This is a genomic window from Vibrio sp. 10N.222.55.B11 (assembly GCF_041473705.1).
Lineage (GTDB): Bacteria > Pseudomonadota > Gammaproteobacteria > Enterobacterales > Vibrionaceae > Vibrio > Vibrio crassostreae_C.
This window is the reverse complement of the sequence record NZ_JBFRST010000049.1, coordinates 1-57671: the sequence shown is the minus strand read 5'-3', so window position 1 is coordinate 57671 and position 57671 is coordinate 1. Positions and strand designations below refer to the sequence as shown.

Annotated in this window: 51 protein-coding genes, 5 tRNA genes and 1 other annotated feature (1 of these 57 running past the window's edge); of the genes, 31 read left to right on the top strand and 25 right to left on the bottom strand. The window is 44.5% G+C overall.

Annotated elements, in window-relative coordinates; genetic code table 11:
• From AB4503_RS17695 to AB4503_RS17670, 6 genes are all read left to right on the top strand, one after another.
• A protein-coding gene (locus tag AB4503_RS17695; protein ID WP_372115476.1) for an ATP-binding protein crosses the window boundary here: on the top strand, positions 1-79 show its 3' end. The gene continues 2375 nt to the left of window position 1, outside the view; 79 of the gene's 2454 nt are visible here — the last part of the coding sequence; its start codon lies beyond the left edge, outside the window; the stop codon is at positions 77-79.
• Between the two features lie 248 nt (positions 80-327).
• Entirely contained in the window at positions 328-777 is a 450-nt protein-coding gene (locus tag AB4503_RS17690) for an L-alanine exporter AlaE (RefSeq protein WP_017062062.1), read from the top strand.
• A gap of 180 nt (positions 778-957) precedes the next feature.
• Positions 958-1048: transfer RNA gene (locus tag AB4503_RS17685), tRNA-Ser, on the top strand.
• A 254-nt stretch (positions 1049-1302) separates the two neighbouring features.
• Positions 1303-2517, top strand: a complete 1215-nt coding sequence (gltS, locus tag AB4503_RS17680) for a sodium/glutamate symporter (RefSeq protein WP_017062061.1) — start codon at positions 1303-1305, stop codon at positions 2515-2517.
• Positions 2518-2768: 251 nt separating this feature from the next.
• Complete coding sequence (locus AB4503_RS17675) at positions 2769-3695, top strand: LysR family transcriptional regulator (RefSeq protein ID WP_136973584.1); 927 nt, start codon at positions 2769-2771, stop codon at positions 3693-3695.
• Between the two features lie 226 nt (positions 3696-3921).
• The gene (locus tag AB4503_RS17670) at positions 3922-5175 is read left to right on the top strand and encodes a D-amino acid dehydrogenase (protein ID WP_229647089.1); all 1254 of its coding nucleotides are present in this window, start codon (positions 3922-3924) and stop codon (positions 5173-5175) included.
• A 75-nt stretch (positions 5176-5250) separates the two neighbouring features.
• On the opposite strand, the gene AB4503_RS17665 is transcribed toward AB4503_RS17670, so the two are convergent.
• From AB4503_RS17665 to AB4503_RS17650, 4 genes are all read right to left on the bottom strand, one after another.
• Positions 5251-5988 carry a dienelactone hydrolase family protein gene (locus AB4503_RS17665; protein WP_371720715.1) on the bottom strand — a complete coding sequence of 246 codons (738 nt, stop codon included), beginning with the start codon at positions 5986-5988 and terminating at the stop codon, positions 5251-5253.
• Positions 5989-6190: 202 nt separating this feature from the next.
• Positions 6191-7138, bottom strand: a complete 948-nt coding sequence (locus AB4503_RS17660; protein WP_372115475.1) for a 1-aminocyclopropane-1-carboxylate deaminase/D-cysteine desulfhydrase — start codon at positions 7136-7138, stop codon at positions 6191-6193.
• 138 nt (positions 7139-7276) lie between these two features.
• Complete coding sequence (locus AB4503_RS17655; RefSeq protein WP_372115474.1) at positions 7277-8563, bottom strand: sensor histidine kinase; 1287 nt, start codon at positions 8561-8563, stop codon at positions 7277-7279.
• On the bottom strand, positions 8560-9237 hold the full coding sequence (locus tag AB4503_RS17650; protein ID WP_017062034.1) for a response regulator transcription factor: 678 nt from the start codon (positions 9235-9237) through the stop codon (positions 8560-8562). The genes AB4503_RS17655 and AB4503_RS17650 overlap by 4 nt, the downstream gene beginning before the upstream one ends.
• A 125-nt stretch (positions 9238-9362) precedes the next feature.
• On the opposite strand from AB4503_RS17650, the gene AB4503_RS17645 reads away from it, so the two are divergent.
• From AB4503_RS17645 to AB4503_RS17635, 3 genes are read left to right on the top strand one after another with little or no spacing between them, the layout of a single operon-like run.
• Positions 9363-10382: a glycosyltransferase gene (locus tag AB4503_RS17645; protein WP_372115473.1), complete on the top strand. Its 1020-nt coding sequence runs from the start codon at positions 9363-9365 to the stop codon at positions 10380-10382.
• Entirely contained in the window at positions 10379-11866 is a 1488-nt protein-coding gene (locus AB4503_RS17640) for an ArnT family glycosyltransferase (RefSeq protein ID WP_372100500.1), read from the top strand. The genes AB4503_RS17645 and AB4503_RS17640 overlap by 4 nt, the downstream gene beginning before the upstream one ends.
• Positions 11853-12317: a GtrA family protein gene (locus AB4503_RS17635; RefSeq protein ID WP_372115472.1), complete on the top strand. Its 465-nt coding sequence runs from the start codon at positions 11853-11855 to the stop codon at positions 12315-12317. Before AB4503_RS17640 ends, AB4503_RS17635 begins: the two co-directional genes overlap by 14 nt.
• A gap of 102 nt (positions 12318-12419) precedes the next feature.
• Here AB4503_RS17635 and AB4503_RS17630 read toward each other — a convergent pair whose 3' ends face one another.
• A complete protein-coding gene (locus AB4503_RS17630) occupies positions 12420-14729 on the bottom strand; it encodes a YgiQ family radical SAM protein (protein WP_372115483.1) in 2310 nt (769 codons plus the stop codon).
• 330 nt (positions 14730-15059) lie between these two features.
• Here AB4503_RS17630 and AB4503_RS17625 point away from each other — a divergent pair, with 330 nt between their 5' ends.
• Positions 15060-15740 (top strand): hypothetical protein, encoded by a 681-nt coding sequence (locus AB4503_RS17625; RefSeq protein ID WP_372115471.1) that lies wholly within the window; start codon positions 15060-15062, stop codon positions 15738-15740.
• A gap of 115 nt (positions 15741-15855) precedes the next feature.
• Positions 15856-16056, top strand: coding sequence for a DUF4250 domain-containing protein (locus AB4503_RS17620; protein WP_010437991.1), 201 nt, complete (start codon positions 15856-15858; stop codon positions 16054-16056).
• Positions 16057-16194: 138 nt separating this feature from the next.
• On the opposite strand, the gene AB4503_RS17615 is transcribed toward AB4503_RS17620, so the two are convergent.
• Positions 16195-17106, bottom strand: coding sequence for a LysR substrate-binding domain-containing protein (locus AB4503_RS17615; RefSeq protein WP_010437993.1), 912 nt, complete (start codon positions 17104-17106; stop codon positions 16195-16197).
• 281 nt (positions 17107-17387) lie between these two features.
• On the opposite strand from AB4503_RS17615, the gene metE reads away from it, so the two are divergent.
• Entirely contained in the window at positions 17388-19742 is a 2355-nt protein-coding gene (gene metE / locus AB4503_RS17610; protein WP_372115470.1) for a 5-methyltetrahydropteroyltriglutamate--homocysteine S-methyltransferase, read from the top strand.
• A 107-nt stretch (positions 19743-19849) separates the two neighbouring features.
• Here the strand turns inward: metE and AB4503_RS17605 are convergent, their stop codons facing one another.
• The 6 genes from AB4503_RS17605 to AB4503_RS17580 all read right to left on the bottom strand — a co-directional run bounded on the left by AB4503_RS17605 (position 19850) and on the right by AB4503_RS17580 (position 23446).
• Positions 19850-20245: a GspS/AspS pilotin family protein gene (locus tag AB4503_RS17605; RefSeq protein WP_010437997.1), complete on the bottom strand. Its 396-nt coding sequence runs from the start codon at positions 20243-20245 to the stop codon at positions 19850-19852.
• 1 nt (position 20246) lies between these two features.
• Positions 20247-20543: a YciI family protein gene (locus AB4503_RS17600; RefSeq protein ID WP_010437999.1), complete on the bottom strand. Its 297-nt coding sequence runs from the start codon at positions 20541-20543 to the stop codon at positions 20247-20249.
• Positions 20544-20737: 194 nt separating this feature from the next.
• Entirely contained in the window at positions 20738-21136 is a 399-nt protein-coding gene (yciA, locus tag AB4503_RS17595) for an acyl-CoA thioester hydrolase YciA (RefSeq protein WP_017061510.1), read from the bottom strand.
• A 188-nt stretch (positions 21137-21324) separates the two neighbouring features.
• Positions 21325-21891 (bottom strand): septation protein A, encoded by a 567-nt coding sequence (locus tag AB4503_RS17590; RefSeq protein WP_017061509.1) that lies wholly within the window; start codon positions 21889-21891, stop codon positions 21325-21327.
• 133 nt (positions 21892-22024) lie between these two features.
• Positions 22025-22273 (bottom strand): hypothetical protein, encoded by a 249-nt coding sequence (locus AB4503_RS17585; protein ID WP_017069991.1) that lies wholly within the window; start codon positions 22271-22273, stop codon positions 22025-22027.
• Between the two features lie 285 nt (positions 22274-22558).
• Positions 22559-23446, bottom strand: a complete 888-nt coding sequence (locus AB4503_RS17580) for a LysR substrate-binding domain-containing protein (protein WP_372115469.1) — start codon at positions 23444-23446, stop codon at positions 22559-22561.
• 181 nt (positions 23447-23627) lie between these two features.
• Here AB4503_RS17580 and hisC point away from each other — a divergent pair, with 181 nt between their 5' ends.
• The 5 genes from hisC to AB4503_RS17555 all read left to right on the top strand — a co-directional run bounded on the left by hisC (position 23628) and on the right by AB4503_RS17555 (position 28970).
• Positions 23628-24770, top strand: a complete 1143-nt coding sequence (hisC, locus tag AB4503_RS17575; protein ID WP_017067399.1) for a histidinol-phosphate transaminase — start codon at positions 23628-23630, stop codon at positions 24768-24770.
• 10 nt (positions 24771-24780) lie between these two features.
• A complete protein-coding gene (locus tag AB4503_RS17570) occupies positions 24781-25554 on the top strand; it encodes an ABC transporter substrate-binding protein (protein ID WP_372115482.1) in 774 nt (257 codons plus the stop codon).
• Between the two features lie 581 nt (positions 25555-26135).
• Positions 26136-27095: a TRAP transporter substrate-binding protein gene (locus AB4503_RS17565; RefSeq protein ID WP_017063537.1), complete on the top strand. Its 960-nt coding sequence runs from the start codon at positions 26136-26138 to the stop codon at positions 27093-27095.
• 67 nt (positions 27096-27162) lie between these two features.
• Positions 27163-27642, top strand: coding sequence for a TRAP transporter small permease (locus AB4503_RS17560; RefSeq protein WP_004736522.1), 480 nt, complete (start codon positions 27163-27165; stop codon positions 27640-27642).
• Positions 27643-27662: 20 nt separating this feature from the next.
• On the top strand, positions 27663-28970 hold the full coding sequence (locus AB4503_RS17555) for a TRAP transporter large permease (RefSeq protein ID WP_372115468.1): 1308 nt from the start codon (positions 27663-27665) through the stop codon (positions 28968-28970).
• 102 nt (positions 28971-29072) lie between these two features.
• On the opposite strand, the gene AB4503_RS17550 is transcribed toward AB4503_RS17555, so the two are convergent.
• The 8 genes from AB4503_RS17550 to AB4503_RS17515 form a co-directional block, all read right to left on the bottom strand.
• Positions 29073-30392 carry a dicarboxylate/amino acid:cation symporter gene (locus AB4503_RS17550; RefSeq protein WP_346393668.1) on the bottom strand — a complete coding sequence of 440 codons (1320 nt, stop codon included), beginning with the start codon at positions 30390-30392 and terminating at the stop codon, positions 29073-29075.
• 310 nt (positions 30393-30702) lie between these two features.
• Positions 30703-31509 carry a tryptophan synthase subunit alpha gene (trpA, locus tag AB4503_RS17545; RefSeq protein ID WP_017070760.1) on the bottom strand — a complete coding sequence of 269 codons (807 nt, stop codon included), beginning with the start codon at positions 31507-31509 and terminating at the stop codon, positions 30703-30705.
• The gene (gene trpB, locus AB4503_RS17540; RefSeq protein WP_017063541.1) at positions 31509-32699 is read right to left on the bottom strand and encodes a tryptophan synthase subunit beta; all 1191 of its coding nucleotides are present in this window, start codon (positions 32697-32699) and stop codon (positions 31509-31511) included. The genes trpA and trpB overlap by 1 nt, the downstream gene beginning before the upstream one ends.
• A gap of 131 nt (positions 32700-32830) precedes the next feature.
• Positions 32831-34270 (bottom strand): bifunctional indole-3-glycerol-phosphate synthase TrpC/phosphoribosylanthranilate isomerase TrpF, encoded by a 1440-nt coding sequence (gene trpCF / locus AB4503_RS17535; RefSeq protein ID WP_017067403.1) that lies wholly within the window; start codon positions 34268-34270, stop codon positions 32831-32833.
• Positions 34271-34295: 25 nt separating this feature from the next.
• On the bottom strand, positions 34296-35291 hold the full coding sequence (gene trpD / locus AB4503_RS17530) for an anthranilate phosphoribosyltransferase (RefSeq protein ID WP_136977869.1): 996 nt from the start codon (positions 35289-35291) through the stop codon (positions 34296-34298).
• A gap of 9 nt (positions 35292-35300) precedes the next feature.
• Complete coding sequence (locus AB4503_RS17525) at positions 35301-35909, bottom strand: aminodeoxychorismate/anthranilate synthase component II (RefSeq protein ID WP_017063544.1); 609 nt, start codon at positions 35907-35909, stop codon at positions 35301-35303.
• A gap of 2 nt (positions 35910-35911) precedes the next feature.
• On the bottom strand, positions 35912-37501 hold the full coding sequence (locus AB4503_RS17520) for an anthranilate synthase component 1 (protein WP_017063545.1): 1590 nt from the start codon (positions 37499-37501) through the stop codon (positions 35912-35914).
• Between the two features lie 125 nt (positions 37502-37626).
• Positions 37627-37741, bottom strand: a sequence feature (Trp leader region).
• Positions 37688-37813: a trp operon leader peptide gene (locus AB4503_RS17515; RefSeq protein ID WP_009848753.1), complete on the bottom strand. Its 126-nt coding sequence runs from the start codon at positions 37811-37813 to the stop codon at positions 37688-37690. It overlaps the preceding feature by 54 nt.
• 120 nt (positions 37814-37933) lie before the next feature.
• Here AB4503_RS17515 and rnm point away from each other — a divergent pair, with 120 nt between their 5' ends.
• The 3 genes from rnm (at position 37934) to rluB (ending at position 40665) form a co-directional block, all read left to right on the top strand.
• Positions 37934-38788, top strand: coding sequence for an RNase RNM (gene rnm / locus AB4503_RS17510; RefSeq protein WP_372082727.1), 855 nt, complete (start codon positions 37934-37936; stop codon positions 38786-38788).
• Positions 38789-38850: 62 nt separating this feature from the next.
• Positions 38851-39471, top strand: coding sequence for an L-threonylcarbamoyladenylate synthase (locus AB4503_RS17505; protein WP_009848751.1), 621 nt, complete (start codon positions 38851-38853; stop codon positions 39469-39471).
• A gap of 159 nt (positions 39472-39630) precedes the next feature.
• Complete coding sequence (gene rluB / locus AB4503_RS17500; protein WP_017055112.1) at positions 39631-40665, top strand: 23S rRNA pseudouridine(2605) synthase RluB; 1035 nt, start codon at positions 39631-39633, stop codon at positions 40663-40665.
• A gap of 234 nt (positions 40666-40899) precedes the next feature.
• Here rluB and AB4503_RS17495 read toward each other — a convergent pair whose 3' ends face one another.
• The 3 genes from AB4503_RS17495 to yeiP form a co-directional block, all read right to left on the bottom strand.
• Positions 40900-41382 carry an RNA methyltransferase gene (locus AB4503_RS17495; protein WP_017061495.1) on the bottom strand — a complete coding sequence of 161 codons (483 nt, stop codon included), beginning with the start codon at positions 41380-41382 and terminating at the stop codon, positions 40900-40902.
• Positions 41383-41529: 147 nt separating this feature from the next.
• Entirely contained in the window at positions 41530-41859 is a 330-nt protein-coding gene (locus AB4503_RS17490) for an HI1450 family dsDNA-mimic protein (RefSeq protein WP_004741258.1), read from the bottom strand.
• A 10-nt stretch (positions 41860-41869) separates the two neighbouring features.
• A complete protein-coding gene (yeiP, locus tag AB4503_RS17485) occupies positions 41870-42439 on the bottom strand; it encodes an elongation factor P-like protein YeiP (RefSeq protein WP_017055115.1) in 570 nt (189 codons plus the stop codon).
• Between the two features lie 137 nt (positions 42440-42576).
• Between yeiP and AB4503_RS17480 the strand changes: the two genes are divergently transcribed.
• Positions 42577-43344 carry a hypothetical protein gene (locus tag AB4503_RS17480; RefSeq protein ID WP_017061494.1) on the top strand — a complete coding sequence of 256 codons (768 nt, stop codon included), beginning with the start codon at positions 42577-42579 and terminating at the stop codon, positions 43342-43344.
• Positions 43345-43437: 93 nt separating this feature from the next.
• Here AB4503_RS17480 and AB4503_RS17475 read toward each other — a convergent pair whose 3' ends face one another.
• A complete protein-coding gene (locus tag AB4503_RS17475) occupies positions 43438-45801 on the bottom strand; it encodes a DNA polymerase II (RefSeq protein ID WP_372115467.1) in 2364 nt (787 codons plus the stop codon).
• Between the two features lie 426 nt (positions 45802-46227).
• On the opposite strand from AB4503_RS17475, the gene uvrY reads away from it, so the two are divergent.
• The 10 genes from uvrY to nspC all read left to right on the top strand — a co-directional run bounded on the left by uvrY (position 46228) and on the right by nspC (position 56883).
• Entirely contained in the window at positions 46228-46872 is a 645-nt protein-coding gene (gene uvrY, locus AB4503_RS17470; RefSeq protein ID WP_004729778.1) for a UvrY/SirA/GacA family response regulator transcription factor, read from the top strand.
• Positions 46873-46887: 15 nt separating this feature from the next.
• Complete coding sequence (uvrC, locus tag AB4503_RS17465; protein WP_372115466.1) at positions 46888-48720, top strand: excinuclease ABC subunit UvrC; 1833 nt, start codon at positions 46888-46890, stop codon at positions 48718-48720.
• Positions 48721-48766: 46 nt separating this feature from the next.
• Positions 48767-49324, top strand: a complete 558-nt coding sequence (gene pgsA / locus AB4503_RS17460; protein ID WP_372115465.1) for a CDP-diacylglycerol--glycerol-3-phosphate 3-phosphatidyltransferase — start codon at positions 48767-48769, stop codon at positions 49322-49324.
• 266 nt (positions 49325-49590) lie between these two features.
• A tRNA-Cys gene (locus AB4503_RS17455) sits at positions 49591-49664 on the top strand.
• A 36-nt stretch (positions 49665-49700) separates the two neighbouring features.
• Positions 49701-49776 (top strand) — tRNA-Gly (locus AB4503_RS17450).
• A gap of 80 nt (positions 49777-49856) precedes the next feature.
• Positions 49857-49943 (top strand) — tRNA-Leu (locus AB4503_RS17445).
• Between the two features lie 32 nt (positions 49944-49975).
• Positions 49976-50051: transfer RNA gene (locus AB4503_RS17440), tRNA-Gly, on the top strand.
• A gap of 1279 nt (positions 50052-51330) precedes the next feature.
• On the top strand, positions 51331-54282 hold the full coding sequence (locus AB4503_RS17435; RefSeq protein WP_372115464.1) for a pyridoxal phosphate-dependent class III aminotransferase: 2952 nt from the start codon (positions 51331-51333) through the stop codon (positions 54280-54282).
• A gap of 8 nt (positions 54283-54290) precedes the next feature.
• Positions 54291-55544 carry a carboxynorspermidine synthase gene (locus tag AB4503_RS17430; protein ID WP_017061002.1) on the top strand — a complete coding sequence of 418 codons (1254 nt, stop codon included), beginning with the start codon at positions 54291-54293 and terminating at the stop codon, positions 55542-55544.
• Between the two features lie 199 nt (positions 55545-55743).
• A complete protein-coding gene (gene nspC / locus AB4503_RS17425; RefSeq protein WP_372115463.1) occupies positions 55744-56883 on the top strand; it encodes a carboxynorspermidine decarboxylase in 1140 nt (379 codons plus the stop codon).
• Positions 56884-56956: 73 nt separating this feature from the next.
• Here nspC and AB4503_RS17420 read toward each other — a convergent pair whose 3' ends face one another.
• The gene (locus AB4503_RS17420; RefSeq protein WP_017061000.1) at positions 56957-57469 is read right to left on the bottom strand and encodes a glycine cleavage system protein R; all 513 of its coding nucleotides are present in this window, start codon (positions 57467-57469) and stop codon (positions 56957-56959) included.
• Positions 57470-57671: the final 202 nt, after the last annotated feature.

Genomic DNA, 57671 nt, shown 5'->3' with positions numbered 1-57671 from the left:
GTTAGAGCAGGTTGCTTTAGGATCACCACCTACACAAGATGTCATTAATATCATTACTGTAAATCTACCTATGGCTTAAATGTTGTTTAATTACGGTAAGTAAATGACGAACTGTCCAATATTTGACCTTGGTTGGATTTTTTGGTGAAAGTGACTGCTTTTAAAGTGGTTTTTGGTTGTTAATTTACAACTTGATTTTTAGTTTGGAGTGTATGACTACTAATCTTGTGATTTAATAGCGACATTATCTGGTGAGGTGCAAATGTGCCTTGTTTATATGTTACTAAATCACTAATTAAGCAGTGATATATTTTAGGTTTGTCGTCAATGAAGTCTCGTGGTCCATTTTGTATTCGAAACGCAGCTGCGGATACATTTGCTATGGTCGTTTTCTGTTTTATTTCTGGCATGATCGTAGAAGTGTTTATTTCTGGTATGACGTTTGAGCAATCTCTTGCTTCTCGAACGTTATCTATTCCTGTAAACATTGCTATCGCTTGGCCTTATGGCGTTTTTCGTGATTGGTTCTTACGCAATGGTGCAAAACTTTCAGAAAGCTCATTGATGAAAAACTTGTCTGATTTGATGGCATACGTGTTATTCCAGTCTCCAGTGTATGCGGGTATTTTGTTGGCAGTGGGTGCTTCAGGCGACCAGATCGTTACGGCTGTCACCAGTAATGCAGTTATCTCGTGCGGTATGGGCGTACTTTACGGCTACTTCCTCGATATGTGTCGTAAATGGTTTCGAGTTCCTGGCTACTATCAACAAGCTTAAGAAAAGCAACAAGCGTAAGTGCAGCGAAAGAATGAAATTTGGTTTGTTTTTGATCTAATGAGTTAATTTGTAATCGAACAAACCGAAAAAGGCACTTTTTTTGAGAATGCCCCTTGACCAAAGCAAGCAGAATCAATAAAGTAGCGCCTCGTTGAGTGACATGCTCAACACACAATTTGTGGAAGGATGGCTGAGTGGCTTAAGGCGCTCGCCTGGAAAGCGAGTATACGTTTATAGCGTATCTGGGGTTCAAATCCCCATCCTTCCACCACTATTCAAAACCCTAGCAGAAATGCTAGGGTTTTCTCGTTTTAGAGCCTCTATATCCCACCTCATCTGTATACCTCCCTAATATCCGTTCCTTTAATCATTGCTTTATAGTTATAATCTCTATTAATACCGTCGCAGAATTAACCATATTAGGTGTTTTTATCATAGATAATCGCTTGATTTTTTGGCGTGAACCTAGATTATTAATAGTACGCAATATTATGAATAATCTAACTATTAGGAATCCATAACCTCATGACAGAAACCCTAGTTTCTCCAATGCTCTCTTTTACGATCGCGATTTCATTACTGTTTATCGGTAAAGGTTTGATCGAGCGATCTGAAGTATTAAGAAAGTATTCACTGCCAGAGCCTGTGATTGGTGGCTTTGTCTGCGCAGCGACCGTAGCGGCGCTTTACTATATTTTTGAAATCCAAATCACTTTTAGCCTAGATGTCAGAGACTTTTTGCTTCTCTACTTTTTTGCTGGCATCGGGCTCCAAGCGGATATTAAAACACTGATTAAAGGCGGGCGACCGTTGTTCATCCTACTGTGTCTTGCTGCCATTTTTATCGTGTTGCAAAACGTAGTCGGAATGGCAGTCGCTTCTGGCTTTGGAATGGATGCGAAAGCAGGCTTACTATCTGGGTCTGTTAGCTTGATAGGCGGCGTAGGCACAACGTTAGCTTGGGCGCCAATGTTTGTGGAAGAGTTTGGTATTGCTAACGCGCTCGAACTTGGTGTCGCTTCAAACACGGTTGGTTTAATTGCAGCGTGTGTGATTGGTGGTCCGATTGCGAACTACCTGCTCAATAAACACAAAGTAAGCCCTTCTAATGAAGAAGAGGTTACGGTTGGTGCATTCCAAGAGAGTGAAACAAAAACAGAGCTTAGCCACTACGGCGTTCTGTGGGCGTGGTTGATTCTTAACTTAACACTAATGCTGGGTTACAGCTTGAGTGAAGTTATCGACTCGATGGGCCTAAAACTGCCGTTATTCGTTAGCTGTTTGATCGCAGGTATCCTAATCGGAAACGTTGGTCGCGCACTGTTTAAGAAACGTCGTACACAAGAGAAAATCGCTCAAGGCCGCAAAGGCTTAGCGATGATCTCTGATATTTGTTTAGGCATGTTCTTGACCATGGCATTGATGGGGTTGCGTATCTGGGATCTCGATGGACTGTTTGGCTATATCTCTGTTGTCATGAGTATCCAGATCTTGCTTTCCCTGTTGTTTACTGTGTTTGTCGTTTATTACTTGATGGGAAGAAACTACGATTCTGTGGTGATATGTTCAGGCTTCGGTGGTATCACTCTAGGCTCGACCGCAACAGCAATTGTGAACATGACCGCAGTAACTCATCGATATGGCGCAAGCCCACAAGCATTCATTGTGGTGCCATTAGTATGTGGTTTCTTTGTTGATTTGATCAACGCATTGGTGATCAGTTTCTTTGTTGGTCTGTAGTGAAGTGACCGGTTATTGACTGCTTGAGGTTTACATCGGGATAATGACCACAAAGGCGATGACGAAAGTTGTCGCCTTTGTTTTATCGACAGCAAGCTAAAACACGTATATCAGCCTTTGATGTGATGTCTTGAAGTGACTCGGTGCACAAGTTAGTAAGAGCAATTACGATCTTGATAAATTGGGATATATGTTCGCAGCAAATTTGTGAGACGCTTGATTAAGTGTCAGTTGAATTACAAGGAAGTTGAATGCACCACTTTAATATCCGTGCTCTCGAGTACTTAAACGCGTTATCAAAATACAGGTCGTTACGTAAGGCATCTAAGATGATGAACGTTGACCCTGCCGCGATGAGTCGAATGCTGACACAGTTAGAAGCGCAAGCGGAAATGAAAGTATGGGAGCGCAACAACCGCCAATCTCTGCTGACTGAGGCGGGGAACGAACTGTTGAACTACTATCGCTCCATTGTTCGTGGAGAGGCGGCAGTGCTTGCTCGACTAACCAAGCTTAAAAACCTCAAGGGCGGTAATGTTAGCATCGCGATTGGAGAAGGATTTATTACTAACTTGGTCTCTAAACCGATGCAAACCTTCATGGCTCGATACCCTGATATCAATTTATCGATTGAAATTGCAGGTGCATTGGATGCCGTGAAAATGTTAGAAGATCAACAGATAGATTTCGCGATCACCTATGCGTCTGCACCTCATCCTAAACTGCATTCACACGTCGAGCGTAGTCATCCGCTCGAATTGATTGCTCCGAAGGGGCACTTCCTTACGATGAAAGATGCACCAGTGGTAATGCAAGATATTCAAGACGCTTCTCTCGCCTTGATCGATAACTCGACCGGTATGGGGAGGCTGGTAAAGCAGGCTGAACAAATTTCCCATCTTACCTTGCAGCCAAAACTTCAAACTAACTCAGTCACGGCACTGACTAACTTCGTTTCAGCAGGGTTGGGCGTCACCTTTATGCCTAAGCTCACTGTGATCGATGAAATAAAGTCAGGGCAGATTGAAGTGGTTGCGACCGAGTTGGAGATGCTATCGAAGGCGACGGTTAAGGTTCAATCTTTGAAAGGCCGTGCACTTACGCTACAAGCCGAAACCTTGTTGGATTTCTTACTCGAGAACGCCACTTTCTTAAGCCATGACGCTTACAATATCTAGGCTTAGTTGATTTACTTAGCGACTCCTACCTAAGCTTTCAAATACCGCCAATATCACACTTTCAAACTGCCGAATTCGTTTTTAAGTCGAATTGAGTTTTTGTCAACGCTCTCTCTATTGTTAAGTCAACACGTGCGGAATAAGTTACAAACCATTAACGAAACGAGTTTTACACTGACAGTTGTGTTCGGCTGGTTTTGGCTTTGTCGGGCATTAGGGGAAGAGAATGGAAGTAATTGTAATTGGCAGCGGTGTGATTGGCTTGACCAGTGCTTGGTATCTGGCGAAAGAGGGTCACTCGGTGACGGTTATCGATCGTCAAGATAGCAGTGGCAAAGAAACCAGTTTTGCGAATGCCGGGCAAATTTCTTACGGTTATTCATCACCATGGGCGGCACCGGGCATCCCTTTGAAAGCGATGAAATGGCTTACCCAAGAACATGCGCCACTTAAAGTGAAGCCTTCTCTTTCTCCAGAGTTAATGTCTTGGGCGACTAAGATGCTCGCCAACTGTAATGAAGCCAAGTACGCACAGAATAAATCGCGGATGTTACGAGTCGCTAACTACAGCCGAGATTGCCTGACTCATCTAAGAATCAGTGAAGATTTGGCTTATGAGGGCCGGCAGAAAGGCACCTTGCAAGTATTCAGAAGCGAAAAACAATTGGACGCTATTCAGCAGGATATGAAGCTATTAACAGAGAGTGGAATCGAACACTCGCTGTTTGATGTTGAACAGTGTCTGTCAGTGGAGTCTGGTTTAGCAGACGTTAAAGACAAGCTGGTGGGCGGCCTGTATTTACCACACGATGAAACCGGTGATTGTCATCAGTTCTGTTTAACCTTGACCGAAAAAGCCAAGCAACTCGGCGTTCAGTTCGTGTTTAATACCGAAGTGGTTAGGCTCAATCATCAGAATCAAACCATTGAGAGTATTACAACGACTCAAGGCGAGTTCAAAGCGGATGCTTACGTGGTCGCTTCAGGAAGCTATTCTCGAGAACTGTTGAAGCAAGTCGATTTGTCGATCCCGGTTTATCCAGTGAAAGGCTATTCGCTAACACTGCCGATCGTGAATGCAGATAAGTCACCAACCTCGACTGTGATGGATGAAACTTACAAGGTAGCGATGACGCGATTTGATGATCGTATTCGCATTGCAGGGACGGCAGAACTTGCGGGGTTTAATTACCTTATCCCTGAAAAACGCAAAGCCACGATTGATATGGTGATTAAAGATCTTTTCCCACAAGCGGGTGACTTTTCTAAGGCTGAATACTGGACTGGGTTAAGACCAATGACGCCGGATGGTACGCCTATTATCGGTAAGACGCCTATCAAGAACCTATTTACAAATACTGGACATGGGACATTAGGTTGGACAATGGCATGTGGCTCAGGAAAGATCTTGGCAAGCGTGGTCAGTGGCTCAGCTAGTGATATTAAAACTGATGACTTAAGTATCCACCGCTATTTGTAGCGAGATGATGCAGTGATAATTAAACAACCCCATTCTTAAGTTTTCGAATGGGGTTGTGGGTTCTGAGGGAGAAGATTATCTGGTCGTGGTTTCTAGCACATGGGTAAATCTATCCCAAGATTTTTGGTCAGCTTCTTGTTGATAGTTGTTTGAGCCGAATACGGTAAAGGCATGCGGCGCACCACTATAAGTGATCATCTCATGCGGAACTTTGGTTGATTCAAGTTGAGCGGCGAGGCTTCCAAAGTCGTGCATTGAAATCATGGCATCAGCCGTGCCGTGGAACACGACTACGGGAGCTTTAGTCTGCGAGTAGTCTTGGCCTTTTGGTGTTGATAAACCGCCATGGAAGGTGACGTAAGCCTTCGAAGGAATCCCCGCACGAGCGGCTTCCAATACAGCGGCTCCGCCGAAACAGTATCCCATCATTACGTTGTTATCTAAGTTTCCGCCAAGTCTTTGTGCTTCCATGGCTCCTGCGTTGAGTAGCGCACGCATTTTTTCACGGTCTTTATACAATTCGCCCGTGTGCTGCTTTTTGTCTTTCACTTCGGTTGGGCGGATGCCTTTACCAAATAGGTCGATAGCGAACACGTTGTAACCGAGTTCGTTGAGCATCTCAGAACGCTTCTTTTCGTAATCAGTTAAGCCATCCCAATCGTGTATTAGCAACACCAAAGGGGCTTGGTCACTGGCTTCACTCCAATAACCTTCATAGTCCATACCGTCAACTTGGTAAGTAACGTTTTCTCCAGAAATTGCTGAAAAGGGAAGTAAAACTGAAAACAGACCTAGTGTAGTAAGTGCTCGCATACGTTAATCCTTCAGGTGACGAGTGGCAATCCAATGGAAAGTATAGATAACGTTATGATTCTCGCCAGATTGTCAGTTTGGATTTGATGGGTAAAGCAAGAAGGGCAGTTGTCTGAAATGAAAAGAGACTTAAACGAAAGAAACAATCACAGTAAGCCGTCACTGTGATTGTTCGCATAACAGGTTTAGGAGGTTTGAACCATTACCAAGCAGGGGCTGCGCTGCTATCGCTGTTAGAACCACTTGTTCTGATATCAGGATACTTACGCTGATAGCGAGGCAGCATTGATTCATTGCCTAAGATGCCACCTTGGTGGATATAGATGACGGTTTTTGTTGGGTTCTCTTCTTGCCATTGCTCTAGGCATTGCCACATCAATGGGTCGTAGAGCAGGTCGAATTCAATATCCGTCTGTTCTTGCAGATCCAACCAAGTTTGATAGTCCTGCTGGTAAAGCTTACCAAAGTGGTGTTTGGCTTTAAGTGGTAATATCTGCGGGTGATCGGTTTCGCCGAGTTCATTGAACTGCTGTGTTAGGTAATCACTGCCGCCAACACAAGCGCAAGTTAACACTGGGATGTTGTGCATTTTTAAATGCTTATGCAGATACAGAGCTGTGCTGCCTGTGCCTGCTGGAAGTGCTACCACGAAATCGTGTTTGTTTTCGAAACGCGTCCAGCTGAGTATTTCAATCGCCAGTTGCTTCACGCCGTATTCAGAAAGCTGAGAGCGTCCACCTTCTGGTAACACAATGCATTGTGAGTCAGGTTGTCTTACTTGCTCAATATACTCTTGTGGATGAAGCTCAGAGCCTGTTTCTTTGACTGAAATAACCTTAGCCCCGAGATCGATAGCGCCACGGTAGTTGCCGAGTGGGCGTTCTTGTAGCCATTGAGGCAGGTGGTCGACGTAAAACTCAAGCGTCCAGCCTTTGATTTTCGCAAGTGCGGCGAGTGAGAACAAGGAGTTAGCCTGAGCGGAACCATAGCTTATTAGAGTGGTGGTGTTTGGGCTATCGTCTTCCAGTAGCTTCATGAACTTTCTGGCTTTGTTGCCGCAAAAGTGGGAGTGAAGCTGATCGTCACGCTTTAAGAAAAAGGTGTGCTCGTTGTATTGATGTTGAGTTACAGGGCTATTATTTAGTTTCATCGCACTTAGACAAAATGCTGACTCAGAGCCAGCATTTATAGTTCAAATAGGACTGACGAGTATCTAGTAGCTAGGGACCGCTGTAAACCAACTAAATCAAGTTTTCGTTCGATATTGAGCTTCGAACTATGAACTCATTTACTCTGGGGTGGATGCGGATAGATCGGTTTGAAAGGTGATCTTAGCGGTACATCCACCACAGCTGCGATTGACCAATTCAAAGCCCCATTGGAAGCGTTGACATAAGTCCTCGACAATCAATAAACCTAACCCATGCCCATTTGGATTGTATTGTTCTTGGAGGCCTTCTCCTTGGTCTTCAATCACAACACTCTCGTGGGACAGAGTGACCGTTACGGTGCCACTATTGGTCGCTGCAATGGCATTTCTCAACAAGTTTCCGACCAACATGTTCATTATCGCGCTGGTGGCTTGAATGGTGGGTTCGGATTGAGCATGCATGGAAATTTCGACGTCTTTCTCATCTGCCTGTGCTGAGTTTTTTGAGACGATAGCCTCTAACTCTTGTTGGCTAAACAGTCGCAGTGGCGCATCGTCACTGTTTCTTTCGTAACGCACGAGGCCGAGTAGGGCATCGACCATCTCCGACATCTGAACAATGGCTTCGTCAATGCGCTCAATTTGGCGAGATTGAAATTCGGTGGTTTCGCTTCTTAGCAGTAATTTATTTGCGCCACGAGCGACCGTTAACGGTGTTCTTAGTTCATGACTTGAGTAGCGAGCAAAGGCTTGTTCACGTTTGAGTAAGGAATTGATTTCTCTTCGGTACTGATTGAGTTGATCTGTGAGCTGACGAAACTCAACTGCGGCGTCGTCATTGACACTAAATTCTTCATTGAGGTTGAGCTTATTGGATTCCAATTGTTCGGAAATAGAATTGAAGGGTTCAATCAGTCGTTTAGATAATCGATAGAGCAGAGCACCAAAGCTAAAAATTAGAATAGAGAGTAATGTTAGTACAAAGGTGGTCGCATAAACCAGTTCGTAAATCTCAAACTCGACGCGGTCGATCTCGGAAAGCAGAACGATTGGGTGGGTTTGACCTTTATCAGAATACTCACCAACATACACCATGCGAGATTCTGGATCTTCACCGACCTCACCAATGAAATTTTCTTTGCCTTCAATATACTTTAAATACTTTTTCGGTAGATAGGAAAGATCGTTGTAAGCGATAGTCAGGTCATCAATACGAAGCTCTCCACTTTCACCTGACTGGAATAACCCGACTGCATAGTTGCGGTCAATTAGGATGCGTCTTTCACCCACGCGGTCTTCCGACAAGTACAGGGCTGTGATAAATACCACATAGACAAATGCCGACACAATTACGGCCATTAACCCAAAGAAAACCGCTAAGCGGCCCGTTAGGGTTTTTGTGCTTGTAAGAACATTTGAAATCAATTCGATGGCTCCAATCGGAAGCCAACTTTAGGCACCGTAATTAACATCTGAGTGTCGAAAGGCTTGTCGAGTTGATTACGTAACTGATAAATGTGACTGCGCAACACATCATTGTTGGGCTCGTTTTCTTCCCATAACTTGTAGGAAATAGCTTCACGAGTGACTACTTCAGGTGCGCTTTGGCACAGCATCTCAAGTATGGTGTAAGTGGTTGGGTTGAGCGCTAGTAGTTTATCTTGGCGGTAAGCTTTACGGGTTTTTTGGTCGATGGTGAGTTCATCGAACTGAAGTTTTGAAGAGGCGACTTTTCCGCGGTAACGACGGACTAACGCGTTCATTCTTGCTTCTAGAATATCCAAATCAAATGGCTTGGTGAGGTAATCATCGGCACCGTGTTCAAAGCCTTTCAGCATATCTTCTCGGCTATCTAAGGCGGTCAGCATCAAAATAGGTGTCGCGTTACCTTGGTCTCGCAGTTTATTACAAACCGTTAGGCCGTCCATTCTCGGTAACATTAGATCCAATATGATGATATCAAATGAGTTTTCCAACGCGAGTTGTAGGCCAAGTTCACCGTTGTCTGCGTAATCGAGTTCCATGCCAATACACTCAAAATAATCAAACAAGACACCTGCAATTTCACGGTTATCTTCGACTAATAGAACTCGTTTCATTTTGATTCTCATACAGAAATAGACAGTAACATTATCCTGAGTGAGCGTGAAAAATATGTCAATAACATAACTTTCACTTATGGGAGGGTAGATTGGCTTCAGATTAAAAAACAGAAGAACGTATTATGTCTGAACTTCATATTAGCCGACCTAAAGTCTCCACATCACGGATCAACCCTGCCGTTTCACTATCGATCATTGTGCCATTTTACGATGAACAAGAGGTGTTAGAAGAGTTTCATTCTCGCTTAACTAAGGTGCTGGATAGCTTACCCATCACCAGTGAAATCGTTTATGTCGATGATGGCAGCAAAGACAACAGCTTGAATTTGGTGAGTTCATTCACTTCAATCAATAGCTCAATTTCTGTGATCGGTTTAAGCCGTAACTTTGGTAAAGAATCAGCGATGAGTGCTGGCCTCGAACACTGCCGAGGACAAGCTGTGATCTTGCTCGATGCCGATCTACAAGACCCACCCGAGCTGATTCCTCAAATGATTGCCAAATGGCGCGAAGGTTATGACGTCGTCAATATGCAGCGTAGCCAACGTGATGGTGAAACGTGGTTTAAGAAGTTTTCAGCAGCAAGCTTTTACAAAGTCATGAACGTGGCAGCGAAGATCGATGTTCCAGAAAATGTCGGTGATTTCCGACTGTTAAGCCGAGAGGTTGTCGACCATATCAACCAACTGCCTGAACGTAACCGTTACATGAAAGGCATCTTTTCATGGCCAGGTTTTAGACAAGCAACGATTCAGTTTAAGCGCGACGCTCGCTTCTGTGGCGAGACCAAGTGGAACTACCTGAAACTCATCGGCTTGGCGATGGATGGCATCACTTCATTCTCTATCCGCCCACTGCGTATTGCGACGGCCGTTGGTGGCTTAGTGGCACTTACTGCTTTCGTGTATGGCGTCTTCATCGTGTTCAAAACCATGATGTTTGGTGAGCCCATCACGGGCTATCCGTCAATGATGGTCGTACAGCTTGCTCTTGGCGGTATCCAACTGTTGTGTATTGGTTTAATGGGGGAATACATAGGTCGTATTTTCATTGAAACCAAGAACCGCCCTTTGTATCTGATTCAATCGGTGGTCGATACCCCAGCATTAAAAACACATTTTAAATTAGAGGAGTCAGCATGAGCCTGAACCGAACGCACCTATGGTATTTGTTGGCTTTTGCATTGGTTCTAAGGCTCTTATCTCTGGCGACATACCCTTTAATGGATACTACGGAAGCGCGCTATGGAGAAATGGCTCGCTTGATGGTAGAAACCGGCAATTGGTTAACTCCTCAATTTGATTACGGCATCCCTTTCTGGGGTAAACCACCGTTGTTCACATGGATGAGTGCGGCTGGGATTGAGCTGTTTGGTTTGAGTGAGTTTGCTGTGCGTGCACCACACTGGCTAGCAGGTTTTGCGACGATTCTGTTGGTTGCATACATGGCTAAGCGTACCGGACAAAGTGCCTTGGTGGCGGCTGTGGTATTGGCGACATGTGGGATTTTCTCTATTGCGGCGGGTGCTGTGATGACCGACATGGCGTTAACGTTAGCGATGACCATTGCCATGTTAGGTTTTTACCTATGTTGGTTAGGAGGAGAGAGTTGTAAGGGAGAGGGCAATGCTGAGACTAATCGGTCTTGGGGTTATGTTGGTTTCATTGGTTTAGCACTAGGCTTGCTTGCAAAAGGGCCGGTAGCGATTGTGATCATGGGTATCGCTGTTTTCCCTTGGTTAGTATTGCAACATGGCTTCTTTGGCGCTTTCAAAGTGTTATGGCAACGCTTTCCACTGTTGTCTGGCTTAGGTGTGATGCTGGCGATTGCCTTGCCTTGGTACATCATGGCTGAAATGGCAACACCGGGTTTTATTGATTACTTTATTGTTGGCGAGCACTTTAAGCGTTTTGTTGTGAGTGGCTGGGAGGGCGATTTATACGGTTCTGCCCATGACCAAGCAAGAGGCATGATCTGGTTGTTTTGGCTTCAAGCGGCTGCACCGTGGTCGATTGTGTTGCCTATTTTGACTTTCGCCCGTCGTAAGAAAATCGCAGAAGTTAACGCTGAACATAGTGGATTGTTTTCATTCCTCGTGTGTTGGTTGGTCTCTCCTCTGATTCTTTTTACCATGGCGGGTAATATTCTTCCTGCCTATGTGTTGCCAGGCATTCCTGCCCTTGGCTTGTTGGTGGCAATGCTTGTAGTAGAAAAAGATAAGAAGTGGTTCTCGAGTGTGGCTTTAGTGCTACCTGTGTTGCTAATGATTGCAATGGTCTACCTCAACTTAGGCAAAGCGAATGAGAAAAGTGACCGTATTATCTTCGAACAGATTACGGATGAAGCGCCGAGCTTTTATGTCGGTAAACGACCGTTCTCCGGGCAGTTTTACAGTCATGGACAAGCGAAAAAGTTACTCGATGTTGAACAGTTAGATGGTATCGACAAGTTCTATCTGATTGGTAAAAGAGCGGAAGTAGAAACCAAGATTAAAGACAACGCGTTAACCTGTATTTTAGAACCGACGGTGAAGATCAAGCGCGCTCTATTTAGTTGTCATAGCCAAAATATCAAACCAAATCTATCGTTGAGCCATATTCGAAGTGATGGCGATGTTCAATTTTAACTCGTCATCGAGACTGTTTAGCCACAAGTTCGACGCGCTAAACAAAAAACTACAACCTCACCATAAGATGATTAAATTCGCTATGGTGGGGGCGGGTGGCTTTGTTGTCGATTGTGCCGTGTTTGCATTGCTGCATTACGTTATTGGACTGCCTTTGATGAGTGCTCGAATTGGTTCTTTCATCGTAGCTGCAACGACAACTTGGTTTGGAAATCGAGTGCTGACTTTTGAATTTAAAGGTCAGGGGAGTTGGTCCGAAAAGTTGATCCAGTGGCAGAAATTCATGTTTTCCGCATCGATATCGGCGATTCCTAATTTGTTGTGCTTTAAGTTGATGACGGAACTGTTGCCTGCATTTACTGGGGCCGTGTTTATCGCAATGGCGGTTGGTATCTTAGTGGGTATGGTCACCAATTATTTGTTTAGTCAGTATTGGGTATTTACTCGTTAGACAACTCAGTATGATTTTTGATGAGTTGGCAAAAACAAAAAAGCGCAGCTAAATAGCTGCGCTTTGTGTTTTTACGATAACAGAATAAATTGGCTTGCGATATTAGCGTTGTGCTGCGCGCTGGCGGTTCTTGCCGTTACTTGCAGGTTTGCCACCTTGACCATTACCGCCTTTATTGCGGTTTGGTCTGCCGTTTCCGCTGCCATTACCTTGTGATTGCTGACTACCAGGACCTTTCTTAATGAAGCCTGTCGCTGGTTTACGACCGTTACCGTTGTTACTACCACCAGCGTTTTGCTTTCCGTTACCTTGGTTAGCATTGCCTTGGATACCGTTACCAGTAGGCTTCTTGCCACCAGATTTAGAGTGATTACGTGGCTTCTCGCCGCCTAAACCCGGTTGAGATTTGCTGTGTTTAGTCGCAAAACGTTGTGAACCGTGACGACCAGACTTACGACGTTGTGCTGGCGTTTGAGCATCAAAGTCTTCTGCTGGTACTAGGCAGTTTACTTTGTCGCCGATCAAGTGCTGTTTGCCCATACTGATCAGCGCTTCACGGATGATCTTCCAGTTTTCAGGATCGTGGTAACGTAGCAGTGCTTTATGGAGACGACGTTGACGATCACCTTTAGGTACAGGAACATCTTCACGCTTCTTATATTTCACGCGTTTCAGAGGGTTGGTCTCTGAGTAGTACATCGATGTTGCATTACACATTGGCGATGGGTAGAAGTTCTGTACTTGGTCACACTCGTAGTTATGCTTTTTCAGCCACATTGCAAGGTTAAGCATATCTTCGTCTTCTGTGCCCGGATGAGCAGAGATGAAGTAAGGAATCAGGTACTGTTTCTTACCGGCTTCAGCGCTGTACTTCTCGAACATCTCTTTGAAACGATCGTAAGTGCCCATGCCCGGTTTCATCATCAGGTCCAACGGGCCTTTTTCAGTATGCTCTGGAGCAATCTTCAAGTAACCACCAACGTGGTGAGTCACAAGCTCACGAACGTATTCTGGAGACTCAATCGCTAGGTCGTAACGAACACCAGAAGCAATCATGATCTTCTTAACGCCCGGTACTTTTCTTGCTGAGCGGTACAGGTCGATGGTGTGTTGATGGTCTGTGTTTAGCTTTTCACAGATTTTCGGGAACACACATGATGGACGACGGCAGTTAATTTCAGCTTTTGGATCTGAACAACCTAAACGGTACATGTTCGCCGTTGGGCCGCCCAAGTCAGAAATAGTACCTGTGAAGCCCGGTACTTTATCTTTAATGTCTTCGATCTCATCCAAGATAGATTCTTTCGAACGGTTCTGAATGATGCGACCTTCGTGCTCTGTGATTGAACAGAAAGAACAACCACCAAAACAACCACGCATGATGTTAACCGAGGTTTTGATCATGTCGTATGCTGGGATTTTCGCTTTGCCGTACATCGGGTGCGGAACACGCTTGTACGCAAGGCCAAACACGTAGTCCATCTCTTCTGTGGTCAATGGAATAGGCGCTTGGTTAATCCAAAGCTCGCGATCACCGTGACGTTGAATCAGAGCACGACCTGAGTACGGGTTTGTCTCAAGGTGCAGAATACGACTAGCGTGAGCGTAAAGAATACGGTCATTGTTTAGCTTTTCGTAACCTGGGATACGAACCGCTGTAGTTTTTGCATCGTGACGAGAAGGGCGAATAGTAATAGGTTGCGCTTTTACTTCTTCTTTTTCGTCTTTCTTGGTATCACACTGAGTTTCAACTTCGTACGGGTTAACCGGAACATACGCTTTGTTCGGCTTTTCGATACGAGAAGAGTCAATGATCTTGAAGCCTTCAGGGGCCGCAGGAAGATTGATAGCAGTACCGCGGATATTGGTCAGCGTAGACATGTCTTCACCATCGGCAATGCGGTGTGCTACTTCAACCAATGCACGCTCAGCGTTACCAAAAAGAAGAATGTCAGCTTTTGCATCAAACAATACAGAGCGGCGAACTTTATCTGACCAGTAGTCGTAGTGAGCTACACGACGTAAGCTCGCTTCAATACCACCAAGCACGATTGGCGTGCCTTTGTAAGCTTCACGACAACGTTGAGAATAAACCAGAGTTGCACGATCAGGACGCTTGCCACCTTCATTGTTCGGAGTATAAGCATCATCGTGACGTAATTTGCGATCAGAGGTGTAGCGGTTGATCATGGAGTCCATGTTACCCGCTGTGATGCCGAAGAATAGGTTAGGTTTACCTAGCTTCATGAAGGCATCTTTATTGTCCCACTTTGGTTGAGCAATAATGCCCACGCGGAAACCTTGAGCTTCAAGCAGACGGCCGATGATAGCCATACCAAAGCTCGGGTGATCGACATAAGCGTCACCAGTTACAATAATAATGTCACAGCTATCCCATCCAAGAGCATCCATCTCCTTTCTACTGGTAGGCAAAAAGGGTGCAGTTCCGTAGCACTCGGCCCAGTATTTTTTGTGTTCGTGAATAGGAGTGATATCGCTGTACATATTTCAACCTCTGATTTTTGAGGCGGGAATTATAGCGGCATGAGCCTAGACTAGCCAGTAGAACATGCCCCTGTTAGTTCTGGTGTCTTTCGTCTTTTTACGGTAAATGGCGATAAAAGAGCCATACAACAGCATAGTTGAAGCCTTGAATAACGTCGCTAATTTGTGATTTTGATTAGTGTTCGCAGCAGTTTTTGATATTATTCGCGAAAATAAGTCTGAAGAAGTAGATCCACAATGGTCGAAACGTTATTAGTACAATTTGCTCCGATGCTTTTAGGAACCCAACTGATCTTAACCCTCATCTTGGTGAAAGGGGATATTTGTCCGGGGCAGCGTGGTCGGACCCACAAGATGTTACCTGCGATTGGCGTGCTGTGGCTTGCCGTCGCTTCAGTAAAAATTGAAGCCTTTCTGGTCGTGTTCGCGATCTTTTATTTCTATTCTCAAGTTCAAACCAAGAAGACTCGCGATTCTGGTCCTATCTGGGTGATGTACTTGGCCTGTGGTTTAGCGTTGTCATATGTTGCTATACAAGCGACTGAGCAAGCAACCGCTGTTGGTATCATTACTACTTTGCTGCTAGTGGTACTGTTAGGAGCAGCGTTTGGCCATCTACTACTGACGATTGCAAGGACACGGTTGCAGGCATTTCATCGAGTGCTTCCTGTTGTGGGCGTGCTAACCGGTATGTTGGTAGTACTGGCGACCGTCGTGAGTGTTTACTCTTTGTCTGAAGCTCAATTAGAACCTGTGATTTCCACTTTGCTATTTAGTTTTGCTTTGTTGATCTCCTCAATCGTGGTGTGGTGTTGGCATTTACTGTTCGCAAGAACGCCTGAAAAGCTTCAACTGAGTATTTCGTTGTTGATGTTATTGGTGGCCGTTGTGGGTTTAACGCCAGTTTGGGCGCTTTAATCACGCACTTTCATTAATTACGTATTCTTGTTAAGAAGTGTGATCTGTTTTTTAGCGTGACGTTGGTAAGCGTTCTAAACTTAACTCTAGTCAGTGTGTTCGTAAGGAGTACGAGATGGATTTAAGCAACGTCAAAGGTTTCGATAGCATTATTTTGCTAGGAATCGTTAATGAAAAACTTCGCCTAGAATGCGATAGCTTTGAAGAGCTGATCAGCATGTATGAAATGGATACAGAAAGTGTTGTGGGCAAGCTCGATATGCTTGGCTATCAATACGATCCATTGACTAACCAGTTTAAGTCTTACTCGAGATAAGCTAAAGATTAGCGCATCTTTTATCGAAAATGACATGCATCGCGTGTTGTGGGTGTTGAGAGAAAAAAAGTCACAGATTATCTGTGACTTTTTTGTTTCTGACGAATCGATCGAGCTTAACTTAGCCATAAATCATCTTTAAACGACCTCTATGCCATCTAAGTGACTCTTACTTTGCTGTCTTGCCGTGCTAAAGAAAGCTTGCAGGTAACGTTTATCTTTCTCAGAGTTTCTTACCGCTGCGAACAGTCTTCTTGATAGTCCTTTGCCTAATGGCTTGCTGGCAATCAGCCCTTGTCTTGAGAATTCACTGATCGCCCAGTTTGGTAGAGCCGCTACTCCCAAACCTGCTGATACCATTTGAACTAGCATTAACGTGTTGTCCGCTTGTTTCCACTTTTTAGGTTCTACACCCGCAGGCTGTAAAAAGTGCTTCACGACATCTAAACGCTGTTTTTGAACAGGGTAGGTGAGCATGGTGAGATCGCTAAGATCTTGCGGTTCAATGCTCGCTTTTTCTGCCAAAGGTGAGTTGATTGCGGTGATCAAACGCATCTCAAAATCAAAGAGTGGTTCGTAGTGAACCTCAGAGCGAGGCTGTATATCAGAGGTGATCACCAAATCTAGCTCGCCTGCCATTAGCGCGGGTAGCGGCTCAAACCCAAAGCCTGACGAGAAATCTAGCGTTACGCTTGGCCAAGCCACTTGATATTCCTTCAAAGCAGGCATTAACCATTGGAAGCATGAGTGACATTCAATCGCCATGTGCAAACGACCATTCACATCCTCTTTCAGGCTCGCGAGTTCGTTCTCCGCTTTAGCTATTCTTGGCTGTATCTCATCGGCAAGCCTAAGCAAAATCTCACCTTCAGAGGTGAACTTAACTGGTCTAGTTTTACGTAGGAAAAGCTGACCACCGATACGCGCCTCAAGGTCTTTCAGTTGGTGAGAAAGCGCCGACTGAGTCAAGTGAAGAGAAGTTGCCGTCGCTGTTAGCGAGCCGCTGTCTCTTAAGGTAGTCAATGTTCGAAGGTGTTTAAGCTCTATCATGAGTTTTCCTCATATTCCCTAAGCCAATTCAATATTTCTTAATAATCACCCTACGGGGTTTTCTTTCATTTGTAAACGTCTAGATGTCCAGATGGATTTAATTTTTTCAGCTTTAGATTATTCAAGATGAATATTTTTAATAAACAAGATGAATATTTGGACGTTGTTCATCGTTCAGATTAGGGAGATAGTTTAGCCATCCAGACGCCTTATAAAGAACTTAAACCATAAGCTAGGCAGTTTGATCGAACACTAAAAATTATTGAATAAGGAACAGGTTCATGACTACGACAACGCATATTTTAGGCTACCCACGTATCGGCGAAAAACGCGAACTCAAATTCACTTTAGAAAAATACTGGCGCGGTGAGATTAGCCAATCAGATTTAAAGCAACTCGGTAGCGAACTAAGAAATCGTAACTGGAATGTACAAGCTGACGCGAATCTTAGCTTTGCAACTGCGGGTGACTTCGCATGGTACGACCATGTATTAACAACGACTTTACTTCTAGGCCACGTACCAAAGCGCCATACTGGTGGTTCTGAAGATGAAAAATCCTTCCCAGATTTAGATACTTTGTTCCGTGTGGGGCGTGGTCAATCTCAGGTTCAGTCGACTTGTTGCGGTGGTACGCATACGTCTAGTGACGGCACTAAAGATAGCTCTGCGGCTTCTGATATGACTAAGTGGTTCAACACCAACTACCATTACATTGTGCCTGAGTTCAGCAAAGACGATTCCTTTGAAGTGAGCTGGCCACAACTGTTTGACGAAGTGAGTGAAGCGATAAAATCCGGGCATAAGGTGAAGCCAGTTTTGTTAGGCCCGTTATCTTATTTATATCTTGGTAAAGAAGTGGAGGAGGGTTTTGCTCGTTTATCTCTTCTTCCGCGCCTTCTTACCGCTTACCAAGCAATTTTGGCAAAACTCGCTAAGTTGGGGGTTGAGTGGGTTCAAATCGATGAACCAATTCTTTCGCTTGAGCTTGAGAGTCAATGGGCAGATTCATTCAAGTTGGCGTATCAAGTGATTCAAGGTGATGTAAAACTGCTGCTCACTACTTATTTTGATTCGGTGACTGATACCTTAGATAAGATAGTAGAGCTACCAGTTAATGGCCTACATATCGACTTAGCAGCAGCACCACAGCAACTTGATGAAGTAGTGGGTAAGTTACCTGAACACTGGGTACTTTCAGCAGGGGTGATTAATGGACGAAACGTTTGGCGAGCTGATTTAGCCGCTCAACTAGAGTTACTACAACCAGTGAAAGAGAAGCTAGGAGACAAACTTTGGGTAGCAAGTTCATGTTCACTTTTGCATAGTCCAGTCGACCTTGAGTTAGAAGATTCACTCAGCGATGAAGTGAAGAGTTGGTTTGCTTTCGCGAAACAGAAAGTGACCGAGGTGAGTATATTAGGTGCTGCACTAGACGGTAACCACAATGCTATCTTGGCGTGTGAAACCTACAGCCAGCCGATTGTTGCACGCAAGAGCGCGACTCATGTGAATAAGCCGCAAGTTCAAGCTCGTATTAACACGATAACTAAAGCGCTAGCAGAGCGCACTGCTCCATACGCAGAACGTGCCGCGCACCAGTCTGAGGTGTTAGGCTTACCGCTGTTACCAACCACAACCATTGGTTCATTCCCACAGACAGGCGAGATCCGTGTTCAACGTAGCGCTTACCGCACTGGCAAACTGAGTGAAGCGGAATATAACACTGCATTGAAAGGCCATATTGCGGATGCCGTTAAACGTCAAGAAGCACTGGATTTGGATGTACTGGTTCATGGTGAAGCTGAACGTAATGATATGGTGGAGTACTTTGCTGAAAATCTAGCAGGCTTCCAAACTACCAAATTTGGTTGGGTACAAAGTTATGGCTCTCGTTGCGTGAAACCTGCGATTGTGGTTGCGGATATCGAGCGTGAAAAACCAATGACGGTGGAATGGTCGACCTATGCTCAATCTCTGACTTCAAAGCAGATGAAAGGCATGCTAACTGGGCCTGTTACTATCTTGTGTTGGACATTCCCACGTGAAGATATTTCACGCAAAGAGATAACCAATCAACTGGCGTTTGCGTTGCGAGATGAGGTGTCTGATTTGCAAGACGCAGGTATCAACATTATTCAAATTGATGAGCCTGCCATTCGTGAAGGTTTGCCATTGAAAAAGCGTGACCATGCAGAATACTTAGAGTGGGCAGTGGATGCCTTTAAGATTTCAGCTGCGAGTGCTAAACCAGAAACTCAGATTCACACCCACATGTGTTACAGCGAGTTCAACGAGATCATTGATTCAGTCGCTGCGCTAGACGCCGATGTGATTACCATAGAGACTTCTCGTTCGAACATGGAACTGCTGAAAGCGTTTGAAGAGTTCAACTACCCGAATGCGATTGGGCCTGGCGTTTATGACATCCACTCACCAAACATTCCTTCAGAAGAGTGGATTGTTGATTTACTTAAGAGAGCGGCAAAGAAAATCCCAGCAGAACGTTTGTGGGCAAACCCTGATTGTGGGCTGAAGACGCGTAACTGGGCAGAGACAGAAGCGGCACTGGCTAATTTAGTTTCAGCGACTAAAATGCTGCGTAAAGAGTGGGAGTCGGCAGAAGCATCAGCATAATTAAAGCTAGGGTGTTATCGTTCTAAAAACAAAAGTCTGAGAAAAGAAAGGCCTCGCATCTGCAAGGCCTTTCTTGTTTGTTACTAGCTTAACGTTAGAAATCAAATCTAGTTAATGCTCTGACATGTCTCTTTGCTGATTAGCTTTTCAACCATCAGTTGTCCGCGAGTGTTGCGAACCTTAATGTTGTAAGCCAAGCCCATGTCAAGGTTTGCTCTAACTTCAGAGTTGGTGCAGTAGCTGTTAACACTCATATCTACGACTTGGTTTAAAGGCTTAGCACCTTTAGCGTCTTGGTTGTAGATCATCATGATCTCGATAACGGTGTTTTTTGCCAGTACACGCATGACTGACAGTGGGCCATACTCAATCGGCAGGCCGGCAGATAAAACGCCAGCACGGTGTTGCGCCATCATTTCAAGCTGTCTTTGTTGGTCTTGCTCACTTGAAGCACAGCCTGCGAGCAGAGCTAAAGCCAGAGAGCCAATAATCCATTTTTTCACGTTAAAATACTTTCTTGAATGGTTTTACAATGACATTTTGGTAGACACCTGCCTCAATGTACGGATCTGCGTCTGCCCATACCTGTGCGTCCTCTAAAGAATTAAACTCAGCAATTACAGTAGAGCCTGTGAAGCCAGCTTCACCAGGGTTATCTGAGTCAATGGCTGGCATTGGGCCTGCTGTTAACAGTCGGCCTTCATCGTGAAGTGTTTGTAGGCGTTCTAGATGTTGTGGGCGAACACTTAGGCGCTTTTCTAATGAATTTTCGACGTCTTGAGAAAAAATCACGTACCACATATTGAGATATCCTTATTTTACTTCACTAAATTGGGGCGTTTAAATTCGCTATCTTGCTAATTTACGCGAACTAATTGGTATTGGAAGGGTTAATGATAAGAAATTGTGAAATGGTGCGAGAGAGAAGTATGGTCTTTAGCGATTTCATTCGTTGAAACTAAAGACCGTCTACATTAGCAGCTTGGTGAAAAGTACTATTTATTGATTGGGCGAGGCTTACCACTTTCATCAACCGCAACGTAGTTGAATGTCGCGCCACAAACCTTGTAGCGGTCGCCGATACCGTGATCAAGTACAGGCTTAACCCAGACTTCTAGGTCGATATTCATCGAGCTGCGACCAATCTTAGTGCAGTCACCATAAACACACACAACATCACCCACTGAAACCGGCTGTTTGAACTCGATACTCGATACTGAAACCGTGACTATCTTGCCGTTAGATATCTCTTTTGCCAGTATGCCGCCAGCAAGGTCAAGCTGTGACATTATCCAACCACCGAAAATCTGGCCTGCTGCATTTGTATCAGAAGGCATCGCTAATGTGCGAAGAAGTAAAGAACCAATCGGGTTCAAAGTTGATTGAATAGTCATTGTCGTACTCTTAATGGTATTGATTGTTTTATATAAAAATAGATGTGTTTACGAGACTCGTGGTGGTCTAATTTTTAACGTCTTCACCGAACACAAATAATCAGCGGCCAATGATCACGAGTATCATTGGCCAATCGCATATTGATAATAATTGTATCAAATAGGGTATGAGGACTCATCCCTAAGGGCTATTTCTCGTCGGTATTTTTATCCGTTAACTCTTTCTGCTGGTCTTTTGGTAGATGCTTATAGATATAAACACCAGTGAGCAAGGTGAAGAGCAAGGTCGCGATGAGTAGACCAAACACTTTGAAGTTGACCCAAACATCCAACGGTAGGCTGAAAGCAACGTAAACGTTGAGAACGGCACATAGGGTAAAGAACAGCGTCCATGCCCAGTTGATCTTGCCCCATACCGAATCAGGCAGTGTGATCTCTTTGCCTAACATACCTTTAATCGCTGATTTGCCCATGATGTGACTGACCGTCAGGCCAATCGCAAACAGTGCGTAAACGATGGTGACTTTCCATTTAATGAAGTTGTCGTCGTGCAAGAAGATGGTCATGCCACCAAATACGGCAACCATTAGAAAGGTGATGACCTGCATTTTTTCGACTTTCTTGTAGATGAAATAAGTCAAAATAATTTGAACTGCAGAGGCAACGATCAAAGCGCCGGTCGCGGTATAGATGTCGTACATCTTATAAAGCGCAAAGAAAATAATGAGAGGAATGAAATCAAGAATTTGTTTCATGAGACACTGACTATCCAGTTAGTTGAGTTGCTGACAGTCTAACGAAAACTGTCTCGATGCTAAATAGCTCGAGACAATTGGGTGCCAATTAATTCAATCTAACCACTCATCGTGTTTAAAGAGTTGAAGCAGGTTATCGCATTGACGAGGTTTGATAGCGAGGTATCAGCTTTTTGATATCTTCAAGGTAACCTTCGCTCTTTAAGCTGTCTAAGGTGTTTTCGAGCTCTTGCTCACTCATGGCAAAACATGTCGATTTACCGGTCGTTAAGTCGAGATACTCGTGATATTCACGCTCTGTGAAGTGGCCAATTCTGTCCATTAATAGGGTTTTAATTCCATGGTGAATCAAGCCGTAATACGTATGTCTTTGTAAGGTCATAGCCTATCCTCCGTGACAAGCTGCAGTGAAACTGGTGCAACCTGCTGTATATTGATTGGGTTATCTATGACAAAGCAACTCGAATGCCATTTTCTCCAACGGAACAGAATAAATTCCCGGCTAAATAGAATTGAACTTCTTTTCAAATAGTTAAAGGAAGGTACGTTCTATTCTCTGACAATCAATACGAAACAGACATCAAATAGTTTCATTTTGAGAACGGAAAAATTCTCATTATGACGCTCTTCTGCCGCTTATAAAGAGGCCTACCAACAATGATTGCCGCTAATCGACGAGCCAATCAACAAGCGTAGATAAGGATGTATTTTGTCGATTCTTGGGCTGAATTAAGAAGTAACCATTTCCTGAAAAGACACTGTCTTCACTCACTTTCACCAATCTACCCAAATCAATATCTTGCTTGGCAAGCGTGATGTCGCCTATCGCAATTCCAAATCCTTGAATAGCTGCATTCATCGCTTGATCGAGTGTTGCGAACTGTTGGTTATTCTTGCTCGAAAGGTCATGACTTCCTATGTGCTCCAACCAAAGTCGCCAATCACTTTGTTCATTGTTGGCGTGTAACCACGTGTAGTGAGCGAGTTGGTGCGGTTTGATTAGAGAAGAGGAACCACTGGTAAGGTGATTGGGTTTGATGCTTTGCTCTTGGCAGACGGGTGCGAGTTGCTCGTTGAACAATAACTGGCTGACGATCGATTGTTGGCTCGGCTTCTTGCCATAGGTAATCACGGCATCGAACGGGTCAAAACTTGGCTCAAAAACATGCTTGATGGTAGAAGTGAGCTCAACATCAATTTCAGGATAGGCTTGCTGAAAAGACATCAACTTAGGTAGTAGCCAAGAGGTAATACAGCTCGGTGCGTTGAGTTTGATCTTAGACGGAGAGCTAGCCACTTGATTTAGAGCCGATTGCAGCTGATGAATCGTTCCTTGTATCAGGGGAACCAGTTCTTCTCCTTTCGGCGTTAAAGACAATCCGCGAGCATGGCGATAGAAGAGATCACAGCCAAGGCTTTCTTCAAACGACAATACCTGACGACTCACTGCACCTTGCGTAACATTGAGCTCATGTGCCGCGCGTGTAAAGTTGAGGTGCCTTGCCGTAGACAAAAACGCGAGCAAGGTTTTGGTTGAAGGAAGTGTGCGATTCATATCTTTACCTATGACTTTTTATCATGGCTATTATGTGATTATTTCGATTCATTTATCAATAGTGTTCTGTTTGAATGTAAATACTTAATCATCATTTGTGATTCAATATGTGTATAAGTCACATTTTTTGAATATGAAGGCAATGATGAAGACATTGTGATTTTGTGAAAGGGATAGCTTCTTGACATCTTTTATTGATAGCTTAGTGCCTCAGGCTGTAAAAAAATTAATACCTTATCAATCGGCAAGAAGAATTGGTGGTGATGGACGTGTCTGGCTAAACGCCAATGAATTGGAAAGCTCGCTGTTTCAAGGAGAAGCAAGTCACAACCGATACCCAGACTTCTTACCACAAGATATTGCTAAGGCTTATCAAGATTACTGTAGTACCGATGCCGCGACTGTGGCTGTTCGTGGTGCAGATGAAGCGATTGATTTGCTGATCAGAACATTCTGTAAACCGGCGTGTGACAACATACTTATCTGCTCTCCAACGTATGCGATGTATGAGTTTTGCGCTGATGCATTGGCGATTAATACCTTGGACTCTCCATTGCAGGAAGACTTTAGCCTGAACGTCGCTGATATTGTGAATAAGGCAAAACTGGCGAATATCGTGTTTCTTTGCTCACCAAACAATCCAACGGGCAATGTGATTCCTAAATCGGATTTGATTCAGGTACTGGAAGGCACGACTGGAAAATCTCTAGTGGTCGTCGATGAAGCGTATATCGAATTTGAACCACAAACGTCAGCCGTTAGCCTTATTGAGCGTTATCCGCACTTGGTTGTGATTCGCACTTTGTCTAAGGCATTTGGACTGGCTGCAGTTCGTTGTGGTTTTATCTTAGCGAGTCAAAATGTGATGCAGTATGTCGCGAAGCTGATTCCACCTTATCCGATGCCAGATTGCTCATCTCAAATTGTATTAGACGCGTTGTCTGATGAACGAGTCTCAGTGATGCAAGATGCGACGCAGAATCTGGTTGAGCTGCGTAACTGGTTTGCTTGTGAGTTAACGCAGTTTGATTTCATCGAGTCTGTTTACCCTTCATCGACAAACTTCATTTTGCTGCGTCAAAAAGCTGGGCATCAAGTGTTCAGTGTCTTGGCGAAGGACGGCATTGTGACAAGGAACCAAAACCATGAACCGGCTTTGCGTAACTGTGTTCGAATCAGTATTGGTAGCCAAGAGAGCATGCTAGAAGTGATAACGTCACTAACACGTTACCAAACCGAATTAGAACAGAGTCAACAAGGCAAACACATTCAACAAGCTCAACATAAAGAAACTCAATCTCAACTCGATAAAGATCATATCTAGGATGGCAATGATGAAAAAGATAATACTAGGACTCGCTTTTGCGGTCGCTTTACTTGGTACAACGGTACAGGCGAAAGAAATCCGTTTGGCGTCGGACTTTACGTATCCGCCATTCAACTATAAAAACAGCGACGGTGTGCCTGTCGGGTTTGATATTGAGATAGCTGATGCCTTGTGTGAGCAAGCTAAACTCGATTGTACTTGGGTTTCACAAAGCTGGGATTCGCTAATTCCAAGTTTGTTGGCAAGAAAGTCAGATGTGATTATGGCGTCAATGCGTATCACCGAAGAGCGTAAGCGTAAGATCTTATTTACTGATAAGTACTACCAAACTCCAGCCGTGTTTGTTGCTGCTAAAAGCGCGGAGTTCAGCGTTGATGAGGCGGGCTTGGCGGGCAAAACTATAGGTGTTCAACAAGGTACGATTCACGATCGCTACGTAACCGACAAGTTTGGCAGTGTGGCCAACATTAAGCGTTACACAGGGCAAGATGAAGTGTATCTGGATCTGCAAAATGGTCGTCTAGATCTAACCTTTGGCAACTCGGATCAACTGTCATTAGCTTTCTTAGATAAAAAAGAAGGTGAGGGCTTTGAATTTAAAGGTAAAGCAGTAACCGACAAAGCCTACATTGGCGAGGGTACGGCGTTAGCACTAAGAAAGCAGGATTCAAAACTGGCGAAACAATTCAATGCCGCGATTGAAGAGATCAGAGCGAACGGTACTTACGACAAGATCGCCGCTAAGTACTTTACGTTTGATATCTATGGCGCTGATTTGTAATTCGTCTAACGCCTAAAAATTAGAACACCAAAAACAAAAATCCGAGGGCTGTGAGGCTCTCGGATTTTTGTTACAAATAATTCATCCTCTCAAGCTTCTCTCTATTGCCTTTATCTATTCTTGTTACCTAAATTCAGCCGAAAACCTTGCCTTCATCACCTCACAAAGCACTGTTCACGACTCGCGTTTTAGAACGAGGAGACCTTCTTTGTCGTGCTCCATAACTGAATTTAATGTCTTAAAATAACATAAATATATCGGTAATTTTTTGCTAAGAGATTGTTCTAAAAGCAGTTGAAAGTAATCGAAATTCCCAAAAAATCCGAAGTTAGACTGCTTAATGGTCTAATTAGTCCCAAATATGATTGGCATCACAATCAATTAGGTTCTCAGGCCAATAGATAAACCTTAGTTCACAAAATATACATATAGTATTGTAATACAAAACTCATAGAGGTAAGAATATTGTAATGAAACGTTACTGCTATGAGCGATGTGCAATAGAACGTTAGATTTCAAACTTAGCTATAGCGTTGCATATAAAAACTGTACCTCTTACAAAATGGATTCTGGAGAAGAACATGAAAAAACATCTACTGACGATTGCAGCGGCTTCAATTCTTATGGCATTTGGCGCTCAAGCAAAAACTTTGACGTTAGGGCATGCAATGTCATTAGAAAGCGCAGCTCACCAAGGCATGGTGATCATGGCTGATAAAGTTAAAGAAAAATCGAATGGTGAACTTACGATTAAGATCTTTCCAAACGGTCAATTAGGCTCTGAACGTGACCAAGCGGAGCAAGTTGTTACTGGCGCGATTGATATGGCCAAAATCAATGGTGGGTTAGCCGAATCTTTTGAACCAACGTTTAAGGTTAATGCACTGCCTTTCTTATTCCGTGACGTTCCACATATGAGAACCTTCATGCGAAGTGAAGCTGCACAAGAGATGTTGCTTTCAAGTGAAGGTAAAGGCTTCATCGGTCTTACATTCTATGACTCAGGCACACGTAGCTTCTACGCTAAAAAAGCCATTAACTCACCGGCTGATCTCGCTGGTATGAAAGTTCGAGTTCCGGGTTCTCCAACCATGATGGAAATGGTTAACCTATTAGGTGGTAAAGCAACGCCTGTACCTTTCAATGAGGTATACACGGCGCTGCAACAAGGCGTAATTGACGGTGCTGAAAATAATATTTCTAGCTTAGTTGAAATGAAACACAGCGAAGTTGCCAAATTTTACTCTATGGACCAGCACATGATGACACCTGACGTGATCATCATTTCAGAATACAAATGGGGTTCATTAACGGCAGAAGAGCAAAAGATCTTAAAAGAAGCTGCTGCTGAGTCTCTTGAAGAGCAGATCAAAATCTGGGATGCAACAGATGACATGAACAAAGAGAAAGGAATGAAAGAAGGTGTCACGTTTGTTGAAGTTGATAAAGCCCCTTTCCGTGCAGCTGTTAAACCTATGATTGATGAGGCGAAAAAAGATCCAAAACTAGCTCCATTCATTGAAAAAATTGAAGCTCTTTAATCAGTCTTAGTGAAAATATAATTTTGCCTTGGCTTTGCTAAGGCAAAATTTTTTGAGGTATCACACCATGTTAGCAACTTTCAGAAACCTACTTGATAGGCTGATTCTTTTTGTCTCTTCTTTTGCACTAATGTTACTTGTCGTTACTGTCACTTGGCAGGTCTTTAGTCGTTATGTTTTGAATGATCCAAGTAACTGGACTGATGAACTTGCTCGTTATGCGATGGTATGGCTTGGCTTATTAGGAGCAAGCTACTTATTCGGTATCAAAGGACACTTAGCAATAACGTTATTGGATGGTTATCTTAAGGGTAAAGCACATATCGCATTACATGTACTCATCAATATCATTTCTGGCGCATTTGTATTTCTAGCAATGCTTCAAGGTGGCATCGCCCTAATGGGAAGAACCACACAACAACTCTCTCCAGCACTGCAATTACCGATGTCGACGGTGTATTCAATATTGCCGATTTCAGCCGTTATTATCCTCATTTATTTGGTCATGAATACGTTTGATCTTTTTTGTGAACCCAACAAAAAATAAGTTTTAAAGGACTCTATATTATGGATTTGTCCATTGGTGTTTGGCTGCTAGGCCTATTCTTATTCATGATCGCGATAAGCATGCCGATTGCGATTGCAATTGCCATGTCATCTTTAACCATCATGTATTTCATCTTACCGTTTGAAGTCGCCAGTATTACTGCGGGTCAAAAAATCATTACCGGTATTGATAGTTTCAGTTTATTAGCCATCCCTTTCTTTATCCTCGCGGGGAATATAATGAATGTAGGTGGCATCGCGAGTCGACTCATCAACCTTGCAAAGCTCTTGGTTGGTTGGATCCCGGGCTCACTTTTTCACGTGAACATCTTCGCCAATATGATGTTTGGCGCCGTTTCAGGATCAGCCGTTGCAGCAGCAGCTGCGGTTGGTAAAACCTTAGGCCCAGAATTAGAAAAAGATGGTTATGATAAAAACTTAGCAACAGCAGTAAACGTTGCATCTTGCCCGGCAGGCTTATTAATACCGCCGAGTAATTCACTGATCGTATTTTCAGTGGTATCGGGTGGAACATCCGTTGCGGCGTTGTTTATCGCAGGGTATGTCCCAGGTATTCTAATGGGCTTAAGTTGTATGGTCGTCGCCTATTTCATCGCTAAAAAGAAGGGCTACAAAACAAGTGCGAATGACGGATTCACAACGAAAGATGTGCTGAATATTGTTTGGCAAGCAACACCAAGCTTAGGGCTTATTGTTGTTGTTATTGGCGGTATTATTGGTGGTATATTCACTGCAACAGAAGGGGCATGTATAGCGGTTCTATACTCTTTTATACTGTCACTCTGTTACCGAACCCTCAAATGGGCACACTTTCCGATAATTTTTAGAGAAACGGTTCAGGTTACTGGCATTATGCTGTTCTTGATTGGTGCTTCTACCATTATGTCATGGGCAATGGCGTTTACCGGTCTACCAACCATGATCAGTGATTGGATGCTCTCTATTTCAGACAATCCAATTATCATCTTTATTCTGATGAACCTGATTCTACTGATTGTGGGTATGTTTATGGACCTTACGCCAGCCGTATTGATCTTTACCCCTATCTTTATGCCGATTGCTGAGCATTTAGGCATGCATCCAATTCACTTCGCGATGATGATTATCTTCAACTTATGTATTGGCATTGCAACGCCACCCGTTGGTACGGCGCTATTTGTGGGTTGTAGTGTCAGTGGCTCTAAGATTGAAAACGTTATAAGAAGTATCATGCCGTTTTGTGCCGTATTGATCGTCACATTGCTGGCTATTACGTTCATTCCTGAAATTAGTTTGGCTCTGCCTCGTGCGTTTGGACTCATCAATTAGCCTGACAAGGGTAAGATTTACCGAATCAATATCGATCATTACCTAATAAAAAAACCGCCTCATGAAGGCGGTTTTATTTATCAATCAAACTGAAGCTTAATATTACGCTTGCTGTTTTTGTAGCTCAGCTTCTTTCGCTTCGTCTTCGATTAGAGAATCAACGATGACTGCACATGCTGCATCACCAGTGATGTTTAGAGCAGTACGGATCATGTCGAAGATACGGTCTAGAGCGAACAACAGAGGTAGACCTTCAATAGGGATACCAGCTGCTAGAAGAACCGCAACCACTAGGAAAGAAGGACCTGGAACACCTGCTTGACCAACTGCGCCTAGAGTCGACGTTACGATGATAGCAATGTAAGCGCCCATAGACAGGTCGATGTTGAACAGCTGTGCGAAGAAGATAGCAACTAGGCCGTAGTAAATTGCGTTACCAGACATGTTGATCGTCGCACCAAGTGGCAGAACGAATGAAGCCGTAGAGTTACGAACGCCAAGTTCTTTCTCTACCGTTTCCATTGTTACTGGCAGTGTCGCCATTGAAGAGGCTGTTGATAGTGCAACCGCTTGAGGCTTCTTCATTGCCACTAGGAACTTCTTAGCAGAAGTCTTAGTGAAGATTTGAATCATTAGCGGGTAAGCAACAAAGCCGAAGATCAGAATCGCAGCGATGTAGACAACGAACAGTTTGAACACAACCATAAGTGCGCCAAAGCCGAATGTACCCACAGCTTCTGCCATTAGGCCGAATACGCCTAGTGGTGCAATGATCATAACCTTGTTGATCATCCAAACCATAGCGTCAACAATCGCGTTTACGCCATTGATGATAGGGTCACGTTTCTCTTTCGCTTGTTTAGAAATCGCAATACCGAAGAATAAGCAGAAAACTAGAATTTGCAGAATGTTTGCTTCATTCAGTGATTGGAAAACGTTGGTCGGGATCATGCCTGTGATGGTTGCCCAGAACGTTGGAAGTTCACCTTTCGCAGCGTATTCAGAAGAGAACATGCCTTCAACGCCAGAAACATCGATACCACGACCCGGTTCGAATATTTCACCCATTACTAGCGCTAGTGCTACAGCAAGTGCAGACGTTAGTGCAAAGTAACCTAGAGTGGTCACGCCCACTTTACCTGCTGATGAGCTGTTGCCTAGACCAGCAGCACCTGAAATTAGGGCAACCGCGACTAGAGGGATAACCAGCATCTTGATCAAATTGATGAAGATAGCACCCAGTGGAGCGAACATAGTTGCGCTGTCACCCATCATCGCACCGACTAGGGTACCGATGATCATTGCAATAACGACTTGAACGCCGATGTTGCTTAGTAAACTCTTTTCTTTTAACACTTCCATAACCTCTGTGCTACTAAATATAAAAATCCCAGAACTACTCACCAATGTACGATGTACCATTGGATTAATATTTCGCGAGAAGTTTTACACGTATCTTTTACATTTATCAATATGAGCAGAGATGAAAGAACACCAAAAAGCAGTAATCAAATGTCATTTGATGATTCTTCACACTAAAGCAAACGTTTGCTTTTTGATTTGTCATTATTTTTATAAATCGTGGTGATGTTTTGGTGGGGTATTATAGGTGTGCTACAGGTTTGTATGAGGTGTTGTTTTTGTCAGAAATTTAACAATTGAGAGGGTTTGGACGTGTTCTCGGAGAAAAACTCCCACAGCGCTAATTATCGCACTAGTGGGAGCCTATTTATTATTTTTGCGTTGCCGCTTTCATTGGCGTAACAAACTCAGCAAGTGCTTTAAGCATTGCTTCTGGTTGTTCAACGTTGTTTTCAATGATTTTCACAACCGCAGAGCCAGAGATAGCACCAGCAGCGCCAGCTTCGATGGCTTCTTTTACTTGCTCAGGAGCAGAGATACCGAAACCAAGCAGTGCTGGTGGCGCATCAAACTTGTTCAAACGGTCAAGTAGGGCTGTCACAGGCATGTTTGCTTTGGTTTCTGCACCCGTTACGCCAGCACGAGAAAGTAGGTAAGTGTAACCACCACCTAGCTCAGAAACCGATTGAAGCGTCTCATCACTTGCTGTTGGTGGAGCAATAAATATTGGGTGAATACCAAACTTCTTAGCTGCAGCAACAAACTCGCCACTCTCGTTGGTTGGTACATCAGCAATCAATACTGAATCGATACCTGCATTCGCACAACGCTCGTAGAAGTTCTCGATACCACGTGCGTACACCAAGTTTGCGTACATCAGTAGGCCGATTGGCAGATCTGGGTATTTAGCACGAATTTGACCAATAAGATCAAAACACACATCTGGCGTTACTTTTGAATCTAACGCACGAATGTTTGCACCTTGGATTGTCGGGCCATCTGCAAGCGGATCTGAGAATGGAATACCAAGTTCAAGTGCATCAGCACCCGCTTCAACGAGTGTTTCCATGATCTTAAGAGACTGCTGAGGGTTAGGATCGCCAACCGTTACGAATGGTACAAATGCGCCCTGATTCTTTTCAGCTAAGCGAGTGAAGAGTGATTGATAGCGATCCATTATAATGCTCCTTTCTCTTTAAGAATGTCGTGTACAGAGAAGATGTCTTTATCACCACGACCAGATAGATTAACCACTAATAGCTGTTCTTTCTCTGGGTCATCGTGAGCCATTTTAACAGCATGAGCCAAAGCATGAGATGACTCTAGCGCTGCGATAATACCTTCTTTACGTGCAATCAATTGGAACGCTTCTAGCGCTTCGTCGTCGGTCACGTTGTCGTATTCAGCACGGCCAATAGCATTTAGGTGCGCGTGTTGAGGACCAACTGATGGGAAGTCTAGACCCGCAGATACAGAGTAAGACTCTTCTACTTGGCCGTTCTCATCTTGCATCAGTGGCGCTTTCATGCCGAAGAAGATACCGGTTTTACCGTGCTTAAGCGGCGCGCCGTGTTGGTCGGTATCAATACCTTTACCAGCCGGCTCTACACCGATTAGGCGAACAGTTTCTTCTTCAATGAAATCCGCAAACATACCGATAGCGTTCGAACCACCGCCGACACAAGCGATAACCGCATCAGGAAGGCGACCTTCACGAGCTAGAATTTGGTTCTTCGTTTCTTCACCAATCATGCGTTGGAAATCACGAACAATCGTTGGGAATGGGTGAGGACCCGCTGCAGTACCCAATAGGTAATGCGCGTCTTCATAAGTTGCAGACCAGTCACGTAGTGCTTCGTTACACGCATCTTTTAGCGTTGAAGAGCCAGAATGAACAGGGATAACCTCTGCGCCCATTAGCTTCATACGGAACACGTTCGGGCTTTGACGTTCAACGTCTTTTGCACCCATGTATACACGACACTTAAGACCTAGTAGAGCACACGCTAGAGCCGTTGCCACACCGTGTTGGCCTGCCCCAGTTTCAGCGATGATTTCCTGCTTACCCATACGTTTTGCTAGCAATGCCTGACCAAGAACTTGGTTTGTCTTGTGAGCACCGCCGTGAAGTAGATCTTCACGCTTTAGGTACAGTTTGGTTTTTGTACCTTTTGTTAGGTTGCGTGCTAGCGTTAGCGCCGTTGGACGACCAGCGTACTCTTGAAGAAGCGTCATGAATTCGCTGCGGAACTCAGGATCGGCTTGTGCATCGATAAATGCTTGTTCAAGTTGGTCTAGTGCTGGCACTAGGATCTGCGGTACGTATTGACCACCGTATTCACCAAAGTAGGCATCGAGTTTAGCCATTGTGTTATTCCTTCAATTCTACTGATGTGTATTCACACCAAGTCATTTAATCTTGTTTGAGCTTCGCAAAAGGCAAAGCTCACAAATATGTTTTTAGTTTCTGCTTTCTAATTTCTAGCGCCGAGTTTGGACTAGTAATTGCGAATCGCTGCAAAAGCACGTTGCAGTTTGTCTGCGTCTTTTTTTCCTGGAGCGGATTCAACGCCAGAGTTTAGGTCTAATCCTAAGCAACCCAACTTAGCGGCTTGGTTAGCATTTTCTGGGTTTAGGCCACCCGCCAACATGATTGCGCTTTGGTTGTTGATTAGGTTCCAATCGAACACTTGGCCTGTGCCACCAGTTTGAGAACCCACTTTAGTATCTAGCAGGTGACGAGTCACGTTGCTTTCCAGTAATTCTGGTAGCGAGCTCTCAGCATCGGGAGAAACACCGTAAGCTTTCCAAATCTCAACGCTTTCAGGTAGTGACTGTTTTAGCTCATCGACAAACGCTTGAGACTCATCACCGTGCAATTGCACAGCGAACAGGCCTAGCTCAGAAACCGTTTTCGCAACGTCAGTAACGCTGTGGTTTTGGAACACACCCACGTAGTTCAAAGGTGCGCCGCTCATAGTCAAACGAGCCGCTTCGATATCCACATGACGCTTAGATGCTTCAACGAATATCAGACCACCGAATACCGCACCAGCTTGATAAGCCTTTGCTGCATCGTCAGAGTGAGTTAAACCACACACCTTGTTTTCACCCAGTGTTACTTTGCGTACCGCAAGCTCGAGGTTCTTCTCTGCCATTAGAGAGCTACCGATTAGGAAGCCATCTGCAAACGTTGAAAGGTCACGAACTTGTTGATGTGTGTAGATGCCAGACTCTGAAATCACAACTGCGTTTGGAGCCAGTTCGCGAATCAGCGGCGCCAACTCTTTAGTACGGTTCAAATCAGTCGAAAGGTCACGAAGATTACGGTTGTTAATGCCGATCACCTTAGCGTTTAGAGCGACTGCACGGTGAAGCTCTTCTTCGTTGCTGACTTCGGTCAATACACCCATGTTGAGTGAGTGAGCGACTTCCGCCAGCGCTTTGTACTCTTCGTCATCTAATACCGATAGCATTAGCAAGATAGCATCAGCTGAGTAATGACGAGCTAGATACACTTGGTAGGTATCAACCATGAAGTCTTTACACAGGATAGGCTGCTTAGCAATGCTGCGAACTTTAGGTAAAAACTCAAAGTCACCTTGGAAGTACTTCTCGTCTGTCAGCACAGAAATCGCGTTTGCGTGGTTGTTGTAAACAGAAGCAATGTAGTCGAGGTCAAACTCGTCACGGATTAAACCTTTTGACGGAGAGGCCTTTTTACATTCAGTGATGAAAACCGTTTGTTCTCCGCTCAGAGCGTCATAAAAGCTGCGGTCTGTTGCAGTTAGTGACGCTTTAAACTCGTCTAATGGTTGAGTCTGCTTACGCGCTTCAACCCATTGGTATTTATCACGAACGATTTTTGCTAATACTTCCGCCATTTCAGCTTCTTTGACTGAAACGTGGGTCGACAGTTTATCGGTAGTCTGTGTCATGTTCTTTGTCTCAATTCGTCGTTCGTTAGGCGTGTGCAGCAAGCTTATGTACAAGCTCGTACGCTTTGCCAGAGTTCATCGCGTCAATCGCTTGCTGAGCGTTGGCTTTTAGGTCTTCGTGACCAAATAGACGCATCAGCAGAGCTACGTTGACTGCCACTGCGCCAACTTGAGCATCAGTGCCTTTACCCGTCAGGATATCAGTTGTGATGGCTTTGTTCTCTTCTGGCTCGCCGCCCTTAATCGCTTCAAGAGGGTGAGTGTTCAAACCAAAGTCAGCCGGAGTCACTGTGTACTCGTGAATCTTGCCATCTTTAATCTCAGCAACGATAGTCTCGCCGTGAATCGCTACTTCATCTAGGCCGCTACCGTGCACAACAGCTGCACGCTTCATGCCCATTTGCAGCATGGTTTCTGCGATAGGGCGTACCAGCTCTTTGCTGTAAACACCCATTAGCTCGATGTTAGGGCGAGCAGGGTTAATCAGTGGGCCAAGAATATTGAAGATAGTGCGCGTTTTCATTGTTTGACGAACCGGCATCGCGTGACGTACACCAACGTGATATTGCGGAGCAAATAGGAATGCTACGCCAAGTTCATCAACAGCCGTACGTGTGTCTTCAGCTGTCATCGCTAGGTTGATACCGAACGAATCCAGTAAGTCAGAAGAGCCTGATTTGCTCGATACGCTGCGGTTACCGTGCTTCGCGACTTTTAAGCCACACGCTGCGGCAACAAATGCAGAAGTCGTCGAGATATTGATGGTGTTGTGACCGTCGCCACCTGTACCTACGATGTCTGCGAAATCGTAATCAGGGCGCGGGAACGGGTTTGCATTCGCAAGTAGTGCTTTTGCTGCGCCTGCAATTTCATCGGGCGTTTCGCCTTTGATTTTCAGTGCAGTTAGCGCAGAAGCCATCAAGATTGGGTCTAGTTCACCCTTGATGATCACATCAAATAACTGTTGGCTTTCTTCTTGAGTAAGAGACTGCTGTTCGTAAAGTTTATTAATCTGTTCCATGATCGTTTCCTATTTTCCAGTCTTTTCAAGGCGAAGAGGTTTCTCAAGAGCCCATTCGATAGCGTTTGCTAGAAGCGTTGCACCGTAGGTCGTCATAATTGATTCAGGGTGGAATTGGAATCCACACACCTTGTCTTGTTCTTGAACCACAGACATCACCAAATCATCTACTTCAGCGGTCACTGTTAGGCTATCAGATACATGCGTTGCCACTAAAGAGTGGTAGCGAGCGATAGCCAATGGCGAAGGTAAGCCTTGGTAAGTCGCATGGTTTTGGTGTTCCATCATCGACACCTTACCATGAATGATTTCGCCAGCGCCTGCAACGGTGCCGCCATAGGCTTCAACAATCGCTTGGTGGCCTAAGCAAATACCAATCATTGGCACTTTACCTTTTAGAAGCTGAATCAGCTCTGGCATACAACCCGCATCTGCTGGAGCGCCAGGGCCTGGCGAAAGCAGTGCAACAGGGTTGTCTAGTTCGTTGATCGCCGCTTCAACTACTTTTGCAGGAATGTTGTTACGGTAAATTTTTACGCTGTGACCTAATGAACGAAATTGGTCTACAAGGTTGTAAGTGAACGAGTCGAAGTTATCGATGAATACAATATCAGCCATGATTACGACTCCTTCTTATTTGTTAGGTTCTTAGTATGAGCTGCTTGAATCGCTGAGATAACCGCTTGTGCCTTGCCGCGAGTTTCATCGGCTTCTGCTTGTGGGTCTGAATCGAATACCACACCAGCGCCAGCTTGTACTTGTGCTACGCCATCTTCAACGTAAGCAGAGCGAATTACGATACAAGTATCTAGAGTCCCTTCACCGGTTAGATAACCGACTGCACCACCGTAGCTACCACGACGCGTTTTTTCTACGTCACGAATAAGCTGCATTGCGCGGATTTTTGGTGCGCCCGTTAGCGTGCCCATGTTCATACAAGCTTGGTAAGCGTGCAGAGCATCTAAGTCTTCACGGAGCTGACCAACAACACGAGAAACCAAGTGCATTACATGGCTGTAGCGGTCTACTTTCAGTAAGTCTGCTACGTGGCGAGTGCCAGCTTCGGCAATACGTGCCACATCGTTACGCGCTAGGTCAACTAGCATCATGTGCTCGGCGTTTTCTTTCTTGTCGGTACGCAGTTCAAGCTCGATACGGCTGTCTAGGTCGAAATCGATTTGACCGTCAGGGCGCTTACCACGACGACGAGTACCAGCAATCGGGTAGATCTCGATTTGGTTGGTTTCTGTCTCGTATTTCAGCGCGCTTTCTGGAGATGCACCGAACAGAGTAAACAGCTCGTCTTGCATGTAGAACATGTAAGGGCTTGGGTTGCTTTGTTTGAGTTCTTTATAAGCCGCCAGTGGGGCAGGGCAAGGTAGAGTGAAGCGGCGTGAAGGTACCACTTGGAATACATCGCCTTTAACTACGTACTCTTTTAAATCACGAACCGTTTGGCAGAAGTCTTCATCTGAAACGCTAGGTACAGCTTCAACGTTGTCTAACGGCGTTACTTCAGTGATGGCTTTCAGGGACTGACACTGAGTTTGAATGTCGGCTAGACGGTCAGTTAATTGCGCTTTGATGTTGTCATCTTGAGCAAATAAGCTCGCGTGAAGTAGGCCTTCGTTCTCTTGGTGATCGAAACGCAATAGTGTTTCAGCTACGTAGAATACAAAGTCAGGACAATTGTTGGTTGCTTCAGCATCACCTAGTGGCTCAAAGTTTGCCACGATGTCGTAAGCGAATAAGCCCGCCATGAATAATGCGTGTTTGTTATCCGCGTCTTGCTCAAAGCTGTGCTGAACCAAACGCAGTGCATCGAATGAAGAGGCTTCTCTTAAACGTGAGTCTTCGTCTAATTCGTTGCTTGGTTCGATAAAAGTCAGCGTCAAAACGTTATCAGTAAGGTCAGATTTAATTTCTGCTTTCACGTTTTGAGTGAGATGTTCGATAAGCGCTTGACCGTTTTCAGTCAATGCTTGAAAGGTTACTTCATGTCCGCGACATACGATGCGAACAGCAGAGTCGATAAGGAGTAGGCTTGTCAGGTTCTGTTTAGATTCAATCTCGGCAGATTCCAACAAAAGACTATCAGTTTTGTTTTCACACAAAGTATGAAAAACGCTGGTTGGATCTTGCGAGTAAGGAACTGAGGAATTGATGACCTCAATGGTTCCCAGCTTTTTGATTTCAATGGCCTTGTTCACAAGACCTCCTTTATGATTCTTTAAATTTCCTGCCGTACATAGTCGCATAAAGATACCTTTCACCCAATCTAGAATATGGTCAATTCGATGATTTGTTAGTCAGTTGAATGTGAGATGTTCGACAAATTAAAAAGCCCGCTATTAAAGCGGGCTTAGTGATAACTTTTTTATAAACAAACTGTTTAACTAGAAGTACACGTTAGCCCACCAAGAACTTGTCCAAGTGCGCCACCAATTAAGCTCTGAACTTGCTTCTACTGAAGAAAGTTCTAAAACTTTATCTTTATGGTTTTGGTTAAATTCTTGTAACATGGTGAACCTATCAAATGTGATACTTCGTATTTGTGTACTAGTTAACTAGTTTTTTGCTTGCGGGTCAAGTGTGTTGACACAAATATAACGATAAAAATTGAAAACAATGAAAAAGAATATATGAGAATTGATCTACATAGTCATACAACAGCCTCAGATGGCCGACTTACTCCACCTGAGCTAATTGACCGAGCGCTTGGCTTTAACATCGAAGCGCTAGCGATTACAGATCATGACACGACTGATGGGCTTGCTGAAGCACGCAACTATATTGCTGATAACAATCTTCCTATTCAGCTGATCAACGGCATTGAGATTTCGACTGTTTGGCAAAACAAAGATATCCATATTGTTGGGTTAAACGTTGATCCTGAGTCACCAGAACTCAAAGCGCTCATTGAGCGACAGAAGCAACACCGTATTGGACGTGCAGAGATGATTGCTCAACGTCTTGAGAAAGCGACTCGTGAAGGGGTGCTAGAAGAAGTTAAATTGATTGCGGGTGATGCACCAATTACTCGAGCACACTTTGCGAAATGGTTAGTCGACAATGGCTACGCGAAAACCATGCAGCAGGTGTTTAAAAAGTTTCTTACTCGCAATAACCCAGGTTATGTGCCGCCAACGTGGTGTTCAATGAGTGATGCTGTCACGGCTATTCATGCCGCTGGTGGACAAGCCGTACTCGCTCACCCTGGGCGATATGGACTTACAGCCAAGTGGGTTAAGCGCCTGCTAGCGGCATTTGTTGAAGCGAAAGGGGATGCGATGGAAGTAGCTCAACCTCAGCAAGCGCAACAAGAAAGACGCACACTCGCGGATTATGCTATACAATACAAACTATTAGCCTCCCAAGGCAGTGATTTCCATTACCCATCTCCGTGGATGGAACTTGGACGCAATCTCTGGCTACCTTCTGGGGTCGAAGAAGTATGGAAAGATTGGGAGTTTCAAACGGTTTCACCATCTGAATAGTCTTTAGGTGAGCCAGCTCCTTCTGATGATAGAGTCGAGAGATTCGATAACGAGGATCAACAATGAGCCAGTTTTTTTATGTACACCCAGATAACCCACAAGCACGCTTAATTACTCAAGCGGTTGCGATTATTCGCAATGGCGGCGTTGTGGTTTATCCAACAGATTCCGGTTATGCGCTGGGCTGTCAGCTTGAAAACAAACAAGCACTTGAACGTATCTGTAAAATTCGTCGCATCGATGACAAGCACAATTTCACCTTGTTATGTCGTGATCTTTCTGAGTTATCACTGTATGCACGTGTTGATAACGTGGCTTTCCGTCTGCTGAAAGCACACACGCCAGGTGCTTACACGTTTATATTTAAAGCAACCAAAGAAGTGCCAAAGCGTTTGATGAACGCCAAGCGTAAAACGATTGGTATTCGTGTCCCAGACAACAAGATTGCACTCGACCTGTTGGAAGCGATGGGCGAACCACTGATGTCGACGTCTCTGATTCTTCCGGGTAACGAGACTACAGAGTCGGATCCAGAAGAAATTCGTGACAGCCTAGAGCATGCGGTTGATGTGATTTTGAATGGCGGTTACTTAGGTGAGCAACCGACGACCGTTATTGACTTCAGTGACGATGATGCCGTGGTTCTACGTCGTGGTGCTGGCGATCCTGCGCCGTTTGAATAATCGCTTTACTGATTAACAGTCTGTAACGATACAGCAAACCTGCCACAGTAAATAACAAGTGCTTTTTGGCAGGTTATTTGCGATAATACGCGACCGCGATTTGGTCGCGAAAAATTCATTCGACGTCTGTGAAGACGACAATTAGGTAGAAAAGAGTAAATGAGCGAAAAATTACAGAAGGTTTTAGCGCGAGCTGGTCACGGTTCTCGTCGTGAACTAGAAGGTTTAATCAAATCTGGTCGTGTAAGTGTTAACGGTCAAGTTGCGAAACTGGGCGAGCGTCTTGAAGACGAGAACTCAGTGATCCGTATCGATGGCCATACTGTTTCAGGCAAGGCTTCTGAAGAAGTGGTTTGTCGTGTACTTGCTTACTACAAACCTGAAGGTGAGCTTTGTACTCGTCACGACCCTGAAGGCCGCCGTACTGTTTTCGATCGTCTACCTAAGATCCGTGGTTCTCGTTGGATTTCAGTTGGTCGTCTTGATGCAAACACATCAGGCCTTTTGCTTTTCACTACTGATGGTGAGCTTGCAAACCGTCTAATGCACCCAAGCCGTCAGGTTGAGCGTGAGTACCTAGTACGTGTATTCGGTGAAGTGACTGAGCAAAAAGTTAAAAACGTTACTCGTGGTGTACAACTAGAAGACGGCATGGCTCGTTTTGAAGATGTTGTTTACGCTGGTGGTGAAGGTATGAACCATACTTTCTACGTAGCGATTAACGAAGGTCGTAACCGTGAAGTTCGTCGTCTTTGGGAATCTCAAGAAACGACAGTAAGCCGCCTGAAACGTGTACGTTACGGTGATATCTACCTTGATAAGAAACTGCCTCGTGGCGGTTGGAAAGAGCTAGATCTTCAAGAAGTTAACTACCTGCGTGAGCTTGTTGAGCTTAAGCCTGAGAAAGAGACACTGTTGGATCTTGATCCTTCAAACACTTCTCGTAAGCGTGAGCGTTCTCGTAGCCAAAAAATTCGTCGTGCTGTTAAACGTCACGAAGAGCGTGCAAACGCACCAAAAGGCCGTAGCAACCAAACTAAGCGTAAGAAGCCTGCAACTCGCGGTACTACAACACCTGATTCAGGTCGTAGCGCTCCAGCTGCAAACAAAGGCAAACCTCAGGCTAACAAAAGTAAGCCTAAACTGAACAACGGTCGTCCGGCTAAACCAGCTAAGCCAAGAACACGTCAGTAATTACGTAATTTATTGCGCGTAAAGCTTCATTAGCTAAAAGCACTGAATACTAAAAAACCTGCTCATTGAGCAGGTTTTTTTACGTCTAGAAGAAATAAAAGATTCGGGATGCGAGTAATCGAGTATCGAAAACATACTGCCATAATCGGCAGTAAGCATGCTCTTCGCATCTCTTATCTCGTTTACACGTATCTATAAATCTTTTCGCATCTCGTATCTCGTATCTCGTTCTATTTACTTATGATTCGAGAAGTTATCGCCTTTCGCTAATCGGTCGTAAAGCACTACATTCACTGATGCCGCTAGATTCATACAGCCGTTGGTCGGAACGTAAATCGTCTCACGACAGAAATCTGTGATTTCTTTCTTTAGCGTGCCATCTTCTGGGCCAAAAATGTAAAACGCACGTGGTGGGTGCTTGTAATCAGGTAGAGGCTTAGCACCTTCAATCAGATCAACAGCAACCGGCACGCAGCCTACTGGAATAATATCTTTCAGCTCTTCAACACCAATCAAAGGCAGGGCTAAGTGCTTTTCTTTGGTATCGGTATGGAATTTTCGCGCATGGTCGTAGCGTGTGCCAGTGTAAAACACAGAGTTGGCGCCGTAGCAGCCAGCTGCTCGCATCACTGAGCCTACGTTTTCTGGCGTCTTTGGGTTAACTAGGCCAATGCAGGCATAGCCTTTTGATTGTGTGTCTGTTTTTGCTTTGGTCATAATCAGTGAATCTAACGTTGATGATGAAAGTGATGAATCACGATGGAAAATAGCGTGATAAAAATAGCCGAGCAATGGGCTCGGCTAACTTTTAACTCGCTTACATGAATACTTGTTTACTCATGCAGATGAGCGTCAACAGCGGTATTAGTCGCGTTTCCACAGCATGTGACAGAACTTATGTTCTGGATCACGGCTGATTAACATGCGAGCAAATACGTCGTCTAGAACGTCATCAGCTTCATTCACAAGACCAATGCGCACTTCAGCGTAGATCTCTTTGTCGACTTCAAAGCCAACATGTTCAACCCAATCATCGCCAGTTTCAACAAGCTCTGCTGCGCCACGATCTTCAAACTGAGCAGTGAAAAGAATCACGTCTGCAGGCTCTAGGTTGTCAGGTGCCATCTCTAGGAAGATGTCGTATGCAGTGTCAATTGCGTCGTCATAAGACATTAGGTCGTTAGCTTCGGTCATAATAAGTATCTTAGCTTGCGCGGTTCATGTATTTACGTTCAGCAGTGTTTACTACTACTTTGTCGCCAGTCGCGATGTATTCAGGTACTTGAATAGTAAGACCTGTAGAAAGACGAGCAGGCTTAGTACGAGCAGACGCTGATGCACCTTTGATTGAAGGATCAGTCTCTTCGATAACTAGTTCAACAGATGTTGGTAGCTCAAGCGTTGCAGCGTTGCCGTCGATAAGGATCGCGTACATGCCTTGAGTTTCTTCGTTGATGAACAGTAGTTCGTCTTCGATAGTCTCACCGTTGAAGATGAATTGTGTGTAATCTTCGTTGTCCATGAAGATGTACTCGTTGCCATCAACGTAAGAGAACATTACTGCACGCTTAGTTACGTCAATAGTTTCAACAATTTCGTCAGCCTTGTGGCGAACTTCAGTTTTAACGCCAGTTGCTACATCGTTACCACGGAAGCGGTAAATCTTTTGGCCGCCACGGCCGCCTGGTGTTGTTACTTCGATATCTTTAACGATCACTGTTTTGCTTTCTACTGTGATAGCAAAACCTTTTTTAATTTCACTTGCTCTAGGCATTTTGTGTTTGTCCTTAGTGGGTCTATCCGCTGATTATATCTCGGAGATGCTATAAATAGGAATAGCTTGAATCATAAAGTCACCTAGGCGATCATAGAGTTATAGTTAAATCATTATTTTATTTACCGAAACGACCTATGCAGCTACCCGTTATTGACCCAACACAGCCTTTTCAACCTGAATTTCAACCTGTGGTTAACGATCTGATTACCTTTCTAAAAGGTGGGTTAGGATCTAATCTGCACAGTATTTATATTTATGGCAGTGTGGCTCGTAAGCAAGCCGTCTTCGGTCGCTCCAATCTAGATGTGGTTGTGGTGACCCATCGACCGTTTCCTGACCAACGAACCACTTTGTTGAACACCATCAAATGGCGTTTCCAAAAGAGCTTCCCGCAGGTAACTCAAGTGGCGATAAAAACTACCTTAGTGAGTGAGATAGTCGATTTCGACAATATCTTCACTTGGGGTTTTATGCTCAAGCATTTAGCCGTGTGTGTGCATGGTGAAGACTTATCAGACTGCTATGGTGATTTTGAAACAAGTTGGGAAATCGCTAAGCACTGGAATATGGATGCGGAAAACTGGTTGGCGGTGTATCGCAACAAGATCGCACGAGCGACAACGCCAGAACAACAAGTCGCTGCGCAGGTGATTATTGCCAAGAAGCTTCTACGGGCGAGTTACTCACTGGTGATGTACCGCGATAAATATTGGTACGATGATCCTGTTGAATGTGGCCAACAGTTCTTGAAGTATCACCCAGATCGAGAAGTCGAAATCCAAAGGTTGGGCATTTTACTTTCTGGTCGACCAATCCCTAAACGTTCGGTGATCGGTATTCTTGATGGCTTTGGTGAGTGGTTGATTAAGCAGTATCAGAAAACCGAGTTCAGAATCGGATAGAGATTTATAACCGATCCATTGATACTAAAAAGCAGAGTGTGCTGAAGAACATATCTCTGCTTTTTTCGTTTTAAGAGCATATTGAATATAGTGCTAGAACAAACCCAACTGCTGCCCACTAACTCTTTCAAAGTCTAAACCGATGAAGGGCAGTATTGCCTCTGCGACCGGTTTAATCTGCTTGTCGATATAGTGCTGATAATCGATACCACTCTTTAAATACTCCTTGGGCTCAGGGCCACTCAGAGTAATCAAATACTCAATGCGTCCTTTATTTTGGTATTGAAGAGGGCGCCCTAACTGAGCATTGATCTCATCGGCCATACGAGCTGCGCGAACCTGCGGCGGAATGTTCTTTTGGTATTCATGTAATTTGCGGCGTAAGCGCTTTTGATACACCAATAAATCATCATGTTTGCCAGCAGAGGTCTCATCAACGAACTGTCTGACGTAGTCGGTTGGATCTTGATCGTGAAACACCATCTCATACAAGGTTTTTTGGAATTGCTGTGCGAGAGGTGTCCAATCGGTGCGTGCACTCTCAAGCCCTTTAAATATGATCTTTTCTTTATCGCCTTGAGTGATTAATCCGGCATAACGTTTCTTCGAGCCGGTTTCTGAACCTCTAATGGTCGGCATTAGAAACTTGCGATAGTGAGTCTCGTATTCCAATTCGAGTATTGAGGTTAGGTTGTGGGTCTCTTTTAAGTGATTCGTCCACCAATCGTTGATGTAAGCGACCAGTGTGTTCCCGATCTCGTCTGCTTTTTGCTGATCATAACTGCCGTTCAGAGACACGAAGGTTGAATCGGTATCGCCGTAAATCACTTGATAGCCTTTGTCTTCGATCAGAACCTTGGTTTGCTTCATGATCTCATGTCCACGCATGGTAATTGAAGACGCTAACCGGGTATCGAAGAAACGACAACCAGACGAACCTAACACACCATAGAATGAGTTCATGATGATCTTAATCGCCTGAGAGAACGCTTTCTCGTTGTTCTTCTTCGCCACATCACGTGCAGCCCAAAGGTTTTCGATCATCTCGGGCAAGAAGTGTTTAGAGCGGTGGAATTGCCCACCTCGAAAGCCATCAACGGCTTGGTTTTCTGCTGGGCCTAGTTCAAGCTTCAACCCTTCAATTAGTCCCATAGGGTCAATCAGAAACGAGCGAATGATCGATGGATACAGGCTCTTAAAATCGAGTACCAAAACCGAGTCGTACAGATTGGGAATTGAATCCATCACATAACCGCCGGGACTCGCAATCCAGTTCTCCGGCTCTAAGTTCGGCGCGACATACCCCGCTCTGTGTATCTGAGGCATGTACAAATTGGTAAATGCTGCCACTGAGCCACCAACGCGATCCAGCTCAACACCGGTTAATCGAGAGCGCTCAATCGCGAAGTCGAGTAGGTGAGTGTGCTCGAAGATGCTGTTTACCAGTACGCAGTCTTGAAGGTTGTACTTAGCGAGTGAGGGTTTATCGAACTTAAACATTCGGTTTATCTCATCCATACGGTCATGAACGTTATGGATGTCTTTGCCTTCCCCAAGCAGCTCTTGCGATACCGACTCAAGAGACCAAGAACGGAAGTGGTAGGTCGCTGTCTTGAGCATATCAATACCATCCAAGACAACGCGCCCCGGAATCGTGATAAAACCTTGCTGATTTTGAGCAGAACTGCGGAAAAAGCTCGGTTGGTTGTCTCTGCCGATGTTGAGCTTCACTTCGTTCCATTCTGAACGTTTGTGCAGCAGCCTAAAATCGAAGTCGATAACATTCCAGCCAATGATGATGTCAGGATCAAATTCAGAGAACCAAGCTATCATCGCTTCAAGTAGCGCTTTCTCGTTGGCAACCCATTGGATATTGGTTTCAGCTTGTTGTGCTTCGCCGACCATGATTACTTGGCTGTCCATCGGGCTGTCTAGGCCAATTGAATAAAGCACGCCTTTTTCCGAGCACTCAATATCAAGCGAGACCACAGATAGACTGGGTAAGTAATCACCTGCTCGGCATTTTGCGTTTGAGACTCGACGATGCTGATTTTTTTGCACAGCAGATCCGGTGAACTCAATACTTCCCTTGATAAAACGTTCCATCAAGAATCGATCGGCGAGTCGAATATCGCTTTCAAAGGTTTGGATTTCTTCGTTGTGAAAGGCTTGCGCTAAACCAAAGCTGCTTCTCGACAGTGAGGTGTAACACGCGGCGAGAGGTGTTTGCTCGAATGTGGCTAATTCTAGAGGCTTAAATTGGCAATCGATCGACTCTTTCGCTGCGATTGCCTGACATGCCTCAACGTCAGATTGAGCGACAAAAAATACCGGTTTTTCATTTTGAATCGTCAGCAGAGTAGGGCCTTGAGGGGTGCTTAACCACAAGTCGATTTGTGTGCGCCCTGAAAAATCTCTTGCTTGTCTTGTGAGTACAAAGCCTTGCTGAATATCCAATGTAGTAACCTATTGAAATGGGGAATCGAATACTACCATCTAGCGACCCTCTGCGCACAAAAGGCAGTAAAAATACTAACTAAATTCTAGTTAGTAGAGGCAAATAACGGGACTCTATAAGCAAATAAGTGAAATTGTCGCGAATGGTTATTCAATGGTATTGAAAATATCTTTATCTTATGTAATTTTATTGGGTGTTGTTTTAACTGGTTGATTTTTAGAAAAAGCTTGTTGTTTTAGTTAGCTTATTTGTTAATAAGTACTTGCTAAAGTTCGTGTTTCAGCACATATTCAACAGAGCTTTTTTTTAGTAATTAAGTTAAGATGTACTCAATGCTGCGATCCACTGTTCCTTTGTTCAATTGTTTCAAACAGATGAAATGACACAGTGGTTGCAGAGCCAATTAATAGTGTGGAGATACAAGTTTGATAAATGTTTTCCTTGTAGATGATCACGAGCTGGTTCGCACAGGGATACGACGTATTATTGAAGACGTCCGTGGAATGAACGTAGCAGGGGAAGCTGAAAGCGGTGAAGATGCTGCAAAATGGTGTCGTACTAACAATACTGACGTTATTTTGATGGATATGAATATGCCTGGTATTGGTGGCTTAGAAGCAACCAAGAAGATCTTGCGTTTCAACCCTGATGTTAAAATCATCGTTTTAACTGTTCATACGGAAAATCCGTTTCCAACTAAAGTGATGCAAGCTGGAGCTGCTGGTTACCTTACTAAAGGGGCAGGTCCGGATGAAATGGTAAATGCAATTCGAGTGGTTAATAGTGGCCAACGATACATTTCACCAGAAATTGCGCAGCAGATGGCTTTGAGCCAATTCTCGCCTGCGTCTGAAAATCCATTCGCAGACTTATCTGAACGTGAACTTCAAATCATGATGATGATTACCAAAGGTCAGAAAGTGACGGATATTTCAGAACAACTCAATCTAAGTCCTAAAACAGTCAACAGTTACCGCTACCGCTTGTTCAGTAAGCTGGATATCAGTGGCGATGTAGAGCTGACGCATTTAGCGATTAGACATGGAATGTTAGACACTGAGACCCTTTAACACTGAGATCGTATAGTGACCAACTTGTTTGACTCAGTCTCATTCCTTAAGACAGTAACAGAGCAGCCTGGCGTTTATCGAATGTATAACGCCGAGGCTGTCGTTATTTACGTCGGTAAAGCTAAGAACCTCAAAAAACGCCTTTCCAGCTATTTCCGTAAAAAAGTAGACAGTGAAAAAACACGTGCTCTAGTCAGTAATATCGACAAAATCGATGTCACTGTGACTCATACGGAAACAGAAGCTCTTATTCTTGAGCACAACTACATCAAGCAGTATTTACCGAAATACAACGTACTTCTGCGTGATGATAAGTCGTACCCTTATATTTTTATTAGTGGCCATAAGCATCCTCGTTTGTCGATGCATCGCGGTGCTAAGAAGAAAAAAGGTGAATACTTTGGTCCTTATCCTGATTCTGGCGCTGTGCGTGAGACGTTACACTTAATACAAAAAATTTTTCCTGCTCGCCAGTGTGAAGATACGGTTTATGCCAACAGAACGCGCCCGTGTTTGATGTATCAAATTGGCCGCTGTGCTGCGCCATGTGTTAGTTCAATTATCTCTGATGAAGAATACAGCGAGCTTATCGACTACGTTCGTCTATTCCTTCAGGGGAAAGACAAGCTCGTCCTTGAAACGCTTATCGACAAAATGGACAAGGCTAGTCAAGAGCTTCGCTTTGAGCAAGCGGCCGCTTTCCGCGACCAAATCCAAGCGATTAGACGGGTGCAAGAGCAACAGTACGTATCTGATAATTCAATGGAAGATATGGACGTGTTGGGCTTTGCTCAAGAGAATGGCGTGGCTTGTATTCATATCTTGATGATCCGTCAAGGTAAGGTATTAGGCAGTAGAAGCCATTTTCCTAAAATTCCCAACAATACGGTGCGAGAAGAAGTTTTTTCGAGCTTTTTAAGTCAATATTATCTCGCACATAACGAAGCGAGAACCATACCAACTCGCCTCATTCTCAACGCCGATTTGATGGAAGATGTCACACCGATTCAAGAAGCTTTGTGTGAAGTTGCGGGTCGGAAGATCCACTTCAATACCAATCCTTTAGGGACTCGAGGTCGTTACCTTAAATTGTCGAATACCAATGCTTTAACGGCAATTACCACCAAGATTAATCATAAGATGACCATCAACCAACGCTTCAAAGAGCTTCAAGAAGTGTTGTCGATGGATGCTATCAAGCGCATGGAATGTTTTGATATCAGTCATACTATGGGTGAAAGTACGATAGCTTCTTGTGTAGTGTTCAATCAGGAAGGCCCGGTTAAACCAGAGTACCGTCGTTACAACATCACCGGCATTACAGGTGGCGATGATTATGCAGCGATGGCTCAGGCGCTTGAGAGACGTTATTCGAAGCAACTCGATGTCGACAAGATCCCAGACATCATCTTTATCGATGGTGGTAAAGGTCAGCTAAACCGCGCTCATGAGATCATTTCTCAATATTGGGGTGATTGGCCGTTTAGACCAAGAATGATGGGTATTGCGAAAGGCGTGACGCGTAAACCGGGTTTAGAAACTTTGGTAACCCTTGAAGGTGAAGAGTTTAATTTACCTAGCGATGCACCAGCGCTGCATCTTATCCAGCACATTCGTGATGAGAGCCATAATCATGCGATTGCAGGGCACAGGGCGAAACGTGGTAAAACGCGCAGAACCAGTGCTTTGGAAGGAATTGAAGGGGTAGGACCTAAACGTCGTCAAGCTTTGCTGAAATATATGGGTGGCTTACAAGAACTTAAGCGTGCAACTGTCGAAGAAATAGCCAAAGTGCCGGGCATTAGTCATTCTTTGGCAGAAAACATTTATCAAGCATTGAAACAATAGTAAAAATCCCGCACCATTAAAGCGCAATTAATAAGAGCCCAATAATATGCGTTTGAATATACCTAACATTTTGTCCTTACTGAGACTATTTTTGATCCCAGTATTCGTTGTCGTTTTCTATCTACCTTATCAATGGGCTCCTTTCGCTGCTGCGATGGTGTTTTGGGTAGCCGGTTTCACTGATTGGCTAGATGGCATGCTAGCTCGTAAGTTAGGGCAAACGTCTCGCTTCGGTGCCTTCATTGACCCTGTGGCTGACAAAGTGTTGGTCGCTACGGCTCTTATCCTGATTACAGAGCATTACCACTTTATTTGGATAACTATTCCAGCCGTGACCATGATTGCTCGTGAGATCATCATTTCAGCGCTTCGTGAATGGATGGCTGAAATCGGTAAACGCGCAAGTGTTGCGGTATCTTGGGTTGGTAAAGTCAAAACGGTTTCTCAGATGTTCGCTCTTTGGGTACTTATCTGGAGATACGACGACTGGATGGTGTGGGTAGGTTACATTGCACTGTATGTCGCCACCGTTCTTACTTATTGGTCAATGGCACAATACTTGATGGCTGCCAAAGACGATTTGTTAGACGAAAAACATCATTGATGAAGAAGCGAGCTGAGGCTCGCTTTTTTGATCTTTAACCTAAGGTTAAGTTATCAATAGTGGATATCTAATGTGATATAGATCTCCTTTGAATAACCCGCTCACAGTGTGTTTTGAACATAAAGTCAGCTATTTGGCCTGTTTCGTATGAAATCTATTCAAACGAATTAAAAATACAAAAATAATATTGACTCAATCGTCTGAATCCGTAGAATGCATCCCGTACCCAAGAGGATGGCAATGAGCGATTCGATTGGAGTTACTAAGGCGCCTTGGCAGAGTGGCTATGCAGCGGATTGCAAATCCGTGGACCTCGGTTCGACTCCGGGAGGCGCCTCCATTCTCTCTTTCTTCTAGAAAGAATTTGAATGAAAATGCGATACTAGCTCAGTTGGTAGAGCGCAACCTTGCCAAGGTTGAGGTCATCGGTTCGAACCCGATGTATCGCTCCAAATTTTGTAATGTTGATTGGCGTCAGCATTAAGATGGTGTTTTACTTTTCAGTAATCGGCATCGCAATAAAGAATTGCGTGCCCTGGTGGTGGAATTGGTAGACACAAGGGATTTAAAATCCCTCGGCGTTCGCGCTGTGCCGGTTCAAGTCCGGCCCGGGGCACCATCTATTAAAGTCTTTATCTCGATAAAGCAAATGCGATACTAGCTCAGTTGGTAGAGCGCAACCTTGCCAAGGTTGAGGTCATCGGTTCGAACCCGATGTATCGCTCCAAATTAAGAAGCCCGAACAGAAATGTTCGGGCTTTTTGGTTTCTGACGTTTAGCTTTTACGTTTAAGAACTCTTCTTGTTCGAATCCGCACTCAACATTCATTTCTATCTCTGTTTCAAATTTTGCAATCAAGTTAGTTTTTAAAAGCGAGATTCCCTATGAACTCGTTCCTCGTGCTAGGGAATGACGGAAAGACGGTATGACCTCAAAGTCTCTCTAGTAACGTTTATAAATCCACGTCGTCATCCTCGGGCGTGAGGAACGAGCGAACCGGGGAGCTCTTGCCGCTTGCTGATTAACTTCAGTTTAATCTATTGCATCAGATAGTTTCTGAATAAAACAATACATCGACATGTTGTAAGGGACTCCCAATGAACTCATTCTTCAGGCTAAGGAATGACGGAAAGGCGCCACAGCCTCAAAGCCACCACTAACACCGCCTGTACACCCACGTCGTCATCCTCGGGTGTGAGGAACGAATGAACCGGGGATCTCTTGCCGCTTGCTGATTAACTTCAGTTTAATCTATTGCATCAGATAGTTTCTTGAATAAAGCAATACAATGACATGTTGTAAGGGGTTCTCTATGAATTCATACCTCGCTCTAGGGAGTGACGCCATGACCTAAAAGCTTCTCTAGCAACGTTTATAACCCCACGTCGTCATCCTCGGGTATGAGGAACGAATGAACCGGGGATCTCTTTCCCAAACGATAGTGTGACGATATTTACAGCAATTGCTTAGCCACCGCTGCTATTTATCAAGCTATTACTAAAAACTATTGATCGTTCATTTCACTTTATGTTACTTTCCCGCGCAATCTCGGAATGAAAATGTTCAAGAAGAGCAACGATTGCTTCTGGGGGATACGCGTAGTGACCATTCTTGCTGATTGGGACATTGCGTAGGGTAGGTATTGGCTAGTCCTTTAGCTGATAGACGGGATACTTATGGCGCAGTTCGTCATGTTAATGGGAAACCCAACATTGAACACACTAATTACAACATTGCTAATCAGCTCTGCATTTCCAAAGGGACCAGCTCCTCATAGCTGCCCGATCCTGCAAAAATGTCCAATTCTTCAAAACAGTAGCATTACTGAACCTTGAGCTCACGCTAACAATTTATCGCTGTCTTAAGACGGCTTAATTTCGTATTCGTCATTTGACTTATGCGAGCGTACAGCTATATCTCATTTCTAGACAATACGTGTACTTCACTATGAACTTTCTCCAAATTTAACGAGAGTTGGTGGGTAATTGCGTCTGATGGAGGTGAGTATGAACACATTCAAGGGGACTTTTATGACTACCGCCTTTGAAGTCGATATCAATACTATCGCAAATTCATTTTCAACTATGGTTCCTATCTTAGAGGGAACGTACGACCTAACACCTGACGCTATTTTGCTAGAGCAAGAACAGCATGAGTCGGATGTTCGCTCTTACCCAAGACGCCTGCCTATTGCTATTAAACGAGCATGTGGCGCTTTAGTTGAAGATACTCGTGGCCAACTCTTTCTCGATTGCTTAGCCGGTGCAGGTACACTTTCTCTGGGTTACAACCACCCTGAGATTAACCAAGCACTTAAAGACCAACTCGATTCTGGTTTGCCATACCAAACACTTGATATCACGACTCAAGCAAAAGAGACGTTTATCAAGCGAGTTAAAGCTTTTCTTCCTCAAGACTTTTCAAATAACTCGGTTCTTCAATTCTGTGGCCCATCTGGCGCTGACGCTGTGGAAGCGGCGATCAAGCTCGCCAAGCAAACCACAGGTCGCAACACCATGTTTGCTTTCCGTGGTGCTTACCATGGTATGACGAACGGCACCATGGGTATGATGGGTAACCTCGGCACTAAAGAGCGTCGTAGCGGCTTGATGTCTGATGTGCACTTCATGCCTTTCCCATACAACCTACGCTGCCCGTTTGGTATTGGTGGTGAAGCGGGTGCTAACGCGAGCATTCGTTACATCGAACGTATGTTGAATGATGACGAGTCTGGCATCATGAAACCGGCGGCGATGATCGTTGAGCCTGTGCAAGGTGAGGGCGGTGTGATTCCTGCTCCAGCATCTTGGTTACAAGGCCTACGTCGCATCTGTGATGAGCACGGCATCCTACTGATTTTTGATGAGATTCAGTGTGGTGTGGGCAAAACTGGCCATCGATTTGCGTTTGAAGAGTCTGGTGTTAATCCAGATATCTTATGTTTATCTAAAGCGATTGGTGGCGGACTGCCTATGTCGCTGCTTGTGTTCGATAAGAGCATTGATACATGGAAAGCGGGTGAGCACACCGGTACATTCCGTGGTAACCAATTAGCAATGGTCTCTGGCGCTAAGGCGTTGGAGATCATCGAACGAGATGGCTTAGTTGAGCACGCGAACATCGCAGGCCAATATTTACGTCACGGGCTTGAGAAGATTCAATCACGCGTTAGCTGTATTGCTGAAGTTCGTGGTAAAGGCCTGATGCTCGGTGCTGAGATCAAACAACCAAATGGTGAGCTTAACAAGTTTGGCGAACCACAATCAGACGGCGAACTAACCCTAGAGATTCAACGAGCAGCGTTAGAGCGTGGCTTGATGGTTGAAAAGGGTGGTCGTGATGGCTCGGTAATTCGTTTCCTTCCGCCAATGATTATCTCTTTTGAGCAGATTGACTTTGCACTCCGCGTAATGGAAGAAGCGATCATCGCAGCTGGTGGTGGCTTACAACAAGACCCAGCTTCAAGCGAACAAGCAAACCAAGAATGGAACAAGCATTTCATCCATACAGGTTTAGGCGGTAGCGACGAATTTGCTAACGTGATGAACCAAACCACTCAAGCGATGAAAGCGGTTTTTGAACAGGTTGAAACCCCTTATTCGGGTTTAGATCCAAAAGTGCTAGAAGCAGCTATCAATGCTGTCGACCTTGATAACAATCAACACGCTTTGGTTGATGTTGTAGATAGTACTGCAGACCTTGTCGCTGCAAACTCCATCTTCGTGCAACACCCAGATTGCATTGCGCACCTTCACACTCCTCCTCTTATGGCTTCGGTAGCAGCGGAATCGATTATCGCGGCATTGAATCAATCAATGGATTCATGGGACCAAGCATCGGCTGCGACTTATGTTGAGCAGCGCGTCGTGGATTGGATGTGTGACAAATACCAACTTGGCGCACAAGCTGACGGTGTTTTCACTAGCGGTGGCACGCAAAGTAACCTAATGGGTTTATTGCTTGCGAGAGACTGGGTTGCGGATAAGCACAATGGTCATTCTATCCAAAAGCTTGGCTTACCAGAATACGCGAGCAAGCTGCGTATCTTATGTTCAAAGAAATCTCACTTCACGGTTCAAAAGTCAGCCTCTCTACTAGGGCTAGGCGAAGCGGCAGTGTGCTGTGTTGATACCAATGCAAACGGCACTATCAAGCCTGACTTGCTAGACGCAGAAGTGAAAGCACTGAAAGCACAAGGTCTGATTCCTTTTGCTGTGATTGGTACTGCGGGCACAACCGATCATGGTGCTATCGATGACCTTGATGCGATTGCAGAAATCGCAAGTCAGCAAGATCTTTGGTTCCATGTCGACAGTGCATACGGTGGCGCGCTTATCTTGAGTAGCCACAAGGCTCGCTTACAAGGCATCGAAAAAGCGGACTCTGTGAGTGTCGATTTCCACAAATTGTTCTATCAAACAATCAGCTGTGGTGCGGTGTTGCTCAAAGACAAAGCGAACTTTAAGTACCTTCTACATCACGCAGATTACCTAAACCGCGAACACGATGAACTGCCAAATCTAGTCGATAAGTCTATTGCGACCACCAAGCGTTTCGATGCATTGAAAGTCTTCATGACGATGCAAAGCGTTGGACCAAAGCAGTTGGGTGATATGTACGACCATCTCCTAGAGCAGACGCTTCAAGTTGCCGACCTGATTCAAAATCAAGCGGATTTAGAGCTATTAGCGGAGCCTTCACTATCGACGGTGCTGTTCCGTTCGGTGCTTAGCAATGAGCAATCAGCAAACAGTGCTATGGATTTAGACAAACTGAATCAAACGTTAAGATTGGAAGCGCTGACTCGTGGTGTTGCAGTACTCGGTGAAACGGTCGTGGATGGTAAGAGTGCGCTTAAATTCACTATCTTGAATCCGTGCCTAAAGACATCAGATTTCAAATCTCTAATTAACAAAATTCAAACTCTAGCCACTGAGCTAGCAGAACAACAAGGGTAATTAATACTATGGCTATTCTACAAATTGGTGCAGGCGGCGTTGGTTGGGTTGTTGCACACAAAGCAGCACAAAATAACGAAGTACTGGGTGATATCACAATCGCTTCTCGCACAATCGCGAAGTGTGAAAAAATCATCGAATCTATCAAGGGCAAAAACAACCTTAAAGATTCAACTAAGAAACTAGAAGCACGTTCAGTAGACGCTGATGATGTTGATGCGCTTGTTGCTTTGATTAAAGAAGTTCAGCCGGATCTAGTGATCAACGCTGGTCCTCCTTGGGTAAACATGGCAATCATGGAAGCATGTTACCAATCTAAAGTTTCTTATTTAGATACATCGGTAGCGGTTGACCTATGTTCTGAAGGCCAACAAGTACCACAAGCTTACGATTGGCAGTGGGGCTACCGTGAGAAGTTCGCTGAAGCAGGCATCACAGGTATTCTTGGTGCTGGTTTCGATCCAGGTGTGGTATCAATCTTTGCTGCATACGCGGTTAAGCACTTGTTCGATGAGATTGACTCAATTGATGTAATGGATGTGAATGCTGGTGACCACGGCAAGAAGTTTGCGACAAACTTTGACCCAGAAACCAACATGCTTGAGATCCAAGGCGATTCTTTCTACTGGGAAAATGAAGAGTGGAAACAAGTACCTTGTCACTCTCGTATGCTTGAGTTTGAATTCCCGAACTGTGGTTCTCACAAAGTTTACTCAATGGCGCATGATGAAGTTCGTTCAATGAAAGAGTTCATCCCAGCTAAGCGTATCGAATTTTGGATGGGCTTTGGTGATGCATACTTGAACTACTTCAACTGCATGCGTGATATCGGTCTTCTTAGCCCAGATCCGCTAACACTGCACGATGGTACTGTGGTTCAGCCTCTGCATGTTCTTAAAGCACTACTACCGGATCCAACATCTCTAGCTCCGGGTTACACTGGTTTAACGTGTATCGGTACTTGGGTTCAAGGTAAGAAAGATGGTAAAGAGCGTAGCGTATTCATCTACAATAACGCAGACCACGAAGTGGCTTACGAAGACGTAGAGCACCAAGCGATCTCTTACACAACTGGTGTTCCAGCGATTACCGCTGCACTTCAGTTCTTCCGTGGCGAATGGGCTGATAAAGGCGTGTTCAACATGGAACAGTTAAATCCAGATCCGTTCCTAGCAACTATGCCGGAAATTGGTCTAGATTGGCATGTTCAAGAGCTTGAAGCAGGCCAAGGTCTTCCAGTGATTCATGAGCTGAAAAAATAAGAACTGATTTCTTGTTTTGATTGCTAATTAAAGGGGACATGGATTGTTCCCTTTTCGATGATGATAGCCTTGAAGCTTTGGTATCATTTATTTTGATTTTGTAACTCACTGCGCTCGGACAGGACAAAATCAAAATAAATCACACCAAAATTGTTAATTTACCTTTCCATCTATAGATGCTGCTTGAGTGTTTACAAAAATGACGTTTAAGAAAGAAGAACTAAAAACCCCATATTTCATGATCAACGAAGACAAGTTGATTGCGAACTTAGAAAAAGCCAAGCAACTGAAAGAGATTTCAGGTGTGAAATTGGTACTTGCGCTTAAGTGCTTCTCGACTTGGGGCGTGTTTGACATCATCAAACCGTACCTAGACGGTACTACTAGTTCTGGCCCTTATGAAGTGAAATTAGGTCACGAAACTTTTGGCGGTGAAACTCATGCTTACAGTGTGGGCTACAGTGAAGATGACGTGAGAGAGGTTGCTGACATCTGCGACAAGATGATCTTCAACTCTCAAAGCCAACTTGCTGCTTACCGTCATATTGTTGAAGGTAAAGCTTCACTGGGTTTACGTTTAAATCCGGGCGTGAGCTACGCAGGGCAAGACTTGGCGAATCCAGCACGTCAATTCTCGCGTTTGGGCGTGCAAGCTGACCACATCAAACCAGAAATTTTCGATGAGATTAATGGTGTGATGTTCCACATGAACTGTGAGAACAAAGACGTCGATGCGTTTATCGGCCTGCTTGATTCAATCTCAGAACAGTTTGGTGAGCACTTAGATAAGTTGGACTGGGTGAGCATGGGCGGAGGTGTGTTCTTCACATGGCCTGGCTATGACATCGAAAAACTCGGTCTTGCGCTGAAAGTCTTCTCTGAAAAGCACGGTGTGCAGATGTATCTTGAGCCGGGTGAAGCGATCATCACTAAAACAACCGACCTAGTTGTGACAGTGGTCGATATTGTTGAGAACGTGAAGAAAACAGCGATTGTGGATTCAGCGACTGAGGCGCACCGCCTTGACACGCTTATCTACAATGAGCCCGCATCAGTATTGGAAGCATCAGAAACAGGCAGCCATGACTACGTGATTGGTTCGTGTTCATGTCTTGCGGGCGATCAGTTCTGCGAAGCGAGCTTTGATGAGCCACTTAAGATTGGTCAAAAGCTGCATCTGTTAGACAGCGCGGGTTACACAATGGTGAAATTGAACTGGTTCAATGGCCTTAAAATGCCTTCAATCTACTGTGAACGTAGCAGTGGTGAAGTTCAGAAGCTAAATGAATTCGGCTATGAAGACTTCAAACGCTCATTATCACAATGGTCAGTTAAGTAACTGAATCACAAGTTCAGAGCAATACAAAGAGCAGCTAATGAGCTGCTCTTTTTTGTTCTTTAATTTTGTTTATTTAGCTTTCAATCATCACACGAGTATCTTCACTGAGCGTTTCGAGTTCATTAACTACGTCGTCGATCTGTACTTCGATTGGCAGCTTAACGGCGATTTTTGATGTGAATAGACTTGAGCTAACACCGCCGCCACCAGCGATAAAGACGCGGTGACAATCCATATCGAGAATACTGATTCCTTGTCTATCCAATACATGAGTCACTTCGTTGACGATACCTGCTCGGTCGTTAGAGTCGAGTCTCAAGTGATGGACCGTGTCTTGAACATTGTGTGTATGATCGGAATCGACAAACTGCACGATGAGATCTGGATTGGCGCTGAACGCTTCTTTTACAATCGATTCGTTGATGGCTGGAAGTTGAACCTTTAGTACGCCTGCGACTTGGTCTTCAATAAAGTTCACTTTACTGATGAGCCATTTGCCGTCGTTTTCGTGAGTAACCGCAGCAAGCTGTTTGATTGTTGCTGGTGATGCTTTTCCGATAAAGTTTACGATAAATGTACTGTTCATATCAGCCCCCAAGGTTTCAATTATTCTTTGCTAATTAAATGTTTGATATCACGCGATAAAGTTCTTTAATTTCAGTGTAGAAGGTTACATCGAACAATGTTTGACCTAGGTCAATTTTTGAAACTAAGCTTCGATGCAAAAAAAGAGAATGAAGAGTAGGGCACAAAAAAAGCGGCTAGAGAGCTAATGCCGTTCACTTAAG

Coding starts and splice junctions, on each gene's coding strand:
- gltS (WP_017062061.1), top strand. CDS start 1,303: ATGACAGAAACCCTAGTTTCTCCAATGCTCTCTTTTACGATCGCGATT.
- rluB (WP_017055112.1), top strand. CDS start 39,631: ATGAGCGAAAAATTACAGAAGGTTTTAGCGCGAGCTGGTCACGGTTCT.
- trpA (WP_017070760.1), bottom strand. CDS start 31,509: ATGGATCGCTATCAATCACTCTTCACTCGCTTAGCTGAAAAGAATCAG.
- rnm (WP_372082727.1), top strand. CDS start 37,934: ATGAGAATTGATCTACATAGTCATACAACAGCCTCAGATGGCCGACTT.
- AB4503_RS17565 (WP_017063537.1), top strand. CDS start 26,136: ATGAAAAAACATCTACTGACGATTGCAGCGGCTTCAATTCTTATGGCA.
- AB4503_RS17420 (WP_017061000.1), bottom strand. CDS start 57,469: ATGAACAGTACATTTATCGTAAACTTTATCGGAAAAGCATCACCAGCA.
- yciA (WP_017061510.1), bottom strand. CDS start 21,136: ATGACTATTCAATCAACTTTGAACCCGATTGGTTCTTTACTTCTTCGC.
- AB4503_RS17650 (WP_017062034.1), bottom strand. CDS start 9,237: ATGAAACGAGTTCTATTAGTCGAAGATAACCGTGAAATTGCAGGTGTC.
- AB4503_RS17495 (WP_017061495.1), bottom strand. CDS start 41,382: ATGACCAAAGCAAAAACAGACACACAATCAAAAGGCTATGCCTGCATT.
- AB4503_RS17645 (WP_372115473.1), top strand. CDS start 9,363: ATGTCTGAACTTCATATTAGCCGACCTAAAGTCTCCACATCACGGATC.
- pgsA (WP_372115465.1), top strand. CDS start 48,767: ATGCGTTTGAATATACCTAACATTTTGTCCTTACTGAGACTATTTTTG.
- AB4503_RS17430 (WP_017061002.1), top strand. CDS start 54,291: ATGGCTATTCTACAAATTGGTGCAGGCGGCGTTGGTTGGGTTGTTGCA.
- AB4503_RS17490 (WP_004741258.1), bottom strand. CDS start 41,859: ATGACCGAAGCTAACGACCTAATGTCTTATGACGACGCAATTGACACT.
- trpD (WP_136977869.1), bottom strand. CDS start 35,291: ATGGAACAGATTAATAAACTTTACGAACAGCAGTCTCTTACTCAAGAA.
- metE (WP_372115470.1), top strand. CDS start 17,388: ATGACTACGACAACGCATATTTTAGGCTACCCACGTATCGGCGAAAAA.
- AB4503_RS17675 (WP_136973584.1), top strand. CDS start 2,769: ATGCACCACTTTAATATCCGTGCTCTCGAGTACTTAAACGCGTTATCA.
- AB4503_RS17660 (WP_372115475.1), bottom strand. CDS start 7,138: ATGAAACTAAATAATAGCCCTGTAACTCAACATCAATACAACGAGCAC.
- AB4503_RS17435 (WP_372115464.1), top strand. CDS start 51,331: ATGAACACATTCAAGGGGACTTTTATGACTACCGCCTTTGAAGTCGAT.
- AB4503_RS17665 (WP_371720715.1), bottom strand. CDS start 5,988: ATGCGAGCACTTACTACACTAGGTCTGTTTTCAGTTTTACTTCCCTTT.
- AB4503_RS17620 (WP_010437991.1), top strand. CDS start 15,856: ATGGATTTAAGCAACGTCAAAGGTTTCGATAGCATTATTTTGCTAGGA.
- trpCF (WP_017067403.1), bottom strand. CDS start 34,270: ATGACACAGACTACCGATAAACTGTCGACCCACGTTTCAGTCAAAGAA.
- AB4503_RS17640 (WP_372100500.1), top strand. CDS start 10,379: ATGAGCCTGAACCGAACGCACCTATGGTATTTGTTGGCTTTTGCATTG.
- AB4503_RS17505 (WP_009848751.1), top strand. CDS start 38,851: ATGAGCCAGTTTTTTTATGTACACCCAGATAACCCACAAGCACGCTTA.
- yeiP (WP_017055115.1), bottom strand. CDS start 42,439: ATGCCTAGAGCAAGTGAAATTAAAAAAGGTTTTGCTATCACAGTAGAA.
- AB4503_RS17635 (WP_372115472.1), top strand. CDS start 11,853: ATGTTCAATTTTAACTCGTCATCGAGACTGTTTAGCCACAAGTTCGAC.
- nspC (WP_372115463.1), top strand. CDS start 55,744: ATGACGTTTAAGAAAGAAGAACTAAAAACCCCATATTTCATGATCAAC.
- AB4503_RS17630 (WP_372115483.1), bottom strand. CDS start 14,729: ATGGATGCTCTTGGATGGGATAGCTGTGACATTATTATTGTAACTGGT.
- AB4503_RS17555 (WP_372115468.1), top strand. CDS start 27,663: ATGGATTTGTCCATTGGTGTTTGGCTGCTAGGCCTATTCTTATTCATG.
- AB4503_RS17600 (WP_010437999.1), bottom strand. CDS start 20,543: ATGTGGTACGTGATTTTTTCTCAAGACGTCGAAAATTCATTAGAAAAG.
- AB4503_RS17580 (WP_372115469.1), bottom strand. CDS start 23,446: ATGAATCGCACACTTCCTTCAACCAAAACCTTGCTCGCGTTTTTGTCT.
- AB4503_RS17615 (WP_010437993.1), bottom strand. CDS start 17,106: ATGATAGAGCTTAAACACCTTCGAACATTGACTACCTTAAGAGACAGC.
- AB4503_RS17690 (WP_017062062.1), top strand. CDS start 328: ATGAAGTCTCGTGGTCCATTTTGTATTCGAAACGCAGCTGCGGATACA.
- AB4503_RS17590 (WP_017061509.1), bottom strand. CDS start 21,891: ATGAAACAAATTCTTGATTTCATTCCTCTCATTATTTTCTTTGCGCTT.
- trpB (WP_017063541.1), bottom strand. CDS start 32,699: ATGGCTAAACTCGATGCCTACTTTGGTGAATACGGTGGTCAATACGTA.
- AB4503_RS17515 (WP_009848753.1), bottom strand. CDS start 37,813: ATGTTACAAGAATTTAACCAAAACCATAAAGATAAAGTTTTAGAACTT.
- AB4503_RS17570 (WP_372115482.1), top strand. CDS start 24,781: ATGAAAAAGATAATACTAGGACTCGCTTTTGCGGTCGCTTTACTTGGT.
- AB4503_RS17550 (WP_346393668.1), bottom strand. CDS start 30,392: ATGGTACATCGTACATTGGTGAGTAGTTCTGGGATTTTTATATTTAGT.
- AB4503_RS17480 (WP_017061494.1), top strand. CDS start 42,577: ATGCAGCTACCCGTTATTGACCCAACACAGCCTTTTCAACCTGAATTT.
- AB4503_RS17525 (WP_017063544.1), bottom strand. CDS start 35,909: ATGGCTGATATTGTATTCATCGATAACTTCGACTCGTTCACTTACAAC.
- AB4503_RS17560 (WP_004736522.1), top strand. CDS start 27,163: ATGTTAGCAACTTTCAGAAACCTACTTGATAGGCTGATTCTTTTTGTC.
- AB4503_RS17585 (WP_017069991.1), bottom strand. CDS start 22,273: ATGACCTTACAAAGACATACGTATTACGGCTTGATTCACCATGGAATT.
- AB4503_RS17625 (WP_372115471.1), top strand. CDS start 15,060: ATGGTCGAAACGTTATTAGTACAATTTGCTCCGATGCTTTTAGGAACC.
- AB4503_RS17670 (WP_229647089.1), top strand. CDS start 3,922: ATGGAAGTAATTGTAATTGGCAGCGGTGTGATTGGCTTGACCAGTGCT.